General features: G+C 61.6%; 56 protein-coding genes and 1 pseudogene (2 of these 57 running past the window's edge). 18 read left to right on the forward strand and 39 right to left on the reverse strand.

Annotated features, from left to right (window positions below; genetic code table 11):
- Positions 1-595 carry the start of a glyceraldehyde-3-phosphate dehydrogenase gene (locus BS300_RS11930; protein WP_071912991.1) on the reverse strand. It extends 839 nt beyond the left edge of the window, so the window shows 595 of its 1434 coding nt (coding positions 1-595); it begins with the start codon at positions 593-595; the stop codon falls past the left edge of the window.
- 211 nt (positions 596-806) lie between these two features.
- On the opposite strand from BS300_RS11930, the gene BS300_RS11935 reads away from it, so the two are divergent.
- Together BS300_RS11935 and BS300_RS11940 are read left to right on the forward strand one after the other, a co-directional pair.
- Entirely contained in the window at positions 807-1607 is an 801-nt protein-coding gene (locus BS300_RS11935) for a DUF2989 domain-containing protein (protein WP_071912993.1), read from the forward strand.
- A gap of 7 nt (positions 1608-1614) precedes the next feature.
- Positions 1615-2175, forward strand: a complete 561-nt coding sequence (locus tag BS300_RS11940; RefSeq protein WP_143241776.1) for an NUDIX domain-containing protein — start codon at positions 1615-1617, stop codon at positions 2173-2175.
- Between the two features lie 400 nt (positions 2176-2575).
- Here the strand turns inward: BS300_RS11940 and lipA are convergent, their stop codons facing one another.
- The 14 genes from lipA to leuS form a co-directional block, all read right to left on the reverse strand.
- Positions 2576-3541 (reverse strand): lipoyl synthase, encoded by a 966-nt coding sequence (lipA, locus tag BS300_RS11945; protein WP_041209955.1) that lies wholly within the window; start codon positions 3539-3541, stop codon positions 2576-2578.
- Positions 3538-4215: a lipoyl(octanoyl) transferase LipB gene (gene lipB, locus BS300_RS11950; protein ID WP_071912997.1), complete on the reverse strand. Its 678-nt coding sequence runs from the start codon at positions 4213-4215 to the stop codon at positions 3538-3540. Before lipB ends, lipA begins: the two co-directional genes overlap by 4 nt.
- A gap of 63 nt (positions 4216-4278) precedes the next feature.
- The gene (ybeD, locus tag BS300_RS11955; RefSeq protein ID WP_005348100.1) at positions 4279-4542 is read right to left on the reverse strand and encodes a DUF493 family protein YbeD; all 264 of its coding nucleotides are present in this window, start codon (positions 4540-4542) and stop codon (positions 4279-4281) included.
- Between the two features lie 282 nt (positions 4543-4824).
- Complete coding sequence (locus BS300_RS11960; protein ID WP_033112718.1) at positions 4825-6021, reverse strand: D-alanyl-D-alanine carboxypeptidase family protein; 1197 nt, start codon at positions 6019-6021, stop codon at positions 4825-4827.
- A 187-nt stretch (positions 6022-6208) separates the two neighbouring features.
- Positions 6209-7195, reverse strand: a complete 987-nt coding sequence (locus BS300_RS11965; RefSeq protein ID WP_071912999.1) for a septal ring lytic transglycosylase RlpA family protein — start codon at positions 7193-7195, stop codon at positions 6209-6211.
- Positions 7134-8135, reverse strand: a complete 1002-nt coding sequence (gene mltB, locus BS300_RS11970; protein WP_071913001.1) for a lytic murein transglycosylase B — start codon at positions 8133-8135, stop codon at positions 7134-7136. Before mltB ends, BS300_RS11965 begins: the two co-directional genes overlap by 62 nt.
- Positions 8135-9238, reverse strand: a complete 1104-nt coding sequence (rodA, locus tag BS300_RS11975; RefSeq protein WP_041209958.1) for a rod shape-determining protein RodA — start codon at positions 9236-9238, stop codon at positions 8135-8137. Before rodA ends, mltB begins: the two co-directional genes overlap by 1 nt.
- Complete coding sequence (mrdA, locus tag BS300_RS11980) at positions 9231-11153, reverse strand: penicillin-binding protein 2 (RefSeq protein WP_041209959.1); 1923 nt, start codon at positions 11151-11153, stop codon at positions 9231-9233. Before mrdA ends, rodA begins: the two co-directional genes overlap by 8 nt.
- 99 nt (positions 11154-11252) lie before the next feature.
- Positions 11253-11720 carry a 23S rRNA (pseudouridine(1915)-N(3))-methyltransferase RlmH gene (rlmH, locus tag BS300_RS11985; protein WP_005335166.1) on the reverse strand — a complete coding sequence of 156 codons (468 nt, stop codon included), beginning with the start codon at positions 11718-11720 and terminating at the stop codon, positions 11253-11255.
- Positions 11721-11741: 21 nt separating this feature from the next.
- Complete coding sequence (gene rsfS / locus BS300_RS11990) at positions 11742-12083, reverse strand: ribosome silencing factor (RefSeq protein ID WP_033112713.1); 342 nt, start codon at positions 12081-12083, stop codon at positions 11742-11744.
- A 97-nt stretch (positions 12084-12180) separates the two neighbouring features.
- Positions 12181-12831 (reverse strand): nicotinate-nucleotide adenylyltransferase, encoded by a 651-nt coding sequence (gene nadD, locus BS300_RS11995; RefSeq protein WP_041209960.1) that lies wholly within the window; start codon positions 12829-12831, stop codon positions 12181-12183.
- Positions 12825-13862 carry a DNA polymerase III subunit delta gene (gene holA / locus BS300_RS12000; RefSeq protein ID WP_071913003.1) on the reverse strand — a complete coding sequence of 346 codons (1038 nt, stop codon included), beginning with the start codon at positions 13860-13862 and terminating at the stop codon, positions 12825-12827. Before holA ends, nadD begins: the two co-directional genes overlap by 7 nt.
- Complete coding sequence (lptE, locus tag BS300_RS12005) at positions 13862-14344, reverse strand: LPS assembly lipoprotein LptE (RefSeq protein ID WP_071913004.1); 483 nt, start codon at positions 14342-14344, stop codon at positions 13862-13864. Before lptE ends, holA begins: the two co-directional genes overlap by 1 nt.
- A gap of 97 nt (positions 14345-14441) precedes the next feature.
- Positions 14442-17018, reverse strand: a complete 2577-nt coding sequence (leuS, locus tag BS300_RS12010; protein WP_071913006.1) for a leucine--tRNA ligase — start codon at positions 17016-17018, stop codon at positions 14442-14444.
- Positions 17019-17163: 145 nt separating this feature from the next.
- Here leuS and BS300_RS12015 point away from each other — a divergent pair, with 145 nt between their 5' ends.
- Complete coding sequence (locus tag BS300_RS12015) at positions 17164-17652, forward strand: zinc ribbon-containing protein (RefSeq protein WP_041209964.1); 489 nt, start codon at positions 17164-17166, stop codon at positions 17650-17652.
- 74 nt (positions 17653-17726) lie between these two features.
- On the opposite strand, the gene BS300_RS12020 is transcribed toward BS300_RS12015, so the two are convergent.
- From BS300_RS12020 to fldB, 3 genes are all read right to left on the reverse strand, one after another.
- Entirely contained in the window at positions 17727-19067 is a 1341-nt protein-coding gene (locus BS300_RS12020) for a metallopeptidase TldD-related protein (protein WP_071913008.1), read from the reverse strand.
- Positions 19067-20467, reverse strand: a complete 1401-nt coding sequence (locus BS300_RS12025; protein ID WP_071913011.1) for a TldD/PmbA family protein — start codon at positions 20465-20467, stop codon at positions 19067-19069. Before BS300_RS12025 ends, BS300_RS12020 begins: the two co-directional genes overlap by 1 nt.
- 242 nt (positions 20468-20709) lie before the next feature.
- Positions 20710-21228 carry a flavodoxin FldB gene (gene fldB, locus BS300_RS12030; RefSeq protein ID WP_033112705.1) on the reverse strand — a complete coding sequence of 173 codons (519 nt, stop codon included), beginning with the start codon at positions 21226-21228 and terminating at the stop codon, positions 20710-20712.
- A 217-nt stretch (positions 21229-21445) separates the two neighbouring features.
- Between fldB and xerD the strand changes: the two genes are divergently transcribed.
- The gene (gene xerD, locus BS300_RS12035; RefSeq protein WP_071913013.1) at positions 21446-22345 is read left to right on the forward strand and encodes a site-specific tyrosine recombinase XerD; all 900 of its coding nucleotides are present in this window, start codon (positions 21446-21448) and stop codon (positions 22343-22345) included.
- 75 nt (positions 22346-22420) lie between these two features.
- On the opposite strand, the gene mscL is transcribed toward xerD, so the two are convergent.
- On the reverse strand, positions 22421-22831 hold the full coding sequence (mscL, locus tag BS300_RS12040) for a large-conductance mechanosensitive channel protein MscL (protein WP_041209969.1): 411 nt from the start codon (positions 22829-22831) through the stop codon (positions 22421-22423).
- Positions 22832-23149: 318 nt separating this feature from the next.
- Between mscL and BS300_RS12045 the strand changes: the two genes are divergently transcribed.
- The 4 genes from BS300_RS12045 to BS300_RS12060 all read left to right on the forward strand — a co-directional run bounded on the left by BS300_RS12045 (position 23150) and on the right by BS300_RS12060 (position 27380).
- Positions 23150-23797, forward strand: a complete 648-nt coding sequence (locus BS300_RS12045) for a disulfide isomerase DsbC N-terminal domain-containing protein (RefSeq protein WP_071913196.1) — start codon at positions 23150-23152, stop codon at positions 23795-23797.
- Positions 23763-25493 (forward strand): single-stranded-DNA-specific exonuclease RecJ, encoded by a 1731-nt coding sequence (recJ, locus tag BS300_RS12050; protein WP_071913014.1) that lies wholly within the window; start codon positions 23763-23765, stop codon positions 25491-25493. The genes BS300_RS12045 and recJ overlap by 35 nt, the downstream gene beginning before the upstream one ends.
- Positions 25494-25654: 161 nt before the next feature.
- Positions 25655-26836 carry a MerR family transcriptional regulator gene (locus BS300_RS12055; protein WP_071913017.1) on the forward strand — a complete coding sequence of 394 codons (1182 nt, stop codon included), beginning with the start codon at positions 25655-25657 and terminating at the stop codon, positions 26834-26836.
- Positions 26837-26876: 40 nt separating this feature from the next.
- Positions 26877-27380, forward strand: a complete 504-nt coding sequence (locus BS300_RS12060; RefSeq protein WP_071913020.1) for an N-acetyltransferase — start codon at positions 26877-26879, stop codon at positions 27378-27380.
- Between the two features lie 95 nt (positions 27381-27475).
- On the opposite strand, the gene lnt is transcribed toward BS300_RS12060, so the two are convergent.
- The 5 genes from lnt to miaB form a co-directional block, all read right to left on the reverse strand.
- Positions 27476-29020, reverse strand: coding sequence for an apolipoprotein N-acyltransferase (gene lnt, locus BS300_RS12065; RefSeq protein WP_071913022.1), 1545 nt, complete (start codon positions 29018-29020; stop codon positions 27476-27478).
- Between the two features lie 140 nt (positions 29021-29160).
- Complete coding sequence (gene corC / locus BS300_RS12070; protein WP_071913023.1) at positions 29161-30045, reverse strand: CNNM family magnesium/cobalt transport protein CorC; 885 nt, start codon at positions 30043-30045, stop codon at positions 29161-29163.
- 99 nt (positions 30046-30144) lie between these two features.
- The gene (gene ybeY, locus BS300_RS12075; RefSeq protein WP_041209973.1) at positions 30145-30609 is read right to left on the reverse strand and encodes an rRNA maturation RNase YbeY; all 465 of its coding nucleotides are present in this window, start codon (positions 30607-30609) and stop codon (positions 30145-30147) included.
- The gene (locus BS300_RS12080; protein ID WP_071913025.1) at positions 30606-31655 is read right to left on the reverse strand and encodes a PhoH family protein; all 1050 of its coding nucleotides are present in this window, start codon (positions 31653-31655) and stop codon (positions 30606-30608) included. The genes ybeY and BS300_RS12080 overlap by 4 nt, the downstream gene beginning before the upstream one ends.
- A 54-nt stretch (positions 31656-31709) precedes the next feature.
- The gene (miaB, locus tag BS300_RS12085; protein WP_071913027.1) at positions 31710-33143 is read right to left on the reverse strand and encodes a tRNA (N6-isopentenyl adenosine(37)-C2)-methylthiotransferase MiaB; all 1434 of its coding nucleotides are present in this window, start codon (positions 33141-33143) and stop codon (positions 31710-31712) included.
- A 268-nt stretch (positions 33144-33411) separates the two neighbouring features.
- Here miaB and BS300_RS12090 point away from each other — a divergent pair, with 268 nt between their 5' ends.
- The 5 genes and pseudogenes from BS300_RS12090 to BS300_RS12110 all read left to right on the forward strand — a co-directional run bounded on the left by BS300_RS12090 (position 33412) and on the right by BS300_RS12110 (position 37118).
- A complete protein-coding gene (locus BS300_RS12090) occupies positions 33412-34575 on the forward strand; it encodes an FAD-dependent oxidoreductase (protein WP_071913029.1) in 1164 nt (387 codons plus the stop codon).
- Between the two features lie 12 nt (positions 34576-34587).
- On the forward strand, positions 34588-34989 hold the full coding sequence (locus BS300_RS12095) for a hypothetical protein (protein ID WP_143241778.1): 402 nt from the start codon (positions 34588-34590) through the stop codon (positions 34987-34989).
- A gap of 100 nt (positions 34990-35089) precedes the next feature.
- Positions 35090-35656 carry an isochorismatase family cysteine hydrolase gene (locus BS300_RS12100; RefSeq protein WP_071913033.1) on the forward strand — a complete coding sequence of 189 codons (567 nt, stop codon included), beginning with the start codon at positions 35090-35092 and terminating at the stop codon, positions 35654-35656.
- A gap of 188 nt (positions 35657-35844) precedes the next feature.
- Positions 35845-35982 (forward strand): annotated as a pseudogene (locus tag BS300_RS12105) (excalibur calcium-binding domain-containing protein); the annotation flags it as partial.
- 197 nt (positions 35983-36179) lie between these two features.
- Positions 36180-37118 (forward strand): sensor domain-containing diguanylate cyclase, encoded by a 939-nt coding sequence (locus BS300_RS12110; RefSeq protein ID WP_071913035.1) that lies wholly within the window; start codon positions 36180-36182, stop codon positions 37116-37118.
- Positions 37119-37205: 87 nt separating this feature from the next.
- On the opposite strand, the gene BS300_RS12115 is transcribed toward BS300_RS12110, so the two are convergent.
- Positions 37206-38114: a LysR family transcriptional regulator gene (locus BS300_RS12115; RefSeq protein WP_071913036.1), complete on the reverse strand. Its 909-nt coding sequence runs from the start codon at positions 38112-38114 to the stop codon at positions 37206-37208.
- Positions 38115-38229: 115 nt separating this feature from the next.
- On the opposite strand from BS300_RS12115, the gene BS300_RS12120 reads away from it, so the two are divergent.
- Together BS300_RS12120 and BS300_RS12125 are read left to right on the forward strand one after the other, a co-directional pair.
- Complete coding sequence (locus tag BS300_RS12120) at positions 38230-38475, forward strand: hypothetical protein (protein WP_043850167.1); 246 nt, start codon at positions 38230-38232, stop codon at positions 38473-38475.
- An 8-nt stretch (positions 38476-38483) separates the two neighbouring features.
- Positions 38484-39158 carry an HAD-IA family hydrolase gene (locus tag BS300_RS12125; RefSeq protein ID WP_071913198.1) on the forward strand — a complete coding sequence of 225 codons (675 nt, stop codon included), beginning with the start codon at positions 38484-38486 and terminating at the stop codon, positions 39156-39158.
- Positions 39159-39270: 112 nt separating this feature from the next.
- Here the strand turns inward: BS300_RS12125 and BS300_RS12130 are convergent, their stop codons facing one another.
- The 4 genes from BS300_RS12130 to BS300_RS12145 all read right to left on the reverse strand — a co-directional run bounded on the left by BS300_RS12130 (position 39271) and on the right by BS300_RS12145 (position 44222).
- A complete protein-coding gene (locus tag BS300_RS12130) occupies positions 39271-39873 on the reverse strand; it encodes a nitroreductase family protein (RefSeq protein ID WP_005335120.1) in 603 nt (200 codons plus the stop codon).
- A gap of 184 nt (positions 39874-40057) precedes the next feature.
- Positions 40058-41419 carry a C4-dicarboxylate transporter DcuC gene (dcuC, locus tag BS300_RS12135; protein WP_071913038.1) on the reverse strand — a complete coding sequence of 454 codons (1362 nt, stop codon included), beginning with the start codon at positions 41417-41419 and terminating at the stop codon, positions 40058-40060.
- A gap of 54 nt (positions 41420-41473) precedes the next feature.
- Positions 41474-42391 (reverse strand): ribonucleoside hydrolase RihC, encoded by a 918-nt coding sequence (gene rihC / locus BS300_RS12140; protein ID WP_239693825.1) that lies wholly within the window; start codon positions 42389-42391, stop codon positions 41474-41476.
- 16 nt (positions 42392-42407) lie between these two features.
- Positions 42408-44222, reverse strand: coding sequence for an adenine deaminase C-terminal domain-containing protein (locus BS300_RS12145; RefSeq protein ID WP_071913041.1), 1815 nt, complete (start codon positions 44220-44222; stop codon positions 42408-42410).
- Positions 44223-44357: 135 nt separating this feature from the next.
- Here BS300_RS12145 and BS300_RS12150 point away from each other — a divergent pair, with 135 nt between their 5' ends.
- Together BS300_RS12150 and BS300_RS12155 are read left to right on the forward strand one after the other, a co-directional pair.
- On the forward strand, positions 44358-45299 hold the full coding sequence (locus tag BS300_RS12150; protein ID WP_071913042.1) for a LysR family transcriptional regulator: 942 nt from the start codon (positions 44358-44360) through the stop codon (positions 45297-45299).
- A 268-nt stretch (positions 45300-45567) separates the two neighbouring features.
- A complete protein-coding gene (locus BS300_RS12155) occupies positions 45568-46044 on the forward strand; it encodes a YMGG-like glycine zipper-containing protein (protein ID WP_071913044.1) in 477 nt (158 codons plus the stop codon).
- Positions 46045-46110: 66 nt separating this feature from the next.
- On the opposite strand, the gene BS300_RS12160 is transcribed toward BS300_RS12155, so the two are convergent.
- The 5 genes from BS300_RS12160 to BS300_RS12180 all read right to left on the reverse strand — a co-directional run bounded on the left by BS300_RS12160 (position 46111) and on the right by BS300_RS12180 (position 51059).
- On the reverse strand, positions 46111-47067 hold the full coding sequence (locus tag BS300_RS12160; RefSeq protein WP_042029806.1) for a D-2-hydroxyacid dehydrogenase: 957 nt from the start codon (positions 47065-47067) through the stop codon (positions 46111-46113).
- A 132-nt stretch (positions 47068-47199) separates the two neighbouring features.
- Positions 47200-47964, reverse strand: a complete 765-nt coding sequence (locus BS300_RS12165) for a DUF3530 family protein (protein WP_071913046.1) — start codon at positions 47962-47964, stop codon at positions 47200-47202.
- Between the two features lie 134 nt (positions 47965-48098).
- The gene (gene efp, locus BS300_RS12170) at positions 48099-48665 is read right to left on the reverse strand and encodes an elongation factor P (protein ID WP_005335100.1); all 567 of its coding nucleotides are present in this window, start codon (positions 48663-48665) and stop codon (positions 48099-48101) included.
- Positions 48666-48710: 45 nt separating this feature from the next.
- On the reverse strand, positions 48711-49919 hold the full coding sequence (gene earP / locus BS300_RS12175; RefSeq protein ID WP_071913048.1) for an elongation factor P maturation arginine rhamnosyltransferase EarP: 1209 nt from the start codon (positions 49917-49919) through the stop codon (positions 48711-48713).
- Positions 49920-50015: 96 nt separating this feature from the next.
- The gene (locus tag BS300_RS12180) at positions 50016-51059 is read right to left on the reverse strand and encodes a GMP reductase (RefSeq protein ID WP_071913050.1); all 1044 of its coding nucleotides are present in this window, start codon (positions 51057-51059) and stop codon (positions 50016-50018) included.
- Positions 51060-51454: 395 nt separating this feature from the next.
- Between BS300_RS12180 and BS300_RS12185 the strand changes: the two genes are divergently transcribed.
- Positions 51455-51949 (forward strand): ATP-dependent zinc protease, encoded by a 495-nt coding sequence (locus BS300_RS12185; protein WP_041209987.1) that lies wholly within the window; start codon positions 51455-51457, stop codon positions 51947-51949.
- 38 nt (positions 51950-51987) lie between these two features.
- On the opposite strand, the gene BS300_RS12190 is transcribed toward BS300_RS12185, so the two are convergent.
- The 5 genes from BS300_RS12190 to BS300_RS12210 all read right to left on the reverse strand — a co-directional run.
- Positions 51988-53424 carry an ATP-binding protein gene (locus BS300_RS12190; RefSeq protein WP_071913051.1) on the reverse strand — a complete coding sequence of 479 codons (1437 nt, stop codon included), beginning with the start codon at positions 53422-53424 and terminating at the stop codon, positions 51988-51990.
- Complete coding sequence (locus tag BS300_RS12195) at positions 53421-54107, reverse strand: response regulator (protein ID WP_071913053.1); 687 nt, start codon at positions 54105-54107, stop codon at positions 53421-53423. Before BS300_RS12195 ends, BS300_RS12190 begins: the two co-directional genes overlap by 4 nt.
- Positions 54108-54190: 83 nt before the next feature.
- Positions 54191-54823 carry a tetratricopeptide repeat protein gene (locus BS300_RS12200; protein ID WP_071913055.1) on the reverse strand — a complete coding sequence of 211 codons (633 nt, stop codon included), beginning with the start codon at positions 54821-54823 and terminating at the stop codon, positions 54191-54193.
- 1 nt (position 54824) lies between these two features.
- Entirely contained in the window at positions 54825-55685 is an 861-nt protein-coding gene (locus BS300_RS12205) for an SDR family oxidoreductase (RefSeq protein WP_071913058.1), read from the reverse strand.
- Between the two features lie 18 nt (positions 55686-55703).
- Positions 55704-55833 carry the end of an iron-containing redox enzyme family protein gene (locus BS300_RS12210; RefSeq protein ID WP_043850156.1) on the reverse strand. It continues 524 nt past the right edge of the window, so the window shows 130 of its 654 coding nt (coding positions 525-654); its start codon lies beyond the right edge, outside the window; the stop codon is at positions 55704-55706.

Below are 55833 nucleotides of genomic sequence, written 5' to 3' on the forward strand. Positions count from 1 at the left end.
TGGCGCTGCGCTCAACATCCACTTCGATGGAGCCGTTGAAGGGGCCATGCACCGAGTCGCGGCGCAGCAGGCTGGCACGTTTCTCCAGATCCCCGTCGCGACCGCCACGTACCACGATGGCGCGCAGCCGTAGCGGATTGGCGGCGCCGGTGCGCTCGATCAGCAATCGGGCCAGCAGGCGGCCGATGCGGCCAAAGCCGTAGAGCACCACGTCGGTCGGCTGCGGCATCTGGCTGCGGCCAAGGGCCGGTGCCAGTCGCGCTTGCAGATAGTCCTCGATCCCCGCTTCATCCTGATGATCCTGCCAGTAACCGACCGCCAGCTTGCCAAGGTCTACCTCGGCGGCGGTGGGTTTGAGGGCTACGATGGCCTGAAGCAGGGGGAAGCTTTGCTGGATGGGGAGGGGGGCGCCCTGGTGGCGGCGGACGACCCGGTGGGCCTTGAGGATATCGATGGTGGAGGCGTTTTGCAGCGGGCGGCCGTAGAGGGTGATCTCGACCCCTTGTTGTCGGTAGAGGCGACCAATCAAGGGCTGCATGGCTTCGGCGAGCTCCTGGCTCTCCTGCCACGTTTGCAGATAGTGCTCGTGGGTCATTGACCAGATCCTTTATTTCACGTTGTTGGTGCAAATAGAAAATTCGTCGAATGCAGATCAGTGTAGGGGTGTCGATTTCGTTATAGTATTCTGCAATCGCGGCCTTATACGGCGCGCGCATTGTAATGGATATGTAACCGGTTTGCTAGCCGAAGGTGGCCACATAAGGCTCCAGTTGTTGCCAGTCACTGTTATCAACCAGATGTGAGCCATGATCCCCACAGCCCTGCGACAACCGCTCTTTATCCTCTCGGCCGGCCTTGCCGTCGCCGGTTGCGATAACGATCGGCTCCACACCATCTGCAGCAATCACCCCGAGCTCTGTCAGGATCTGGTGGACGACGGCTGGTGCCGCTACGAGCGCACCGATGTCATCCGTAGCCGCTTCTATCTGCAAGAGGAGCAGAGCGATCGCCGCAGCTACGAGCTGATGCGTAGTCTGGAGCGTTACATCAAGTGCGCCGAGCACTCCACCAACATCGAGTACAAGCGGGCCCGCGAGCAGAAGAGCCCGCGGGTGGAGGGGATGCTGGCCGCCGGCGATCAGCTGGCCCGGCTCGATGCGGCGACCCGCAACTCGCAGGATCCCTACCTGCTGCTCTGGCACTGGACCAACAACAGTGACGAGCGGGCTCGCCAGCAGTTTCTGGCGCAGGAGGGGAGCAAGGGGCTGGAAGAGCCCGACCTGCAGCTGGTACTGGCCGGTATCTATGCCAAGAGCGAGCCGGACAAGGCTATCGCCATCCTGCACCACGGCCTCTCCCTCTATCGCGAGGGGGAGCAGGTCAACAGCCGTCTGCTCACCTCCCTCAGCACCCTCTACATGGGCCAGAAGCAGTATGAGCAGGCCTATCTGTGGGGCAAGGTGAGCGAAGCCTTCCCGAACAACCACGAGGTCTCCGCCAAGCGTTTTGGCCTCTACTACAGCCTGAGCAAACCCCGTCAGGATGCCCTCGATGCCCAGGCGGCCGAGATCGTCCGGCAACTGCAAGGCGGCAGCTACCGACCCTGAGGAGATGATGAGCAACCCATCCGGGGCCAGCGCCTGGCCCGAGCCCTTCGACCTCTCGTTTGTGCATGGCGAGATAACCACCGATGGCCGCACCCTGGAGCGCCTCACGGTGCGCGCCGTGGTGCTGCGCGGCGACGAGCTGCTGCTGGTTCACTCCCGGGTCAACGGCGATCTGATGTTCCCCGGTGGCGGCATCGAGGCGGGGGAGAGCCACCATGTGGCGCTGGCCCGCGAGCTGCTGGAGGAGTGTGGCGCCGAGCTGCTGGACGTTGGCGCCCTGCTTGGCGAGACCCGCGAGTATCGCGCCGCCCGCGAGTTGGGGTTCGATGCCTACTGCATTCGCTCGCTCTACTATCTGTGCCGGATTGGCGAGCAGCTGGTGGCGCCGCAGCCGCAACCCTACGAGATCCGGCTTGGCTTTGTGCCGGGCTGGTTTGCGATCGATGAGGCGCTGCAGACCAACAAGACCCAGCTGGCGGGGCCATGCCCCCAGTGGACGGCGCGGGAGACCCGGGTGCTGGCCCAGTTGCAGCGCTGGCATCAGCAGGGGCGCTTCGAGGAGGAGTGACCATCAGGGGTGACAAGGGGGGGCGCTACGCCTCTCTTTGTCGTCTATATCGGGGGGGGCATCGAGCCTCGCCTGCTCGTATAGCGGGCGGCTTCACGATTCAGATTGTTGCAAATAAATCGGTTGGAATTTTCTATCTGTTGCACTGGTGAGACAATTTGCCTTGCCGATGCGTCCTGCTTGCCGGCCATGCTGGCCAGCAGAGGCGTCCGATCTGCCGCCGTAATCAGCATAAACAGATGAATGCGGGGGAGGGGCGTCGGCGGTCTTGATAGTGCAGCATCAGCCAGCCCAGAGATGAACCATAAAAAGAGCTGAGCCATAAAAAAGAGCGCCTCGGGGCGCTCTTTTTGTTGCTGCTGGCGAGAGGAGGTTTTTTTGACCCCTCTTTGCTGCGAGGTTATTTGACCTCTTCGCCCTTGGCTTGCAGATCCGCGTGGTAGGAGGAGCGCACGAAGGGGCCGCAGGCAGCATGGGTAAAGCCCAGCTCCATGGCGACATCTTTCAGCTCGTCGAACTCTGCGGGCGGCACGTAGCGCTTCACCGGCAGGTGGTGGCGGCTCGGCTGCAGATACTGGCCCAGAGTCAGCATGTTGACGCCGTGGGCGCGCAGATCTTTAAGCACCTCGACGATCTCTTCGTTGGTCTCGCCAAGGCCCATCATCAGACCGGATTTGGTCGGTACGTGGGGGTGCATCTCCTTGATACGGCGCAGCAGCTCCAGCGACCACTTGTAGTCGGCACCCGGGCGGGCAACGCGATACATACGCGGGGCAGTTTCCAGGTTGTGGTTGAACACATCCGGCGGGGTCTCGCGGAACACCTCAAGGGCCTGCTCCATCCGGCCGCGGAAGTCCGGGGTCAGGATCTCGATGCGGGTCTGCGGGCTGTGCTCGCGGATCTCGCGGATGCAGTCGGCGAAGTGCTGGGCACCGCCGTCGCGCAGATCGTCGCGGTCCACCGAGGTGATCACCACGTACTTGAGGTTCATCTCCTTGATGGTCAGCGCCAGCTTCTTCGGCTCTTCCGGATCGAGGGGGAGCGGACGGCCGTGGGCCACGTCGCAGAAGGGGCAGCGACGGGTACAGATGGCGCCCATGATCATGAAGGTGGCGGTGCCATGGTTGAAGCACTCCGCCAGATTGGGGCAGGAGGCCTCTTCACATACCGAGTGCAGCTTGTTCTTGCGCAGGGTGCTCTTGATGTGCTCGATCTTCTGGCTGGAGGGAGGCAGCTTGATCCGCATCCAGTCCGGCTTGCGAAGAAGTTCCTCGTTGGGATCCGGCATGAATTTCACCGGGATCAGGGCCATCTTGTCGCCATCGCGCAGCTTGACGCCCGGCTCCATACGAACGGGTTTGCTCATGATTCACTCTCGGTGTTTGTTATTGTTTGATAGCCAATCAGGCGGGCCAGCTCGGCCACCAGAATGGATTGCGCCTCGGCCACGCTTTGCGGGCCGCCCAGGGCGCTGGTCTGGGTCATGGCCATGCCCGCATAGCCGCACGGATTGATGTGCAGGAAGGGGGTCATGTCCATGTTGACGTTGAGGGCCAGCCCGTGGAACGAGCACCCCTTGCGGATGCGTAGACCCAGCGAGGCCAGTTTGGCCTCCATGCCGAGGTCGTTTTTCACATAGACCCCGGGAGCATCAGCCTTGGCGTAGGCCGCGATATCGCTTTTCGCCAGGGTGTTGATGATGGCCGTCTCCAGCGCAGTCACCAGCTCGCGCACCGAAAACTTGCAGCGGCGCACATCCACCAGCACGTAGAGCACCAGCTGGCCCGGGCCGTGATAGGTCACCTGACCACCGCGATCGCTCTGCACCACCGGGATATTGCCCGGGTTGAGCAGGTGTTCGGCCTTGCCGGCCTGACCCTGGGTGTAGACGGGGTCGTGTTCGACCACCCAGAACTCGTCCGGGGTGTCGCCGGTGCGGTTGTCGGTGAAGGCTTTCATGGCGTCCCATACCAGCTGGTAGGGGCGGCGACCCAGATGTCTGACGATAAGCGTGTTCTGGGCGGGGATCCCGGATGACATGGCTTCCTCACGGCGGCTCAATGGCCAAAAACAGTCGCCCCGCAGAACGGGGCGAGAGAGACATTACAGTACGTACTTCACCAGCTCGATCTTGCCAAGGGCGGTGTACATCGCTTCGATGTGCTCCTTGCTCTGGGCAGTCACGGTCACGCGAACCGAGTGGTAGTTGCCCTTGGAGCTGGGCTGGACGGTCGGGCTGTAGGTGCCGGGGGCGTGCTGCTGCAGCACTTCAACCACCATGTCCGGCAGCGCCGGGTCGGCAATGCCGAGTACCTTGAACGGGAATTTGCAGGGAAACTCCAGCAGTTCGTCAAACTTGGTATTCATTTACTCACCTTTGGGTGTCTTCATGGCGTCGTCACGGGATGACGCACTCTTGTTTGGCGCTTGGCCGATGGCCCGCGAGGGCCGCCATCTCAAGTCTATATGGGCATGGCCCGTGCCGGGATCAAGGCCCGGATCGTCAGACATGAGTGGGGGTGGTGCTTTTTACCACAAATCGGCATGGGGCGGAACCTGCAGTTTACAGGGTTATTCACTGGCTGGAGCCACCAGAAACAGCAGCGGCGCCTGTTGGCGCCGCTGTATGGTGAGGATTGTGCGTCCCGATTACTTGAACCAGCTGGAAACCAGCATCACCAGGTAGTCCCACAGACGGCTCATCAGGCCACCCTCTTGTACATCTTCCAGGGCAACCAGCGGAACCTGCTTGATCTCTTTGTCACCCTGTTTCAGGAACACGGTACCGACGCGCTGACCCTTGGCCAGCGGCGCTTTCAGTTCGCTCTCAAGCTGGAAGTCCGCTTTGAGGTTGTTGCCCTGACCGCGGGTGACCAGCACGGAGATATCCTTGTCGACACCCAGTTTCACTTCCGGCTTGTCGCCCATCCAGATCTTCTGGGTGACCAGTACGGTGCCCGCCTTGTAGGGGGTCAGGCTCTGGAAGAAACGGAAGCCGTAGGTGAGCAGCTTCTTGCTCTCGGCGGCGCGAGAGGCTTCGCTGTTGGCACCCAGCACCACGGCGATCAGACGCATGCCTTCGTTGTTGGTGGCGGAGGAGACCAGGTTGTAGCCGACCTGGCTGACGTGGCCGGTCTTGATGCCGTCAACTTGCAGGGATTGGTCCCACAGCAGACGGTTGCGGTTGTGCTGGGTGATGCCGTTGAAGACGAAAGACTTCTGGGAGTAAATCTTGTACTCCTCCGGCAGGTCGCGGATCAGCGCCTGACCCAGACGGGCCATGTCGTGAGCGGTACTGTAGTGACCTTCCGCATCCAGACCGTGCGGGTTCATGAAGTGGCTGTCTTTCATGCCGAGCTTGGCGGCCCAGCTGTTCATCAGGCTGGCGAAGGAGTCGGTGCTGCCGGCCAGGAATTCGGCCATGGCGACGCAGGCGTCGTTGCCGGACTGGATGATGATGCCCTTGTTCAGGTCATCGACGGAGACCTGCTTGCCCACCTCGATAAACATCTTGGAGGAGTCGGAGTAGTTCTTGGACCAGGCGTTCTGGCTGATGGTCACCATGTCGGTACGCTTGATGTTCCCCTTCAGCAGCTCCTGGCCGATGATGTAGGAGGTCATCATCTTGGTCAGACTGGCGGGCGGCAGGCGCTCTTCGGCGTTCTGCTCGGCCAGCACCTGGCCGGAGTAGTAGTCGATCAGAATATGGGCCTTGGCGGAGATCTCGGGTGCGGCGGGAACAACAACCGGGTTGCTGTTCGGAGTAGGAGCCGGCATCGGGGTATTGGCCTGAGCGGTGGCGCTGATCAGTGAGGCCAGAAGAACTGAACGGGCAAATTTGGACATCTTGAAATTCCTGCGATCCAGATGGGGATAAAATGCGGGCCTAACTATACCAGATGCGCCCGCAGGTTATAGCCCGACATGGCGATCAGAACTGGTTTTTTATCCATCACTTGACGCCAGCACGCCATAAAACGACGTGATGGCGGTAAGTAAGCGGTTAGTCACACCCGCAGCAAAAGGGTAACGATCAGGGAACGATAAAGGCCTGTTCGAGGCCACCCTGACGCACTTTTTCCAATGTTGCGGCTTGCTGGTCGGCCGCAACAGGGCCAATCAGAACCCGGAAAATGGCGCCATGGCTATCGATCCGGTAGGGGAGGCCATAACGCTGGGTCATCACCTTGCCCATCGCCTCGGCCCGCTGCTGGGAGCCGCTGGCCAGTACCTGGATCATCTTGCCGTCACCGCTGCTGGCAGGGGCTGCCGCCTTGGCCGGAGCCGGTTTGGCCGGTGCCACTTTGGCTGGTTTGGCGGCGGGGGCCTTGACGGGCGCCGCTTCTGCGGCCGGCGCAGCCATGGCAAGCTCGGTCGGTTGACCGATGAAGCCATCCTGTGACATCGCCTGAGGTGCAGCGGCGGCAGCCGGGGCGGTTGGCGTCATCTCGATGGGCTTCATCGGCTCCATGATCACCATCTGATCCGGGGTGTCGTTGATGAGTTCGAGCCGCACCCGCGCCTCGCCCCCCTCGATCATCTCGAGCTGTTTGGCGGCGGCGGGGGAGAGGTCGATGAGGCGGCTGCTGTCAAACGGGCCGCGATCGTTGACCCGCACTATGGTCTCCAGCCCGTTGTCCAGATTGGTGACCCGCACGTAGCTTGGCAGCGGCAGGTTGCGGTGGGCGGCGCTGAACAGCTTGCTGTCCTGCACGTCGCCATTGGCGGTCTTCTGGCCATCGAGGGAGGGAGAGAGCCAGCTGGCTGTGCCCTCTTCGCTGTAGTGCTTGATATCGCGCCACACCTCGAATTTCTCCTGGCCGCGCCAGTAGTCGCGGTTGCCGCTGGTGCTCAGGGGCTCGGGACGCGGGATGGCGCCGGTGGCTTGCGGGATCTCGATAACGGGCGGTTTGCTGGCGGGCGGCAGATCGACCGGGGCGGACTGTTCCGGCTGGCTGCTACTGCAGGCGGCCAGCAACAAGCTCAGGCTGAGCGGGAGGAGTTTGTGACGAAGATGCATACGCTTCCTGAATGGCTTGGCTAAGTTGATACACCGCCATCGCGTAGAGCGGGCTGCGATTGTAGCGGGTGATCACATAAAAGTTATGCCGTGCGACCCAGTATTCCGGTCCATCGGCTTGATCAAATGCCAGTAACTTGACCGGCGTCTGCGGGGCCAGCGGCGTGGCGAGCTCAATCCCTGCCGCCGCCAGTTCTGACCACTGTTGTGTCAGCTCGGGCTCTCGCCTGAGCAGGGGATCAACCGCCATCAGCCCGATCTGGGCCGGCTCGACCACCGCTTCGCCCCAGCGCCACTGGTGGCTGGCGAAGTAGTTGGCCACGCTGCCGATGGTATCGGCCGGATTGACGAAGAGATCCCGTTTGCCATCGCCGTCAAAATCGACGGCGTAGTGGCGATAGCTGGAGGGCATGAACTGCCCCATCCCCATGGCCCCGGCATAGGAGCCCTTGAGGGTATCGAGTTGCCACCCCTCCTCTTTGGCCAGCAACACCAGCTGGGCAAACTCCTTGGCAAAGAAGTCGCTGCGCTCGGGGTAGTGAAACCCCAGGGTGTAGAGGCTGTCCAGCACCGGATGACGGCCCATCTGGCGACCGTAGAAGGTCTCGATGCCGATGATGGCCACGATAAGCGAGGCCGGTACCCGATAGGTCTGCTCGGCTCGCGCCAGCGTGGCGGCATGCTGCTGCCAGAACTGCAAGCCATCCCGGATGCGATCAGGGGTGACGAACAGCGGCCGGTAGCGGTGCCAGGGCTTGGCCTCCCACGGCCGGCTGATGGTGTCGAGCACCTCCTGCCGTAGCCGGGCGCTGGCCACAGCCGCCTGCAACTCGGCCAGCGGTACTTGCTGCTGTTCGGCGAGCAGGGCCAACCGATCCGGCTCCACGGCGGCGGTTGCCATCGTGGTGGCGAGCGAGAGCAGCAATCCAACCCGTCTCATCAGGCGAGCAGTCTTCTATGAGTCTGGATGGACATCAGTATGCCAAAACCGGCCATCAGGGTCACCATGGAGGTGCCGCCATAGCTCACCAGCGGCAAGGGCACGCCTACCACCGGCAGGATGCCGCTTACCATGCCCATGTTGACGAACACATAGACGAAGAAGGTGAGGGTGATGGCGCCACCCAGCAGCCGTTCAAAGCTGTTCTGGGCCTGCATCGAGATAAACAGGCAGCGGCTGATGACGTAGAGATAGAGCACCAGCAGCAGCGCTACCCCCACCAGACCGAACTCCTCGCTGAATACCGCGAAGATGAAGTCGGTGTGGCGCTCGGGCAGAAATTCGAGCTGGGACTGGGTGCCCTGCAGCCACCCCTTGCCAAAGACGCCGCCGGAGCCGATGGCAATCTTGGACTGGATGATGTGATAGCCGCGGCCGAGCGGATCTTTCTCCGGGTCGATCAGCATCATGACCCGCTGGCGCTGGTAGTCATGCATCAGGAAGAACCAGAGCACCGGCATAAAGGCCGCAATCAGCAGCACCGCCAGTCCGATCAGCCACCAGCTGAGCCCCGCCAGAAAGATGACAAAGAAGCCGGAGGCCGCTACCAGAATGGAGGTGCCAAGGTCGGGCTGGGCGGCAATCAGCAGGGTCGGCAGCAGCACCATGATGAGGGCTATCACCACGTGACTGAGTTTGGGGGGCAGCGAGTGACGGCTGAGCCAGGCGGCGACCATGATGGGCATGGAGAGCTTCATCACCTCGGAGGGCTGGAACTTCATAAAGCCCAAGTCGAGCCAGCGCTGGGCCCCCTTGCCGATATGGCCGAATACGTCCACTGCGATGAGCAGCAGTACCACCCCGACAAACAGCGGCACCGACCAGCGGGCGTAAAGGGAGGGCGGCAGCTGGGCCATGCCGATCATCAGGGCGAAGGCGAGTCCGCCGCGCACCAGCTGGCGCACGATGGAGTCCATATCCTGGCCGGAGGCGGAGTAGAGCACCACCATGGAGAGGGCGATGACGGCCAGCAACCCCAGCAGCAGGGGCAGGTCGATGTGCAGCTTGTACCAGATACTCTGCTGGCGGGCTGAATTACTCATTGGTAGCAACCTCACTCGGTTTGGACGGCTTTTCCGGTGCCGGTGGCAGTTGGGGTTCGGGCGGCAGCAGGAAGGCATCCATCATCTGGCGTGCGATGGGGGATGCGGCACGGCCACCACCACCACCAATGGAGTTCTCCAGCACCAGCGCAACGACCGCCTTGGGGGCTTCAAAGGGGGCGTAAGCGACGAATAGCGCATTGTCGCGATGCTCCGCCTTGACGGTTTTGATGTTGTAGACCTGGTTCTCTTTCAGACCGACCACCTGAGCGGTGCCTGACTTGCCACCCGAGGAGTAGGGGGCCTTGGCAAACGACAGGCGACCACTGCCTTCGCTGCCATGGTTGACGCGCCACATCCCCTCTTGCGCCACTTTCCAGAAGCTGTCGTTCTTGAGCTTGAGGGCGATGTTGGGGTTGACCGGGGCATCGACCACGCCCGCCTGCGAGGCGGTACTCTTGAGCAGGTGCGGGGTGACGTCGTGACCGTTCTGGGTCAGGATGCTGATCGCCTTGGCCAGCTGCAGCGGGGTGGCGCTCCAGTACCCCTGACCGATACCGATGGAGATGGTGTCACCCTGATACCAGGGCTGGCGCCAGCGAGCCATCTTCCAGTCGCGGGACGGCATGACCCCCTTGCTCTCCTCATAGAGGTCTACCCCGGTGTACTGACCGAAGCCGAACTTGGTCATGTAGCTGTGGATCTTGTCGATACCGACCCGGTAGGCAAGATCGTAGAAGTAGGTGTCGGCCGATACCTCGATGGCGCGATAGACATCGAGCCAGCCATGACCCCAGCGGCGCCAGTCGCGGAACTTCTTGGTGGTACCGGGAATGGAGAAGCTGGGGCCACCGAAGTAGCGATAGCCCGGGGTAATGGCCCCTTCGTTGAGGCCCATGATGGACATCATGGGTTTGACGGTGGAGGCGGGGGCATAGATGCCCTGGGTGGTGCGGTTGACCAGCGGCCGCGCCGGATCGTTGAGCAGCGCCGAGTAGTTGGGGCCCGAGATACCGGTCACGAACAGGTTGGGGTCGTAGCTCGGGCTCGACTCCATGGCCAGAATAGCGCCGGTTTTGGGATCCATCATCACGATGGCGCCACGCTGTCCGGCCAGCAGCTGCTGGGCCTTGAGCTGCAGCCGCACATCGATGTTGAGGTAGATATCCTTGCCGGGAACCGGGGGCTGGAACTTGAGGGTGCGGACAATCCGGCCGCGGTTGTTGACCTCGACCTCCTGATAGCCCGCCACGCCGTGCAGCTCATCCTCGTAATACTTCTCCACCCCCTGCTTGCCGATATCCTTGGTGGCTGCGTAGTTGGCGAGTTTGTCTTCCTTGTCGAGGCGCTCCACGTCGCGGGTGTTGATCTTGGCCACGTAGCCCAGCGCATGAGTAAGGGTGTCGCCAAACGGGTAGTAGCGCTTGAGGTAAGCCTCGATGCTGGCACCCGGGTAGTTGTGCTGGTTGACAGAAAAGAGCGCCACCTGATACTCGGTCAGCTTCTCGTAGAGGGCGACCGGTTTGAAGCGGCGCTGGCGCTTCACTTCGGCCAGAAACTTCTCTTTTGTCCCCTCCGGCAGCCCCAGCAGGGCGACCAGCTCATCGGCGGTTTTGGCCAGATCCGGCGTCTCTTCGGGGACAATCTCCAGACTGTAGACGGGGCGGTTTTCCGCCAGCAGCACGCCGTTGGTGTCATAGATGAGGCCGCGCGGCGGCGCCACCGGCACCACCCGGATGCGGTTGGAGTTGGAGCGGGTCTGGTAGGTGTCGTAAGACTCGACCTGCAGGTAATAGAGATTGCCCAGCAGCACCAGCATCAGCACGACGATGCCGATGTAGGCTACCAGGGTGCGCCGGAAGAACAGATTGCCCTCGGCACTGTGATCGCGCATCTCGATGCGTTGTTTCAGCATGCCTTTACCTCAGAACCATTGGGGCAATAACAGCAGGAGCGGCATTGTTCACTCTCTGTGATTCGCTTGTGTGTCGGGGAGGGTGAGCCACATCCTGGCTCACTCCCTGTGATACGGGTGATTGGTGGTAATGCTCCAGGCACGGTAGAGGCTCTCGGCGACCAGTACCCGCACCAGCGGGTGGGGCAGGGTCAGCGGCGAGAGCGACCAGCTCTGCTCTGCGGCTGCCTTGCACTCCGGCGACAAGCCTTCCGGCCCGCCTACCAGCAGGGCTACATCGCGGCCATCGAGCTTCCACGCCTCCAGCTGGGTCGCCAGCTGCTCCGTGGTCCATGGCTTGCCCGGAATGTCGAGGGTGACGATGCGCGAGCGGCCAGCGGCAGCCAGCATGGCTTCCCCCTCTTTTTGCAGAATGCGGGGAATATCGGCATTTTTGCCCCGTTTGCCGGCGCCAATCTCCACCAGCTCGAACGGCATGTCTTTCGGGAAGCGGCGGCGATACTCTTCAAAGCCATGCTCTACCCAGGCGGGCATCTTGGTGCCCACCGCGATCAACTGAATCTTCATGTCGGTACTTTGCTGCTCTCGTTATTGCGTGTTCACTTGAGCGGCACCGCCCCACAGTTTTTCCAGCTGGTAGAAGTCACGATGTTCATCCTGCATCACATGCACGATCACCGATCCCATATCTACCAGTACCCACTCTCCGCTCAGCTCGCCTTCCACGCTCAGCAGGTCGAGCCCGGCATGACGGGCTTCACTGGCCAGATGGTTGGCGATGGCGCAGACGTGACGGTTGGAGTTGCCGGAGCAGACGATCATGGTGTCAGTGATGCTGGATTTGCCGCGTACATCGAGGGTGATGATATCGCGGCCTTTCATGTCATCAATCTTGTCGATGATAAAGGCGTGAAGTTCTTGGCCTTGCAATGAGTCTCTCCTGTATTCCGGCGCCTGACAGCGTGAGGGCGGCGGATTATATCATGGTCACTCCCGTTTCCTACCGGAACGGGACAGCTGGGGAGTCTTACCGGCAGATGGCGCGGTAGAGCCCCTGTTGATCAATATAGTGCGCAACCGGCTCGGGCAAGAGGTAGCGGGGATCTTCTCCCGCCGCCAGCAGCTCGCGCAGCCGGGTAGCAGACAATTCAATCGGTTGGTTGCTGGCCAACCAGATATGGCCTGCCCGTTGCCGGTGCAGTGCGGCTACCTCTTTGACCTGATGACGGGCCAGCAGTTCAGCCAGTTCGGCCGGATAATCGGGTTGCCAGCCGGGGCGGGTGCTCACCACCAGATGGGCGTAGTCGAGCAGCTCCCGCCAGCGGTGCCAGCCGGGCAGGCCAAGCAGCGAGTCCATCCCCATCAAGAAGCAGAGCGGCGTATCGGGCAGCTCCTGACGCAGCTCGATCAGGGTATCGATGGTGTAGGAGGGCTTGTCGCGCCAAAGCTCCCGCTCATCCACCACGAAGTGGCGGTTCTCTGCCGCCGCCAGCCTGACCATGGCCAGACGCTGCTCGCTGGAGCAGTGCGGGTTGGCGCGGTGGGGCGGTATATGGTTCGGGATCAGCCGCACTTCCGCCAGACCTATCGCATCGCGCGCCTCGATGGCGGGGCGCAGATGGCCGATATGGATAGGGTCGAACGTGCCCCCCAGCAGACCAATAGGCGCCTTTAGCATGGCGCACTCTCCATCGCCAGCGGCAGGGGCGTACCATCACGAAAGCCGAGTGCTATGGTCTGCAGCATCAGCCAGGCCTGCTCGGTATCAAAGCGGCGCTGGGCGTCATCAAGTTGCGCCATCAGCTGCCACAGCTGCTGCAGCTTGGCGAAGGGAAGCCGGGTCAGCGCCTGTTGAATGAGCTGCTGGCGGCTCTGCCAGATGCGCAGGCGGCTGAAGTGCTCCCCCAGTGGCTGGCCGTTGCGCATCGCCAGCGACAGTTCGGTCAGCTGCTCCAGCTCGCGACAGAGGGTCCATGCCAGCATCCCCGGCTCGGTGCCTTCGGCCCGCAGAGCGGCCAGAATGCGCTGGGCCCGGTTCACTTTCCCTTCCAGCAGGGTATCGACCAGCTGGAACGGGGTGAAGTGGGCGTGGCGGATGATGGTCTCCTGCAGATAGGTGACGCTGATGGGCTGGGGCGGCGAGAGCAGGGTCAGCTTCTCGATCTCCTGGCTCGCGGCCAGCAGGTTGCCCTCGTAGGAGTGGCACATGAAGTTGATGGCATCGGGCAGCGCCTTGAGGCCAAAACGCTGGAAGCGGGCGCTCATCCAGCGTGGAAAGAACTTGGGCTCCGGGTGGTTGACCGGCACATAGGTACCGATCTGGTAGAGCTTGTCGAACCAGGCTGCTTTCATCTGGGTCTGGTTGAGACGACCGCCGCTCAGTACCAGCAGCAGGTCGGGGTGGAGCTGCTTGCCAATGTCGCTGATACGGGCAGCGAGATCCTTGTCGACCTTGGCGGGCAGTTCCAGTTCAATGATTTGGCGGGCAGAAAAAAGGCTCATCGCCTGACAGGCGTCGTAGACCTGATTCCAGTCCAGCCCCTGCTCCACCACGAAGGTGTGGCGTTCATCGAATCCCTGTTTGCGGGCGACCTGACGGATGGCGTCGATGGCTTCCAGTCGCAGCAGGGGTTCGTCACCAAAAACGAGATAGCAGGGCCGAAGCCCTGCTTTGAGGTGGTCACCAAACTGTTCCGGGTAGATCCGCATCAGAAGCTGACCTGACTCAACTGCCGGATCACCTGATTGGCCGCCTGCTCCTGCATCTCGCGGTTGAGCTGCTCCTGCTCACGGGAAGAGGCGAGCGCTGCATCGGGCTTGTTGAGGAAGCTGCGGTTGAAGTTGATGGGGAAAACCTGAGTCGGCTTGCCCGGCACCGAGACGGTGAACTGGGTGCTGAAGCCCAGTACATACTCGGTGTCGACACCCTGTGCGTTGACCGAGGCGACCTGACTGCTGGCACCGATGCCGCCCAGGGTCAGTACCGGGATCCCCTCCTTGTCGGCCAGGGTAACCCCTGACGCCTTGAGGCGGGTGGTGACCATCCGGTAGAAGTCGCTCTTGTTGTCGCCCACGACCTTCATGGTCTTCAGCTCGGCCGGAATGCCGGTGCCACGCATGTGAAAACCGCAGCCTTGCAGCAGCAGGGCTGCCAGCACGATGGCCATCCAGCGGGTGAAGATGGTGCCCATAGAAAATCCTCTTTGCATTAAGGGAAAGCGGCGGGCGCAGGGCCCGCCGTTATCATCCGTTTGCTGTCACAGATTGGCAACGCTCGTTGTCGACCGATCAGTTGGCGACAATGTTGAGCAGCTTGCCCGGTACATAGATCACCTTGCGCACGGTCAGACCGTCGGTGAACTTCTGCACGGAGGCATCGGCCATGGCCAGCTTCTCGACGTCGGCCTGACTGATTTCGGCCGGTACGGTCAGTTTGCCGCGCATCTTGCCATTGATCTGCACCACGACCAGCTTCTCGGTCTCGACCATGGCCGCTTCATCGGCCACCGGCCATGCAGCGTGATCCACGTCGTCGCCCTTGCCCAGCATCTTCCACAGCTCGAAGCCGATGTGCGGGGTGATGGGGTAGAGCATGACCACGACCGATTCCAGCGCTTCCTGCATCAGGGCGCGATCCTGCTCGTCGTTGCCCAGCTTGGAGAGATTGTTCATCAGCTCCATGATGGCGGCGATGGCGGTGTTGAAGGTCTGACGGCGACCCACGTCGTCGCTCACCTTGGCGATGGTTTTGTGCAGCTCGCGGCGAATGGCTTTCTGCTCGTTGGAGAGGGCAGCCAGATCCAGCGCGGCAACGGCGCCACCGGAGACGTGCTCGAAGGTAGTGCGCCACAGGCGACGCAGGAAGCGCTGGGCGCCCTCTACGCCGGAGTCGGACCACTCCAGGGTCATCTCGGCCGGAGAGGCGAACATCATGAACAGACGGACGGTATCGGCGCCGTAACGCTCGACCATCAGCTGCGGGTCGATGCCGTTGTTCTTGGACTTGGACATCTTGGTCATACCGGAGTGAATCACTTCGCGGCCTTCGTTATCGATGGCCTTGGTGATGCGACCCTTCTCGTCACGCTCTACCTTGACGTCGGTCGGGCTGACCCAGACGTTGCCGCCCTTCTCGTCCTTGTAGTAGAAGGCATCGGCCAGCACCATGCCCTGGCAGAGCAGACGCTTGAACGGCTCGTCACTGTTCACGAGACCTGCGTCACGCAGCAGCTTGTGGAAGAAGCGGGCGTAGAGCAGGTGCATACAGGCGTGCTCGATGCCGCCGATGTACTGATCCACCGGCAGCCAGTGGTTGGCTGCCGCCGGATCCAGCATGCCCTTGTCGTAGTCCGGAGAGCAGTAGCGCGCGTAGTACCAGGAGGACTCCATGAAGGTGTCGAAGGTATCGGTTTCGCGGAACGCTTCCTGACCGTTGTAAGTGGTCTTGGCCCACTCGGCGTCGGCCTTGATCGGGCTCTGGATACCATCCATCACCACATCTTCCGGCAGCAGTACCGGCAGCTGATCTTCCGGCGTCGGCACCACGGTACCGTCAGCCAGAGTCAGCATCGGGATGGGGGCACCCCAGTAGCGCTGACGGGAAACTCCCCAGTCGCGCAGACGGAAGTTGACGGTGCGCTTGCCCTTGCCCAGTGTTTCCAGCTTGTTGGCGATGGCATCAAAGGCGCCCTGGAAGTCGAGACCGTCAAACTCGCTGGAGTTGAACAACACGCCCTTCTCGGTGTAAGCGGCTTCGCTCACGTCGACGTCGCCATCAACCGGCTTGATGACCGCCTTGATGTCGAGGCCATATTTGGTGGCGAATTCGAAGTCACGCTGGTCGTGGGCCGGAACCGCCATCACGGCGCCGGTGCCATAGTTCATAAGCACGAAGTTGGCGACCCAGACCGGCACCTTGCGGCCATCCAGCGGGTGAATGGCGTAGAGACCGGTGGCCATGCCCTTCTTCTCCATGGTGGCCAGTTCGGCTTCGGCTACCTTGGTGTTCTTGCACTCTTCGATAAAGGCGGCCAGTTCCGGATTGTTTTCGGCGGCCTGCAGGGCCAGCGGGTGGCCTGCGGCGATACCGACATAGGTGACGCCCATGAAGGTGTCCGGACGGGTGGTATAGACCTCCAGCTGATCAGCATGACCCTCGATATTGAAGCTGATGTTGACCCCTTCGGAGCGGCCAATCCAGTTGCGCTGCATGGTCTTGACCATCTCTGGCCAGCCTTCGAGGTTGTCGATATCGTTCAGCAGCTCTTCGGCGTAGTCGGTGATCTTGATGAACCACTGGGGGATCTCTTTCTGCTCCACCGGGGTGTCACAGCGCCAGCAGCAGTTGTCGACAACCTGCTCGTTGGCCAGCACGGTCATGTCGTTCGGGCACCAGTTGACGGAGGAGGTCTTCTTGTAGACCAGACCCTTCTCGTAGAGCTTGGTGAAGAACCACTGCTCCCAGCGGTAGTAGTCCGGCTTGCAGGTGGCGACTTCACGATCCCAGTCATAACCCAGACCCAGCATCTTCAGCTGGTTCTTCATGTATTCGATGTTTTCGTAGGTCCAGGGGGCCGGCGCCGTGTTGTTCTTGATGGCGGCGTTTTCCGCCGGCAGACCGAACGCATCCCAACCGATGGGTTGCAGCACGTTCTTGCCATTGAGGCGTTGATAACGGGAGATCACATCACCTATGGTGTAGTTGCGAACGTGCCCCATGTGTAGACGACCAGACGGATAGGGGAACATGGAGAGGCAGTAGAACTTCTCTTTGTCTACTTTTTCCACGGCCTTGAAGGTTTTCTTGGCATCCCAGTGCTTCTGCACTGCTGGTTCGATTGATTGGGGAACGTATTGCTCTTGCATTGGTGACATCCGGATCTGTGAAATGAATAGATAAATCAGCTGGGAAATCGCAATAGAATACCCATATCCTGCGGCGGCAACAACCGCCAGCATCCGTCAAGCCTGAAGCCGGGCCAGAAAGGGATTTAGCAGAGGAGTAACAGCCATGGACAAACGTCAAAAAGGGTATGAAACCTTCATTGCCGAACTGCAAAAGCAGTGGCAAGAGACAGAGCAGTTCCAGGGGGAGCGCCTCAACCGGATGATTGCCCGCGTTCAGGCCTATCTGGAAGCGGCCAGCGACCTCACTCAGGACGAACTGGCGCTGATCGCCGAGTATGTGAAGCGGGATCTGGGCAACTATGACGAGGGGCGCAAGGATGAGCAGGTGGAGGAGTCTGCCTTTATGCTGGCGCTCAAAGATACCGCCTGGTCCTGGTTGGCGGATGTGACTGACCGTGCCCAGGTGGAGTGGCGCGAGCTGGCCGACGAGCTGGAGCACAAGGGCGTCTATGAGGCGGGCGACTGGGTGGGGCTCGGGGTCATGGTGTGCGACCAGTGTGGTTGGCGCCATACCGTGCTCCATCCCGAGCAGCTCGATACCTGCCCCGAATGCGGCTGCGCCGAGTATCACCGCGAACCGCTCTCACCCTGAGTCATGCCATCAATGCGGACGAGATAACAAGCAAAAAGGCGCCATCAGGCGCCTTTTTCTATTGATGGGCTGGATTACTTGCCCGCGACGGAGAGGCCGCCAAAACGGATCAGCGGGGCGTAGAAGCCCTTGCCATCGTTGTGGTGCAGAGTATCGCCGACCGCTTCCAGCTCACCCAGCAGGCGGTAGAAGTTGCCCGCCACCGTGATGCCGCGTACCGGCTGCAGGCGCACTCCGTCGCGACAGAGGAATCCTGATGCGCCAAAGGAGAAGTCGCCGCTCACCGCATCGGCCCCCGAGTGCAGACCATCGAGTTTGACCAGCTCCAGATAGTCGCCGCTCTGCACCTCCGCTTCGCTGTGAGACCCGGCGCCAAACACCAGATGGCGAGCGGTCACATCGAGGGCGCTGCGGGCGCCGCGGGCGGCCGAGCCGTTGCTGGCCACACCAAAGTGATGGGCGGTGGCGCTGTTGTGGAGCAGGGTCTTCAGCTCACCGTCGCCAATCAGCAGCAGATCCGAGGTGGCCGCCCCCTCGCCATCAAACGCCTTGATGTTCATGCCGCCCGGCATATAGACCCGGCTCTCCAGGGTGAGCCAGCGCGAGGCGACGCTCTGCCCCACCTTCTCCCGCCATGGGTTGATCCCCTGCTGGGCCCACTTGCCCGACAGTACCCCCTGAAAGCAGCCAAACAGGCTGGCGAAGCAGTTGGTACTGAAGATGACGCTGTAGCGACCACTTGGTACCGCCTCGCCCGGCAGCAGGTCGCTGGCGACGGCATAGATCTGCGCGATGAGCCGCTGGCTATCCAGCTCGTCGAAGCGACGGCCATACTGCCCCTGCGAGTGCATCGACTGGCGGCCATCCCGTTCGACCAGCGCCGAGGTGTAGCAGCCGACGCTGAACTCGCCGTGCTGGCAGAGGGTGCCTTGACTGTTGGCGAGCCAGAGCTGGCTCTCCCCTTCAAAGAAGCTGTTGTAGGGGGCGCCGCTCACATCGGGCATGGCCAGCATGTCTGACTCCAGGCGCAGGGCCAGGGCGATCTTCTCCTCAACCGGCGTGGTATCGGGTTGATTGATCTCTTCGCAATCTGTGGTGAGCCGGCTATTGGCCACCGAGATGCGCTGATCCGGGTCTACCTTGGCAAAGCGGCTTGCATCCAGCGCATCCTGCAGCATGGCATCGAGCGCCCGCTCATCGAGCGCTTCCGAGTAGGCGATGCCGACCCGGCCCTCTTTTATCAGGCGAATGCCGAGTTGCTGGCTGCTGGTTACCTTGTATTCACCCAGCTCGCCCTTGTCGGCCTTGAGGGAGAAGGCTCTCTCCTGATTGGCGATGATGTCCGCTTCGGCGTTGAGATCGGCCACCTTGTCCAGCAGGCGGGTGAGCAGTTGGTTCATGTCGAGTTGGCTCATCAGGCGTTCCCTCCCACCAGAATATTGTCCACTTTGAGTGCCGGCTGGCCCACCGAGGTTGGCACCGAGCCCGAGACCGAGCCGCACATGCCGGCGGCCAGCGCCAGATTGCTGCCCACCATGGAGATCTCTTTCAGCACCTGCGGGCCGGTGCCGATCAGGGTGGCCGACTTGAGCGGTCTGGTGATCTTGCCGTGCTCGATGAGGTAGGCCTCCTGCACGTTGAAGTTGAACTCGCCGGTGCCGGGCTGTACCGAGCCGCCCCCCATCTTTTTGGCGTAGATGCCGTGCTCCACCGTGGCCAGCATGTCGTCGAGGCTGTGGTTGCCCGGCTCGATATAGGTGTTGCGCATGCGCGAGGTGGGGGCGTACTTGTACGATTCGCGCCGACCCGAGCCGGTGCGGGCATAACCTGTCTTCAGCGCCCCCATTCTGTCCACCAGAAAACCGGTCAGCACACCGTCCTTGATGAGCTGGGTATGCTGGGTCGCCATCCCCTCATCATCGACGTTGATGGAGCCCCAGACGTTGCCTTGCAGCCCCTCGTCCACCGCATTGACCACCGGATTGGCGATGAGCTGGCCCATCTTGTCGTGGAATACCGAGGCCTTTTTGGCCACCGAGGTGGTCTCCAGCAGGTGGCCGCACGCCTCGTGGAAGATGACGCCGCCAAAGCCGTTCTCCATGATGACCGGCAGGGTGCCGCTCGGGCAGGGGGCCGCCCCCAGTTTCACCAGTGCCTGACGGGTGGCGGTGAGGGCCAGCTCGCGCGGATCGATGCGTGCGGCATGTTCCCAGCCCATCAGGGCGCCCGGTGCCTCATAGCCGACGCTCTGCTCGCTCCCTTCGCGGGCGATGGTCTGGGCCATGATGCGGTTGTAGTGGCGGCGATCGGCCACCTGCAGTCCTTCGCTGTTGAAGATCTCCACCTCCTGCTCCCAGCCCAGCACGTTGCCGGAGAACTGGCTCACCTTGCTGCTCTCGGCGCGGGCCACCGCATCCATGGCGTGCAGGTAGGCAATCTTCTGCTCCAGCAGCTTGTCGGCCGACAGGGGCAGCGCGACCGGGTTGCGGTCGGTCAGGCGGGTGAAATCGAAGGCGGTGGCGGTCACCACCGGGTCGCGGCGGTCTTTGGCCGCCAGCAGGGTGACGATACGCAGCAGCTCGTCGCGGCTGGCCAGATTGGTGTAGCCATAGAGCACCTTGTGGCCATAGCAGAGGCGCACGCCGATGCCGAAATCGAGGCCACCGCTGATGTTCTCTATCTGGCTGGAGAGCAGGCTGAGCTGGCTGCGGCGCTTGCGCTCGACAAACAGCTCGGCGAAATCGGCCCCGAGTGCCAGCGCGTGATCGAGCACGTCGCGGGCGATGGCGGGGGCCAACAGGGAGAGTGGCGTCATAGGATCTCCTTTTCTGGGCGGGTCTCAGCCTTCGCGACCCGGATTCGAGCGTGATGGTGTAGCTGCCCCATTGTTGCAGAGCGTTACTCAAATGTCGCTATGGCGTCAGCGGATGATACCGATTGAAAAAATCGATGCGATAACTGCGACCGCATTGGCGGCAAAGGAGGATTTAAGAGAGGGGAAAGAAGGGGAGGAAGCCGGCATCCGCACAGGCTGGGATGCCGGACAGGCCGCTCGGGTCAGAGCAGCTCGTGAATTTCGGTCAGGATCTGGTCGACCCACTGCTCGATGCGGGAGTCGGTCTGGTCATACTGGTTGGCATCGTCGAGGGCCAGGCCGACGAAGTGGCGGCCATCATCAATCAGCGCCTTGGAGGCATCGAACTCGTAGCCTTCGTTGGGCCAGTAACCCACCAGCTTGACCCCTCTGGGCACCAGCTGATCGTGCAGCATGCCGAGGGCATCCTGGAACCATTCGCCATAACCCAGCTGGTCGCCGAGGCCAAACAGGGCGACGATACGCCCCTCCAGATGGAGGTCGCCAATATCTTCCCAGCGGGACTCCCAATCCTCCTGCAGCTCGCCGAAATCCCAGGTAGAGATGCCGAGGATCAAAACCTCGTAATCCTCCATCAGGCGCAGGGAGACATCCTTGATGTTGTGGATATCCACCAGCTCGGGGCCGATAAGGGCGCGGATCTTCTCGGCAGCCATCTCGGTGTAGCAGGTGGTAGAACCGTAAAACAGACCAATCTTCATCGCTCTTTATCTCTTTTGGCGCTTTCTCGCTTGCTCGTGTGGGCTGCACCTGTTGGCAACACGATGGGCAACATAAGGGGAGGGCGCCAGTCTAGCAGATTGGCTGCGCTCCTTCACCGCCCGATATCACGGGCAGATCAGGTCGCGGCAAGCGGCTTGCACATCCGGCAAGCAGAGGCGTTACAATGGGCCACTGTTCTTCTGACTGCGACCGACCATGAGCAAGCCCGAGCCACATCCCCTGATTGAACCCTTTCTCGATGCCCTCTGGCTGGAGCGGGGCCTCTCCGACAACACGGTCAGCTCCTATCGCACCGATCTGGAAAAATTCTCCCTCTGGCTCGATAAGCAGGGCAGCTCCCTGCTGCTGGCGGGGATGGACGAGATCCAGCACTATCTCGCGTGGCGGGTCGATAATCAGTTTGCCGCCAGCAGTACGGCCCGCTTTCTGTCGGCCCTGCGCCGCTTCTATCAGTACCTCAACCGCGAGAAGCTGCGCAGCGACGACCCTACCGTACTGCTGGAGGGGCCCAAGCTGCCCAAGAAGCTCCCCTCCGATCTGAGCGAAGCGGAAGTGGAAGCGCTGTTGACGGCGCCGCTGGTGGATGATCCGCTGGAGCTGCGGGACAAGGCGATGCTGGAGCTGCTCTACGCCACTGGCTTGCGGGTCTCCGAGCTGGTGGGGCTGACTGCCGAGCATGTCAGCCTGCGGCAGGGGCTGGTGCGGGTGGTGGGCAAAGGCAACAAGGAGCGGTTGGTGCCCATGGGCGAGGAGGCGATGTACTGGCTGGAACGCTACTACCGGGAGGGGCGAACTCTGCTGCTCGGTGGTACCAGCTCGGATGTGGTTTTCCCCTCCAAACTGGCCCGGATGATGACCCGCCAGACCTTCTGGCACCGCATCAAGCTCTATGCCCAGCGGGCCGGGATCAACGGCGAGTTATCCCCCCATACCCTGCGCCACGCCTTTGCCACCCACCTGCTCAACCACGGCGCCGATCTGCGGGTGGTGCAGATGCTGCTGGGCCACGCAGATCTCTCCACTACCCAGATCTACACCCATGTCGCCAACGAGCGGCTCAAGGCGCTCCATGGCGAGCATCACCCGCGGGCCTGAGCGGGTTGGGTGGCCAACAAAACAAAAAACCGCCTGCGGGCGGTTTTTTTATGAATACACGACGGGAAGTGACGCTTATTTGCCCTGCTGGGCTTTCAGCAGGTCGCGGATCTCGGTCAGCAGCTCCTGATCCTTGGTCGGTGCTGCGGGGGCGGCTGCTTCCTCCTCCTGCTTTTTCTTCAGGGTATTGATGGCCTTCAGTCCCATAAAGATGGCGAAGGAGATGATCAGAAAATCGATGATGGTCTGGATGAACTTGCCGTAGGCAATGACCACGGCAGGAGCGCTGCCTTCGGCAGCCTTCAGGGTGACTGCCAGGTCGCTGAAGTCCACACCGCCCAGGATCAGGCCGATAGGCGGCATGATCACGTCACCGACGAAGGAGGAGACAATCTTGCCGAAGGCGGCACCAATAATGATACCGACCGCCATATCGATCACGTTGCCTCTGGATGCAAAGGCCTTGAACTCTTGTATCAGACTCATTCTTTCCTCCGAAATTAAGCACACTAGCGTAGCGGCCGCGCCTTGTTCTGGCGGCGATCCGCTATCGGGAGCAGGGTAGCAAGAGCACATGCCACCTGTTCTCCCTGACTAGCTTGCTGAGGTTGGCTCTGCTTGGCAATCAGGGGGGCGTGATTTTTTGGTTCAACCTGATATTAATTTTTCGATAAATAGCAGGTTGAATACTGAACTGTGCTGCTGTACTTTGTTGAGTCCATTCATTCATGCCACGTGAGTAAAAGAGTGAAGTATTTACTACTGGGAATGATGCTTTTGTGCACATTTACTGCCAAAGCGGGGATGGATCCCCAGGCCTTGAAAACAGCCATATCCACCAGGCTGGGGATATCCGTATATACGGTGGATCAGACGCCTATTGCGGGCCTGTATATGCTGGGCACCTCCAAGGGGGTGCTCTATAGCGATGCCAAAGGGGATTATCTGGTACAGGGGGTCATGCTGGACATGACTCGGGACATGAAGAACCTGACCATCTCCGGCATGCGCACTCAGCGTCGACTGGGATTGGCGCAGGCAGCCCATGCTCCCATTGTGCTCAAGGCCCGGGATGAGCGTCATCGGGTCGCGTTGTTTCTTGGCGAGAAGGATGCGGTACGGCGTCAGCTACCCGGTACTCTGCAACATCTGCAGGCATCCGGGGTGAGCATCGCGATCTATCCGGTCATTGACCATGCCGAGCGAGCCACCGACTGGTGCAGCGATCCCCTGCTGCAAAATTCGCCCTTCAAAGCTTATTTGCCTCAAAAGGAATGTAGTGAGACCCTTATCCAAAATATTGGCCTGAGCCAATGGTTGGGGGTAAAGGTACTGCCGGCCTGGATCTCCTCTGAAGGAGATCTGGTGCGGGGTTACCAGAGCCCTGAACAACTGCTCAAGATACTGGATAATTTTGATGCCTCTGCACATTCGTCGTCGTCCGCGAGTTGATGATTCCCATCTGCCCGCCAACCTGCATCCGCTGCTTCGCCAAATCTTCGCCAGCCGTGGCGTAGACGATCCCGTCCTGCTCGAGCGCAGCGCCAGCTCGCTGCTGCCACCCCAGCGCCTCTATGGCATGGAGCAGGCGGTGCCGCTGCTGGCCGACGCGCTGGCCGCCCAGAAGCGGATCCTCATCGTCGGTGACTTTGACTGCGATGGCGCCACCAGCTCGGCGCTGTGCGTGCTGGCCCTGCGCGCTATGGGCGGCCGCCATATCGATTTTCTGGTGCCCAACCGCTTCGAGTTCGGATACGGCCTTACCCCCGAGATCGTCGAGCTGGCGGTGGCCCGCGGCGCCGAGTTCCTGATCACGGTGGATAACGGCATCTCCAGCATCGCCGGGGTGGCGGCGGCCAAGGCGGCCGGCATGCAGGTACTGGTTACCGATCACCATTTGCCGGGTCAGGAGTTGCCTGACGCCGATGCCATCGTCAATCCCAACCAGCGCGGCTGCGATTTCCCCTCCAAGTCGCTGGCCGGTGTCGGGGTCGCCTTCTACCTGATGGCGGCGCTCAATACTCACCTCAAGCACTCCGGCTGGTATGAGCGGCTCGGCATCGTGGCCCCCAATGTGGCGGATTACCTCGATCTGGTGGCCCTCGGTACGGTGGCCGACGTGGTGGCGCTCGACGGCAACAACCGCATTCTGGTCCATCAGGGTTTGCAGCGGATCCGGGCTGGGCGCTGTCGCCCCGGCATTCAGGCGCTGGTGGATGTGTCGGGCCGCGATGGTCGCCGTCTTACCGCCGCCGACCTTGGTTTTGCGCTGGGGCCGCGCCTCAACGCGGTGGGGCGCCTCGATGACATGTCGCTCGGGGTCGCCTGTCTGCTCTGCGATGATCTCAATCTGGCGCGCCAGCTCGCCTCCGAGATGGACAGCCTCAATCAGGAACGCAAGGAGATCGAGCAGGGGATGCAGCAGGAGGCGCTTGCCACCCTGGAGCAGATCCGGTTTCGCGATGGCGAGGTGCCGTCGGGCATCGTGCTGCACCGCAATGAGTGGCATCAGGGAGTAGTGGGGCTGGTGGCCTCCAAGGTGAAGGAAAAGTACTACCGCCCGGTCATCGCCTTTGCCGAGAGCAGCGAGACCGAGCTCAAGGGCTCTGGCCGCTCCATCCCCGGGGTGCATCTGCGCGATGCGCTGGAACTGCTCGATACCCGCCACCCGGGGCTGATGGGCAAGTTTGGCGGCCACGCCATGGCGGCGGGGTTGACTCTACCCAAGGCCAATATCGAAGCGTTCGGGCGGGCTTTCGAGACGGTCATCAGCGAGCTGGTGACCCCCGAGCTCTTGACCGGGGTGCTGCTCACCGATGGCGAGCTCTTGCCGGACGAGCTCAATATCGAGCTGGCGGAGCTGATCCGCGCCTCCGGCCCCTGGGGTCAGGCCTTCCCCGAGCCACTGTTTGACGGTGAATTCGTGCTGGTACAGCAGCGGTTGGTGGGGGAGAAGCACCTCAAGATGATGCTGACTACCGATTCCGGCCATGCGGTGGATGCCATCGCCTTCGGGGTCGATCTCAAGCGTTGGCCCGATGCCTCGGTCAAACGGGTGCGGCTGGTCTACCGGCTCGATGTCAACGAGTGGCGCGGCAACCGCAGTGTGCAGCTGCTGGTGGAGCATCTGGAGGCGGCCGGTCTCTGAGCCGGGAGCATCGCTGCTTTGTCGCTGACATCGCTGACGACGGCCACCTTCGGGTGGCCGTTTTTGTTGGCGGCGCTCTGGAAAAGGGCGTTGACCTGTCTATAGCTTCACAGTTTAAGCTTCCCTTCATCGGGTCACAGACCCCTCAGCGAGTGGTTGTCATGAAAATATCCGAACTGGCCCGGCGCTGCGGCCTGGCCCGCTCCACCCTGCTCTATTACGAGAAGCTGGGGGTGATTGCGGGAACGAGGGGCGCCAACGGTTATCGCCACTACGACGATGAAGATCTGCAGCGGTTGCAGATGGTACAGGCCCTGCAGGCGGGTGGGCTCAGCCTCAAGCAGTGCCTCGCCTGTCTGGCTGGCGAGCTGGAGCAGGCAACGCTGGAAGCCCGGGTCAGGGAGCTCGATGATGAGCTGGCGAGGATGCAGCGCGCCCGGGATCTGCTGGCGGATCTCGCCGGTTTGCGTGCGCACTCCGGTGAGGAATTCAAGGCCTGGCAGCTGCAACTGCAGCGCGAGGCACCGGAGGCCTACTTCGCTTGGGTGATGAAACAGGGTTTTAGCGAGAAGGATCGCTACCACTTGCAGTGGCTCAGCAAAGACATGAATGAACATGAGCGTTACATCAAGGACTTTATCCAGCTGCTGGATGGCATGAGTTACTGGGGGCCGGGGGATCGCGTCTTCACCCAGCAGCAGTTTGCCGCCTTGCCCATCCGGCCGCGCCGGATCCTCGACATGGGCTGCGGACGGGGTGCCTCGACCATGGCGCTGGCTCAGGTGACCGATGCCGCCATAGTGGCCATCGATCTGGAAGAGGAGGCTCTGGCCGCCGTGGCCAACTCTGCCCGTGCGGCGGGCTTTGAGCATGTCACCACCCTCTGTGCCAACATGGCGGCACTGCCGGACGATCTGGCTCCGGCCGACCTCATCTGGGCAGAGGGGAGCGCCTATGTGATGGGCGTTGCCAATGCGCTGAAGGCGTGGCGTCCGCTGCTCGCAAGCCCGCAGGCTTGTATCGTGCTGAGTGATGCGGTCTGGCTGACCGATAACCCGCCCGAGGAGGCATTGGCATTCTGGCAGCAGGATTACCCCGCCATGCAGACGCTGGCGGGCCTGCTGAAGACGGTGCAAGAGGCGGGTTATCGCTGTCTGTCGCACACCCAGTTGCCGCAAAAGGCCTGGCACAACTATCTGGACCCCATCGAGCGCAATCTGGCGCGCTATCGTGACGAGCTGGGGGAGAGTCCCGCATGGCAGGACTTAAGTCGGGAAATAGCCATCCACCGCCAATATCTGGGCAGTTACGGCTATGTGATCTGCTGTCTGCAGGCCGCCTGATCAGGCCATCTATTTTAAAGAGAACAAACGGAGAACACCGATGAACATCATCATTCGGCCCGAAACAGGGGCCGATCACGACGTCATTGAAGCAGTGACCGTGGCCGCATTCCTCAATGCCCCCCATACCGATCACAACGAGCAGCTGATCGTGCGCGCCTTGCGCCAAGCCGGGGCACTCAGCCTGTCGCTGGTGGCAGAGCTGGAGGGCCAAGTGGTCGGCCACCTCTGCTTTTCGCCGGTGACCATCAGTGATGGCAGCGAGCGCTGGTATGGCCTTGGCCCCATTTCCGTCTCTCCCGAGCTGCACGGCAAGGGGATAGGGTCACACTTGATGGAAGCGGGTCTGGCCGAGCTCAAGAGGAAAGGGGCTGCAGGCTGCGTGGTGCTGGGGGATCCCGGTTTCTACGGTCGTTTCGGTTTCGTGCCCAAGCCGGAGTTGACGCTGCCCGGCGTGCCACCCGAGTACTTTATGGCCATGTCGTTTGGTGCGGCCAGTGCCCGTGGTGAGGTAAACTACCACCCGGCTTTCAATCAGGGATAACAAGATTGAATTGCGGTCAAAGGCCGTAATGTCTGGATAAAAAATGAGGCGCCTTATGGCGCCTCTCGTCTTTATGGTGCGACTTTAACATGCGCTCAGAGCTCGCGGGCCCAGGGGTGCGCCTTGGGGCGCAGCGCCAGTGCCAGACCCAGCAGCAGCACGGTCAGGCCGTAGAGAGGCCAGTTGCCAAAGCGCATGTAGGGGGTGGCACCGTGGGCCGGGCGTACTTCGCTGCGCAGCACACCCGCTTCGAACTGCGGGATCTGGCCGATGATGCTGCCATCGATCTCGGTAACGATAGTGATGCCGGTGTTGGTGTCGCGCAGCAGCGGACGAGCCAGCTCCAGCGCCCGCATCCGGGCGATCTCCATATGCTGCCAGGGGCCGATGCTGGTGCCGAACCAGGCGTCGTTGGAGACGGTCAGCAGGAAGTCGGTATCCGGGTTGACGTTACGGCGCACCTCTTCCGGGAAGATGATCTCGTAGCAGATGGCGGCGGCAAACTTGAGCCCCTTGGCGATCAGGTTCGGTTGCACCTCGTCACCCCGGCTGAAAGAGGACATCGGCAGGTTGAAGAAGGGGGCGATGGGGCGCAGCAGATCTTCAAACGGCACGAACTCGCCGATGGGCAGCAGGTGGTACTTGTTGTAGCGGTTGGGGTGGCCGTAGAAGTAGGACTCCTTGCCATCCGCATCCTGTACCCCCATGCCGAGCACGGTATTGTAGAAGCGTTGCTTATCCTCGTCGTAGTGGATGATCCCTGCCAGCAGTCCGGTCTCGTTCACCTTCATCGCCTTGTCGAGGTTCTCCAGATAGGGGCCCATGGCTTTTTCGAGGGCCGGGATCGCCGACTCGGGCCAGACGATGATATCGGCATCCTGATTGTCGCGGCTCAAATCCTGATAGGTGCGTACCGTGGGGGCCAGCGCCTCCGGATCCCACTTGAGGGACTGGGCGATATTGCCCTGCACCAGCGCCACCTTGACCGGTTCGCCACGGGTTACCCAGTTGAGCTGCATCAGGCCGTGAGCACCGGCAGCCAGCAGGGCGGGCACCGCCAGCCACAGTGGCGAGCGGGACTTCCACACCAGCCAGATGGCGGAGGCACAGAATAGCAGTGCCAGGGTGATGCCCTGTACCCCGAGAATGGGAGCAAATCCCTTGAGCGGGCCGTCGATCTGGGTGTAGCCAAACCAGAGCCATGGGAAGCCGGTCATCACCCAGCCGCGCAGCCAGTCGGCCAGCAGCCAGAGTGCCGGGAAGGCGAGCAGCCAGCGGCTCCAGTGACGACCGCTGAAGAAGCGGGCAAAGGCCCAGCAGGCCAGCGTCGGATAGAGCGCCAGATAGGCTGACAGACCAGCCAGCAGCACGAAAGCGACCGGCAGCGGTATGCCGCCAAATTCGGTCATGCTGACGTGGATCCACCACAGACCCGGCAAGAACAGCCCCATGGCGTAGCCAAAGCCGCGCCAGGCCGCCTGTTTGGGGCTGGCCTTGTCCAGCAGGGCGTAGAGGCCGAGCAGGGAAGGAATAACCAGCGGCCAGTAGCCGAAGGGGGAGAAGGCCAGCACAGCGATGGCACCAGAGGCCAACGCACCGAGGCTTAACAGAATTTTTGAAGTAACAGGAGATAATCTCACGGGCGATGGTGCTCGTCTTGGTCTGCAACTGGGTCGAATGGCCGGTATCTTACCCTGTACGGTTGCCAACGGCGAGCCTCGAGCCGTCCAGATAGCACAACGCCCCGAGGTCGGGGCGTTGTTCAATTCGCTCGGGCGACTTACTGGGGCTCAGATTGCGCCACGGCGTGGTTCTCGGGGATCTTCACCTGCAACTGCTGCAGGCGGCGCTTGTCGGCATGCATCACCTTGAACAGGTAGCCGTCCAGCTCGATCTCCTCGCCCTTCTTGGGCAGGTGGCTGAAGGCGTGCATCACCAGACCACCGACCGTATCCACCTCTTCATCGCTGAACTTGGTGCCGAAGAAGTCGTTAAAATCCTCGATCTCGGTCAGGGCGCTGATGGAGAAGACCCGCTTGCTGAGGCGGCGGATCTCGTCCGGTTCGTCCTCGATGTCGTCAAACTCGTCGTCGATCTCGCCAACGATAAGTTCCAGAATGTCTTCAATGGTCACCAGACCGGAGACGCCACCAAACTCGTCGACCACGATGGCCATGTGGTAGCGCTCTTCACGAAACTCCTTGAGCAGGCGATCAACACGCTTGCTCTCGGGGACGATCACCGTGGGGCGCAGGACCTTCTCCAGCTGCAGCGGCTCGCTGGCATGGTGGCCACCGAAACCGAAGGGGAGCAGATCCTTGGCGAGCAGAATGCCCTCGACATGGTCCTTGTCCTCGTTGATCACCGGGAAGCGGGAGTGACCCGACTCGATGATCACCGGCAGGATCTCGTCGATCGGCTGGGACTTCTCGATGGTGACCATCTGGGAGCGGGGGATCATGATGTCGCGAACCCGGAGATCGGCGATCTCCAGCACCCCTTCGATCATGTCCTTGGTGTCCTGATCGATAAGGTCACGCTCTTCGGCATCGGCTATCACTTCCACCAAATCATTGCGGTCTTTTGGCTCGCCCTGGAAGAGTTGGCTGAGCTTGTCGAGCCAGGTTTTCTTCGGCGAGCCGGTACTAGGGTGATCGTCGGTCATTTTTTCTCTTGGTTACTCATTGAATATACGGGGATTTCACTTCAGCTATATGAGGATGGCAGCCATCTGTTTCAAGCCGATGAACCGCCATGCTGCACATTACTCTTCGTCGCTCTGATAAGGGTCGGCAAAGCCCAGCTCCTGCATGATGTCGCGCTCAAGCGCTTCCATCTCTTCGGCTTCCTCATCCTCGATATGGTCATAACCTAGCAGATGCAGACTGCCGTGCACAACCATGTGGGCCCAGTGGGCCATGAGGGGCTTGCCCTGCTCCTGTGCCTCGCGCTCCACCACCTGACGGCAGATCACCAGATCGCCCAGCAGCGGCAGCTCCAGACCGGGTGGCGCCTCGAACGGGAAGGAGAGCACGTTGGTGGGCTTGTCCTTGCCGCGATAGGTGAGGTTGAGCTCGTTGCTCTCCGCCTCGTCGACGATGCGCACCGTCACTTCGGCCTCCTGCTGGAAGCCGAGAATGGTGCCGTCGAGCCAGCCTTGCAGCTGGGCCTCGCTTGGCAGGCCGTCGGTGCTGGCACTGGCCAGTTGCAGATCCAGGGTTACGCTCATTGCTCGCTCTCTTTGCTGGTGTTTGCTTGGCCGGCCACCTTCTCGGCTGCCTGCTTGGCGTCGAATGCCTCATAGGCCTGCACGATGCGGGCCACCACCGGGTGGCGTACCACGTCGGTGGACTGGAAGAAGTTGAACGACAGACCATCAACGCCCTGCAGCACTTCCAGCGCGTGGCGCAGGCCGGACTTGGCATTGCGCGGCAGGTCGATCTGGGTGATGTCGCCGGTGACCACCGCCTTGGAGTTGAAGCCGATCCGGGTCAGGAACATCTTCATCTGTTCGGTGGTGGTGTTCTGGGCCTCATCGAGAATGATGAAGGCATCGTTGAGGGTACGGCCGCGCATATAGGCGAGCGGCGCCACCTCGATGATGTTGCGCTCCATCAGCTTCTCGACCCGCTCAAAGCCCAGCATCTCGAACAGGGCGTCGTAGAGCGGGCGCAGGTAAGGGTCGACCTTCTGGGAGAGATCGCCGGGCAGGAAGCCGAGCTTCTCGCCCGCTTCCACCGCCGGACGGGTCAGCAGAATGCGGCGGATCTCCTGACGCTCCAGCGCATCCACCGCTGCTGCCACCGCCAGATAGGTCTTGCCGGTACCGGCCGGTCCTATGCCGAAGCAGATGTCGTGGCGCACGATATTGGCGATGTACTGGGCCTGATTGGGGCTACGTGGCTTGATGAGACCGCGCTTGGTCTTGACCGTCACCTCCTTGCCATAGGGGATGGAGGGGGCCGGTTCGTCATCCTGCTCCAGCACCCTCGACTCCAGAATGGCCAGATGAACCATGTCGGGGGTGATGTCGGTCACCTTGCCACCCTTGAGGGGCTGGGTTTCCACATAGAGGTGCTTGATGATGACGGCGGCGGCATCCACCTGGGCCTGCTTGCCCAGCAGCTGGAAGTGGTTGTCACGGTAGCTGATCTCGATGCCGAGGCGGCGCTCCAGCTGCTTGATGTTGTCATCGAAGGGGCCGCAGAGACTGGCAAGACGCTGGTTGTCGGCGGGTTCGAGATGCAGGTTCAGGGTCGAGAGGTGTCGGCTCACAATATCCTCGTATCAGGGCGCTCCCCATCCGCCGGGCGGATGGGGAGGGGGAGATTAATGGGGAGTGAAGGCGGCCACGCCCAGCTCGTCCGGCACGTTGTCGGGACGACGGGCCAGAATGTCGCTCGGGGCGGTGGCGATGCGCAGGTTCATCTCGTTCTCGCCACGGATGAATTTGCCGCGCAGGGAGTTGGGCAGCACTTCGGTGATCTCCACGTCGGCAAAGCCGCCAATCAGGGTATGGGCTCCCTCGAAGTTGACCACCCGGTTGTTTTCGGTGCGGCCGCACAGCTGCATCGGGTCGAGCTTGGAGGGCCCTTCCACCAGGATGCGCTGGGTAGTGCCCAGCATGGAGCGACCAATCTGCATCGCCTGATTGTTGATGACGTGCTGCAGGCGGGCCAGACGGGCTTTCTTCACTTCCATGTCGACATCGTCGGGCATGTCGGCGGCCGGCGTACCGGGGCGCGGACTGAAGATGAAGCTGAAGCTCATGTCAAAGCCCACATCCTCGATCAGCTTCATGGTGGCCTCGAAATCCTCATCGGTTTCGTTCGGGAAGCCAACGATGAAGTCGGAGCTGATGGTGATGTCGGGACGGGCGGCGCGCAGACGACGGAGCTTGGATTTGTACTCCAGAATGGTGTGCGGGCGCTTCATCATGGTCAGGATGCGGTCGGATCCGCTTTGCACCGGCAAGTGCAGGAAGCTGACCACTTCCGGGGTGTCCTTGTAGACCTCGATGATGTCGTCGGTGAACTCGATGGGGTGGCTGGTGGTGTAGCGGATACGGTCGATGCCGTCGATGGCGGCCACCAGACGCAGCAGCTCGGCGAAGGTGCAGATGCCGTCGTCATGGGTCGGGCCACGGTAGGCGTTGACGTTCTGACCGAGCAGGTTCACTTCGCGCACCCCTTGCTGGGCGAGCTGGGCGATTTCATAGAGCACGTCGTCGAGCGGACGGCTCACCTCTTCACCGCGGGTGTAGGGCACCACGCAGTAAGTACAGTATTTGGAGCACCCTTCCATGATGGAGACGAAGGCGGTTGCCCCTTCGGCGCGCGGCTCGGGCAGGCGGTCAAACTTCTCGATCTCGGGGAAGCTGACGTCCACCTGGGCGCCACGCCCCTCCTGAACCTGTTTGATCATGGTGGGCAGGCGGTGCAGGGTCTGCGGGCCGAACACGATATCGACATAGGGAGCGCGTTGGCGAATGGCATCGCCCTCCTGGGAGGCCACGCAACCACCGACGCCGATCACCAGACCGGGCTTGTTTGCCTTGAGCTTTTTCCAGCGGCCCAGCTGGTGGAACACCTTCTCCTGCGCCTTTTCGCGGATGGAACAGGTGTTGAGCAGCAGCACATCTGCCTCTTCCGGCTCCTCGGTAAGCGTGTAGCCATTGCTGGCATCCAGCAGGTCGGCCATCTTGGACGAGTCGTACTCGTTCATCTGGCAGCCCCAGGTTTTAATGTGAAGTTTCTTGCTCATTGCTACTCTTGACTGGTTTTGAATTTGGCATGGTCAAAGGACCGGGCATTTTACTCTGCAATCGTGAGACTGCCTAGCGAATATCCAGTCCGGCCCCTTTGCCAGCGGGGGCGCCACGTGCGGGAGAAAATCGGCTTTCCCCTTGATTTGACGCAGCAATTCTCCACCCCCCTCCACTGTTTATCCCGCCCCCTTGCGGTATCATGGCGCCATTCGGTTTGGCCCCGGCCACCCATGAACGGGGCGCCCTTTTTGCAGGAATAAAGTTATGGAACAGTGTGATATCGCCATCGTCGGCGCCGGCATGGTGGGGGCGGCTACCGCCTGTCTGCTGGCGGCCCAGGGCCTCTCGGTGCGGGTCATCGAAACCCAGCTGCCGGAGCAATACGCGCCGGAGCAGCCGCTGGATCTGCGGGTCTCCGCCATCAGTCAGGCCTCGGTGGCGCTGCTGGAGCAAGCTGGCGCCTGGCACCATCTGCAGCAGATGCGGCTCTGCCCCTATCGCCGGCTGGAGACCTGGGAGCTGGATGGCTTTGCCACCCGCTTCAACGCCGCCGACCTCGGCCTGCCCCAGCTCGGTTACATCATCGAGAACCGGCTGGTGCAGCTCGCCCTGCTCAAGCGGATGGAAGATTTCCCCAACATCCAGACCCACACCCCTGCGGCGGTGACAAGCCTGCGCCAGAGTGCGGATGAAGCTGTACTGACTCTGGACGACGGTACCGAACTGGCCACCCGCTGGGTGCTGGCCTGCGACGGCGCCGAATCCCACACCCGCAAGCTGGCCGGCATCGGGGTATCGCGTTTCGAGTACCGCCAGCACTGCATGCTGATCAATATCGACACCGATTTCCCGCAAGAAGACATCACCTGGCAGCAGTTCACCCCGAGCGGCCCGCGCGCCTTCTTGCCGCTGACTGGCCAGCACGGCTCCCTGGTGTGGTATGACAGTCCGGCCCGGATCCGGGCGCTGGCGGCTATGAGCAACGAGGCGCTCGCCGCCGAAGTGCGCCGCCACTTCCCGAGTCGGCTCGGCGGCTTTACCGTCACCGGCAAGGGGAGCTTCCCGCTGGTGCGCCGCCACGCCAACGACTACCACGCCGGTCGGGTGGTGCTGTTTGGCGATGCCGCCCACACCATCAACCCGCTGGCGGGGCAGGGGGTCAACCTCGGCTTCAAGGATGTCGCCTGCTGGGTCGACTTGTTGCAAGGGGCTGGCGCCGACTGGCATCAAGCTGTGCTGGCCGAGCGCTACGAGCGCCGTCGCCGCCCCGACAACCTGCTGATGCAGTCGGGGATGGATCTCTTCTACGGGGTGTTCAGCAACGAAATTGGCCCGCTCAAGCTGGCTCGCAATCTGGCCCTCAATCTGGCTGATAAAGCTGGCCCCCTGAAGGAGATGGCCCTGCGCTACGCGCTCGGACTGGTGTAAGCGGAAGTGAGGATGCAAATGGAGAGCTGCCACTTTATCAACGGCGATCTGGAGCTGACCAGCGAGCAGAATCTGCAGCCGCTAGTTGACGCGCTGGTGCAGGGCGGGATGGATTGTCTGACCCTCCATCAGGAAGGGGGGCTGTGGCATGGGCGTCTGGAGCTGTTCGCCGGAGAGGGCAATTACAGCGAGCCGCGACAACTTGTAGCGCACCTGCTCGCCATTTTGGCTGAGCTGCCGGAGCCGGTTTTGCCGCTTTGGCAGGGTTGCCTGCGCAAGGAGATGGATCTGGGTTACCAGTCAGGTACTGCTCCCATCCTGCAAAACCGGCTGCCGGCCGCACAGCTGTTGGGGCTGGCCGAGCAGGGGCTCGATCTGGTGGTGACCCTCTATCCGGGCGAGGTGCAGGCATAAGCGGACTGCCCATGCCAACGAGGTCGCTGAGACAGGCTGTGCAGGCGCGAAAAAGCGAGTATAACGGGTCGGCTATCAACCACGATTTGGGAGAGAAGGGATGAACAAGGCACTACTGGTGATCGATTTTATCAACGACATCGCCCATCCTGACGGTCGCATTGCGACCACGGCCGACCATGTGATGGAGCAAAACGCCATCGCGCATGCCAATGAGGCGATGGCTTATGCCCGCGCCCACGATTGGCTGGTGGTGCTGATCAAGGTCGGTTTCGACAGTCGTTATCAACTGCAACCCAAGGGCTCCCCCATGTTTGGCCGGGCCCATCAGCTTGGCGCCCTCTCTCTTTGCGACAGCGGCACCGATTTTCATGCAGAGCTCGATGTGCAGCCCGGTGACTTGGTGCTGGCCAAACCCAGAGTGAGTCCATTCTATGGCACTGCGCTGGAACCCGCCCTGCGGGCCAACCATATCGACCACCTCTATCTGTGCGGCGTAAGCACCAGCTGGGCCATTCAGGCGGCAGCGCGAGATGGTCACGATCGCGACTACGCCATCACTATTCTGGAGGATGCCTGCGCGGCGGCGGATGCCACCGAGCACCACACCTCGCTGCGGATGCTGAGCCGTATCGCCGAGGTCATCAAGGTATCCCAGCTCGGCTAACCCTTTGGCTGCAGGCTGCGCTTGCTCACTGTTTTGATATTTATGTCTGCGGCCCACTGTTGGGCCGCAGCTATTTCCGCTTCTCGGCCGAGTCGGTGACTTCCGCGCCTGCCATTCCTGCCAGTAGTGGTGAGAGCAGTATGGGATTGTTTTCCGACACAAACGCATCGCTGCCAACCAGAAGTTATCAGTGCGATGGTCGCCAATATTGCTTCCAGATGACCTCTTGTGAGGAGGCAACCTGGTTTTTACAAAACTGCCCTGATACCAAAATGGATGGAGAGGGAGATGGCATCCCCTGCGAAAATCAGTGGTGCGGGAATTAAATACTATTTCTAAATAAAGAACGGATGATTTGTTCTTTTTTTGTCCGGTTCGGGAGCTGGCCTGAAACCTTGCCGGATGATGTGACATGGTGACATTTGGTCTCAGTTGGCTAAGTGAGAATTGGGTGCTTTACTCTACCTGCTGACCTAATTGTTAATAGCTGGCGAGGCGCCACTTTTGCCACAGGATGGCCACCATGATTGATAACATGCCGGGGGGGATGCGTCGCTTTGCCGAGCGAGCTCAGGATCTGGTTGCATTGCTGGATTCACTGGATGACCAGTTTGCAGTAATAGACGGCAACGGGGTGATCCATTATACCAACCTCGCCTGGAATCGATTCGCCGAGCAAAATGGCATGGCAAAGGGGTATAACTGGCGTGGCGTCAATTATTTAAGCGCTTGCGATGGCTCTGCTGAACCTTCGGCGCTGAGCGCTATTGAGGGGTTACGACGGGTCTTGCTGCGCCAGCAGGAGAGCTTCTATCTGGAATATCCCTGCCACAGCCCGGATACCCAGCGCTGGTTCATGATGCGCATTGTTCCGGTCAAAGGGATAGATGCCGAGTTTTATGTCATCACCCATTCCAATATTACCGAACGGAAATTGCTGGAGCTCGAGGTCGCCAACCTTTCCCTCCATGATCCCCTGACCGGACTGGCCAACCGGCGGCTCTTCAACAACTTCCTGCACAACGAGTGGCGCCGCAGCGTGCGCGAGCATACCCCCCTCTCCCTCATCATGCTGGATCTCGATAACTTCAAGGCGTGCAATGACCATCTTGGCCATCAGATGGGGGATGGCTCCCTCCAGCTGGTGGGCCATCTGCTGCAATCTTTCTGCCAGCGCCCGGCGGATCTGCCCTGCCGCTTTGGCGGTGACGAGTTTGCTCTGATCCTCGGTAATACCAACAGAGAGGCTGCACAACGGATTGGCGAGGAGATCCGCCAGGCCATCCACGATCTCGACATCGTGGTGGCGGACAATATCCAGCTCAGTGCCAGCATTGGCATTGCCACCTACACGGCAGAGCAACCGCTGGAGGGGGAAGGGGAGTTGCTGGCTGCCGCCGATGCGGCGCTCTATAGCGCCAAGGGGGCGGGTAAGAATTGTAGTTATTGCACCAACTGTTGAGCCTGACCGCCGCTTTTGTTGTTAATGCGCCCCCTTCCGGGGGCGCACTGTTTTGGCTGGGTATTGAACAACCCATAGCCGCTGCTATCAGCGCTCGGGCGTGGCCGAGATTGGCGTGGGGTGCGCGGCGATCACCAGCTTGACGAAGCTGTCGCGGATGGGATCGGCAAACAGGGGATTCCATACCAGACTGACCTCCCACTCGGAATTGGGGCCAGAGAGAGGATAGAGGGTGACGTCAGGGCCGGCGATAAAGCTGACGCTGCGCGGCAGGATGGCGTTGCCGATCCCGGCGGCGACCAGCGCAACCAGCGTCTGGATATCTTCGGCCTCCTGGATCATCCCGGTCAGCCGGTTGGCACCGAGAAAGCTGGCGATCTGCTGGCTGAGGCCGGGGCAGCGGTAGCCCACCATCTGCAGCAGCGGCTGGCTGGTCAAGGCCTGCTGGAGATCAAACGCAGCCGGATCAGGCTGGGTCATCCGGGTTGGCACCGCCAGCACCAGCCGATCGATCAGCAACCTGTGCTCGCGCAACTGTGGCAGCTCGGGGCAGCGCATAAAGCCAAGCTGGAGCTGGCCGGAGAGCAGCTGTTCCTGCTGGATGGCGGAGGGCATGTCCTGCAGATGCACCATCACATCGGGTACCTGCTGCTTGAAGCGGGCGACCAGCGAGGGGGCCAGCGCAAAGCTCGACAGACCAAAGCCAATCTTGAGCCGACCGGCAACTCCGCTCGCCACCGCCAGCGCATGGCTCTCGAACTCCCGCCCGTGTTCGACCAGCGCACTCGCCTGGGTCAGCAGCTGGGCGCCGACGGTGGTCAGTTCGGCGCCGTGACGACCGCGATTGAACAGGGTGCTGCCGAGGGTCTGCTCCAATCCCTGGATCTGCTTGGTGAGGGCGGGCTGGGTAATGAAGAGGCGATTGGCCGCTTCCCGGTAGTTGGCGGTCTCGGCCAGCATCACGAACGCCTGCAGTTGTTTAAGGTCGAATTTCATTCCGTTTGATTATCGAAAGTGGCCATTTTCTCATTATAAATTATCTAAACGCCCTGTTCTAATGGCACTGAAAGGGGAGCCGAGTCCCCTCCGACCTGGAACAAGGAGTCATATCATGTCTACCCAACGCTATCTCTTTTTGATCAAAGGCTCTCTGGTGCTGGCCCAACCGCTGGCCGCGCCAGAAACGGGGGAGCTGCTTGCCAGCCTGCTGCAACAGGGGTTTGTGGTCGGCCCGCTGCAGGTGTGGGCTGGCAGCGCCGAACAGGCGCTCGCCTGTTATGAACGTGCCGCCCAGCAGCAGGCTTTTGCCGATGCGCTGCAGGGGGCTGAGCCTGAGCTTACGGGAGTATCGGCATGATTACCGGCATGAGTCGCGAACCGGGCGGTTGTACAGGCGCCACAAAAACCATGGCGGTCGCCGCCCTGCTGCTCGATATGGATGGCACCCTGGTTTGCTCGACCGACGATGTGGAGCAGGTATGGCGGATCTGGTGTCGTGAACATCAGCTCGATCCCGAGCCGGTGCTGGCGATGTGCCACGGCATGCGCTCGCGGGAGGTGATCCGGGCGCTGGCCCTGCAACTGGATGTGGAGCGGGAGGCGGCGCGGCTCGACGAGCTGGAGATGCTGCATACCGGCGGCGATGCCATCACTGGGGTTGGTGAGTTGCTGCGCCGCTTGCCGCCAGAGCGCTGGGCCATCGTGACCTCCGCCAGTGAGCGGGTTGCCCGTCACCGCCTGCATTGTGCCGGTCTGCCGCTGCCCAACCTGCTGGTGGGGGCCGAAGCTGTGGTCAATGGCAAACCCGATCCCGAGCCCTATCTGCTGGGGGCTGAACGGCTTGGTGTCTCGCCTGCTCGTTGTCTGGTGTTCGAGGATGCCCCGGCCGGTATCGAGAGCGCCCTGAACGCAGGCTGCGCCGTGGTGCAGGTGGGGGGCGATGCGCCGCTTAATCCGGCAGTGGTGGCGGTGATCCGCGACTGGCGTGAGGTGAATGTGGAGATCGGAGAGACATCTCTGCTGGTGACGCTGCCCGCCTGAGCGATGGAGATAATGGATTGTGGCTGCATATGCGGTATGAACCAGCGCCATCCGCACTCTATGTTGCAATAAAAACGCCCCCGAGATGCGGGGGCGTTTTGCTATCTGACCGTTATTTGAAAACGCGGAAACGGGTGGCGTCGTCGATAAAGGTCTTCTCTCCGGCCGGTTGCTTGATGCTGCCAAAAGGCATCTGGGCGCGCAGCAGCCAGCTGGCGGGCAGGTTCCACTCCTTGCGTACCGCCTCGTCGATAAGCGGATTGTAGTGCTGCAGGGAGGCGCCGACCTTCTCCTGCGCCAGCGTCGTCCAGACCGCAAACTGGGCGATGCCGGTGGCATGTTCCGACCAGATGGGGAAGTTGTCGGCATAGAGGGCGAACTTTTGCTGCAGATCCTTGATGACGTCGGTGTCCTCAAAGAACAGCACTGTGCCAAAGCCTGCGCGGAAGCTGCCATCCACCTTGGCCTCACTCTGGGCGTAGGCCTCCGGCGGCACGATCTTTTTCAGCTCGGCTTTGACGATATCCCACAGCTTGTGGTGCTGGGCGCCAAACAGGATGACGGCGCGGGAGCTCTGGGAGTTGAAAGAGGAGGGGCTGTGCCTGATGGCATCCTGGATCAGGGCCGTCAGCTGCTCCGGCGTATGGGACACCTGGTCACCCAGGGCATAGATGGTACGACGTGCTTTGATCTGCTCGATAAACGGACTGCTCATAACATCTCCTTTGCTTGATAGTCACCGGGCGCCAGCCTTGCGGCCAGCCATCCCCTGTTGTTCAAGCTATAGACTATACCACCCGATTATCTTCCGGGCGTTTACATGCAGTGGGTTCACTTTCAACCGGGGGTAAAAAACCATCTGCAGGCGACCGGATTGATCGCCTGCAGATGGAGCCGGGTTAGCTGAACAGCAGGTAGGAGAGGGTCATGCAGCAGATGATGCCCGAGATGATGGGTACCGAGGTGCGCTTGATGATCTCGATGGGGTTACTGCCGGTGATCGAGGCGATGACGATGATCACCGCGGCGACCGGCGACATGGAGCGGATCAGGTTGGCGGTGAGCTGCATCGGCAGGGCCACCGAGACACTGTTGACGCCGACCTTCTCGGTGATCTCGGGAATGATGTTGATAAAGGAGTAGAAGACCGCCAGACCGCTGCCGCTGATAAAGCCGATCAGTGCCGCCGTGCCGGAGAAGAAGAACATCAGGATGGAGCCGACGCCATCGATGTGCTTCACGCTATCGACCAGGGTATCTATGATGCCGATGGCTTTCAGTCCCTCCACCAGCATGCTTGCCGCCACGATGAGCGAGACCACCTGAGCCAGACCCGTGCCCATGCCGGTAAAGAAGATGGCGAACTCCTTGCTGGTCTCCTTGATATTGCCTTTGCGCAGCAGCTCCACCCCTATGGTGAGCAGCAGGCAGACGAAGGTGATCTCAACCAGCCCGAGGGAGATATGGGTGAAACAGATGCCGAACAGCAGCACCAGCACCAGTGGCAGCACCGGGAAGAGGCCGTAGTAGGCGGGCGGCAAGCCGGTGGGCACGGCGAGCGACTCCTCTTTTTCCTCCAGTCCGCCGCGCGCCTGCTGGCGCTTGTCCATCGCCTTTTGCCAGAAGTAGTGCACCACTGCCATCAACGCCAGCGTCGGCAGCGAGATGGGGGCGTGGTAGGAGACGATGTACTCCACCAGCGGGATGCCCAGCTTCTGAGCGGCCAGCACGTTATCGGCCCCCAGCGGGCTGGGCATGATGGTGGCAGTGGTGGCAATGACGGCCCCCGCGGTAAGGGAGGACATGTTCGATGCCTTCAGTACCGGATAGAGGGTCGCCATCAGCAACACCGCCAGACTGGCAGCGCTCGGCACCACCAGCGAGAGCAGATTGCCCAGCAGGAAAATCACCGGCACCAGCAGGTAGGGGGAGCGGATGCGGCTCAAGGGGCGGGTCAGCAGCATGACGGTGACGTCGTTGGCGCCGATGTGGCTCATGTAGCTGGAGAAGCCGAACAGCACCATGATGGTGAGACCGACATTGCCCATCTGGCTGATGAAGATCTGCTTGATCTGGACAAAGGGATCAAGCCAGCTGAGGCCGCTGCTCTGCGCCGCAGGCAGCAGGGGGTGGCCGAGTCCGACGGCGGCAAACATCAGCAGCAGTCCGGCGCCAAACAGCACTATCTTGGCATCGTAGTTTTTGGCGATGAGATAGCCGCAGATGACCAGGATCAGGGTGCTGACAAGTATTTCCAGCATGTTTCCAACACTCTCTTCTTGATGTGAATGGGCCAGCGAGCTGGCGGTTCGGGATCAGATGGCGTGGGCAAGGGTCTCCATGCACCAGGCCCTGAATCCGGGCACGTCGATATCGAGGCACACCTCGGCGTTGGGCGCTCGCTTGAGCCGGTTGTTGATATCCACCGAGGTGGTGCCGAGGGTGTGCTCACCCCGGGTCTCGATGGCCACATGGCAGGCCCGGGTGATAAAGAGGTCGGGGCGCACCAGATAGGCGATGGCGCAGAGATCGTGCATCTTGAGCCCAGTCTGCATGCTGCCGCCGCGATAGTGGCCGAACAGGGCGTGGAGCATGGCGCCAGTGCGGTTGAGGGCGGGCAGCGTCGCAATCATCTCGCCAGTCAGGGTGGCCCGGCTGGTGACATCGAGTCCGCACATCACGATGGGCAGGCCGCTGCTGAAGACGATGTGGGCCGCCTCGGGATCCACGTAGATATTGAACTCTGCATTGGGGGTGTGGTTGCCCCGACCGGCCGAGCCGCCCATCAGCACGATCCGCGCGATCTTCTCCCGACACTCGGGGTGCAGGGTGAGCAGCAGGGCGATATTGGTCAGCGGCCCGATGGGCACCAGCGTCATGGGTTGTTCGCTGGCGAGCAGGGTGGCCTTCATGGCTTCGACGGCATGGATTGGCAGCGGCTGTTGCCCGGGCTCGGCAAACTCGTAACCATCGAGGCCGGAGTGGCCGTGGATATGGCTGGCATTGTCGAGGGGGCGCACGAGGGGCTGGCTGGCCCCCTGTGCCACCGGCACCTCTTGGCCGAAAAAGTGCAGCAGGCGCAGGGCGTTGCGGGTGGTCTTGCTGACATCGACGTTGCCGGCGACCGTGGTGATGAGCGCCAGCTCGATCCCGGGGTGAAACAGGGCGGCGGCGATGGCAACGGCATCGTCGATGCCGGGGTCGGTATCCAGAATAATGGCGACAGGGTTCACGCTGTTCTCCTCGGTGTTAATCGGCTTGGCGGGCATCGGCTTGGCTGGCATCGTGGGGCCAGCAGCAGATGAATGGGTCGACAATCTCGCGGGTCAGGCCATCAGTGAGGCCGAGATCGGTCAGATGGGGCCCCGCATTGCAGGCAAGACAGGTCCCCTCGATGGCCTTGAAGACCCGGTAGGGGGGTTCCCACTCAACCACCTTGCCGCTCACTTCGCGCAGGGCGTGGAAGCTGGCGGCCAGCTCGCTGGCCGGTAGGTCGGAGAGCATACCCGCGATGGGCATGGCAACGTGGGCCAGCACCTTACCCTGCTGGATGACCGCCATGCCGCCCCCGCTGGTGATCAGGGTGTTTGCGGCCAGCATCATCTCTTGCGGGTCGCGCCCCAGCACCACCAGATTGTGGGAGTCGTGGGAGTAGCTGGTGGCGATGGCCCCTTGCAGCTCGCCCCACCCCTCCAGCAGTGCCAGCCGGGTGCCCCCCTGATGGCGACCATGGCGGTGTTGCACCGAGATGAGGCTAAATCCCGCTGGTACGATGACCTGACCATCCCGAACCTCAACTTCGGTTTCACTCCACTGGGTGAAGCGAGCCCCCTTGATGGTCTTGAGGCGGGCACGACCCGCAGTCAGCCCGGGTACCCGGATGATGAACTCCTCCCGCGTGCGCAGGGGGATCTGCATGGTATCGCGCGGCGCCTGACAACCGGCGACAGGCTCGGAGGGTTTGAGAATGGCGCCATGGCGGGCGACCCGCTGGCCGCCGCTGTAGACCCAGATCGGGTTGAGATCGGTGAGGTTGTCGAACACCACCAGATCGGCGTTGCGGCCAGCGGCAACCAGTCCCAGATCGTTGCGCTGCAGGCGGATGGCGGCGTTGAGGGTGGCCATCCGCAGCACGTCGGGCACCGCCAGCCCGAGCTCAGCCAGCCGCTTGACCAGCGCAAGCATGCCCCCTTTCTCCAGCAGCATGTCGGGCGGCACATCGTCGGTACAGAGGGTGATTTGGGAGGAGAGGTGGGGCAGCTGTTTCAGCGCAGCGACGATCTCCGGCAGCAGATAGGGGTGGGAGCCGCGCAGCTGCAGGGTGAGCCCGGCGCGCAATTTTTCCAGCGCATCGGCAGCCGAGGTGAGTTCGTGATCCGAGCTGACCCCGGCGGCCAGATAGGCTTGCAACCGGTGACCAGTGAGGCCCCGGGCGTGTCCCTCAATCAGGGCATTGCGCTGCAAACCGGCGTGCAGAATGCCGGTCATCCGCTCGCTGCCGCCCAGCACACCCTGCATGTCCATCACCTCGGCGATCCCCGCCACCTCCGGCCACTCCAGCATGGTGGCCATCTCGGAGCCGTGGAAGTCGGCGCCCGACATCTCGAGACCCGGCGTCGAGGGAACGCTGGAGGGGGCGGCGCAGATGACCCGCAGCGGCAGATTGCGGCTGGCGTCGATGGCGTAGCGCACCCCCGCCAGCCCGAGCACATTGGCCAGTTCGTGGGGATCCCAGAAGATGGTGGTGGTGCCCTGCGCGACTACCACATCGGCGTAGCGCTCCGGTGTCAGGTGGGAGCTCTCCACATGGACATGGCTGTCGATAAGACCGGGCGAGAGATAGGCGCCGGCCAGATCGTGGGTCTCGCGTGCCTGCTGGAAGGTGCCGACCGGATGGACGCTGGCGATCAGCGGGCCGACCAGCCCCACGTCGACGGGACGGATCTCGCCGGTCACCATGTCGATCAGGTTGGCGTTGGTCAGCAGCAGATCGAAGGGGGCTTCGCCGAGGGCAGCCTGCACGGCGCGGCGGCGCAAGTTGAGGGATGCATCTTGTTCACACATGAAGGAGATGGCCTGACAAGGGGAATAATGGGCCCACTTTAGGGAGGGGATTGGCCCGTGCATAGCGCAAAGAATTTATAACTGGATAAGAAAGGGTTATGCTGCTGCAAACGTTTTTCTCCGGTTGTCGATTTCATGTCCGAACCCTGGCGCCGTCTGCCTGCGCTCTCTCTCAAGCAGATCCAGTATTTTGTCACGCTGGCCCAGCTGCGTCACTTCACCGAAACGGCCAATCAGATGGCCATCAGCCAACCCGCCCTGAGCAGTGCCCTGCGCCAGATTGAATCTGTGCTTGGCGGCAAACTGTTTCACCGCACCGCGCAGGCGGTCACCCTGACCGAACAGGGGGAGGCGATCCTGCCCCATGCCAAGGGGCTGCTCAATGTGGCCCACGCCGCTTTTGCCGATATGCAGCAGGTGATGGCAGAAGGGGGCGATGGCACCCTGCGCATCGGTCTGATCCCGTCGGCCTGCACCCTGATGTTTCCGCTGGCGGCCGCCCGTCTGCAGCAGCAGTTTCCGGGCTTGCGGGTCGAGTTTCAGGATCACACCAACGACGGTCTGTTGCAGGCGCTGGCCGAGGGGTCTCTGGATGCGGGGATTGGCGTGCTGGATGGCGAGTTGCCCGGTTCGCTGGAGGTGACGCCGCTGCTGGACGATGCGCTGGTGGCGGTGATCAACCGGCAGGATCCGCTGGCAGCGGCGGAGGCCATCAGCTGGCAGGCGCTGACCCGCCGCGACATCGCCCTCTTTGCCAGAGGCAACGTCAGCCGGCAGGTCAACGGGCTGGCCCAGAGCCAGCTGCCCGGGCTCAAGCCCAGATATACCACAGATTATGTCGAGACGCTTTACGGCCTGGTGCGCTCCGGGCTGGCGGTTGCCATCCTGCCCGGGCTCTACGCCGCGAACCAGTGCGATCCCCAGCTCAAGGTTGTGGCGTTGCACGAACCGGTGCTGAGCCGCACCCTGGCGCTGATGTGGGCGAAGGGGCTCTCCCGTTCAACCCGCATCGATGAGGGGCGCGCGCTGCTGCGTCAGGTCATCATGGCGCAGTACGCCGCATCCTCCTCTCGCTAACCGGCAGCAGAGCTGGTGACAGGAGCTGTCCGATGGCCGCTTGACCCCGACGGGTGAAAGCGGTGGCAACTGCCTTTGGCTGCTCGCCTCCACTTCTGATATTTCACCGGTTTCCCCTTCTGATTCAATTCGTTGCATCGATGGCTCTGCCTGCATTCCTGATTTGACGCGACTTGAGCTGCATGGGTGGCGATTGTCCCCCATCTGGCGCTGGCCCCGCTGCTTTGTATAGTGCCGGTGGAATTAATCAGGTTTGGCAGGAGTACCCATGGAGATGAATTCGCGCGCGCTTCGCGCACTGGCCCTGTTGGGCGCCTTGCTCGCTGGCAGCACGACCGTGCACGCCTCCGAGACCCTCAATACCATTCTCGGTGGCGGCGCAGGTGGGGTGGCGGGCACCATGATCGGCAAGGAGTTGGGGGGTGATACCGGTGCGCTGGTTGGTGCGGCTATTGGCGGCGCAGCTGGTGGCGCTGCGACGGCCAACAAGGGCAACAAGAATGAAGCGGCGCTCGGTGGGGCCGTGGGGGCGCTGGGTGGTGCTGCGATCGGCAAGAGTGTCGGTGGTGATACCGGCCAGCTGATCGGCGCAGGGGTTGGCGGGGCGAGTGGCTCGGCCATCGGTGCCAAGACCGGCGATGGCCACCAGAGTCAGGATCGCTATTACGATGATGATGACCACCATCACAAGCACCACAAAAAGCACAAGAAGCATAAAAAACACAGATGGCATGACGACGATTGATCGCCATCTGTCGTGAGTGGTGGGGATGAAACAACGGGGCCAGTGGGCCCCGTTTTGCATGTTTGCTCAGACCAGCCGGTGCTGGCGGCGACCGGCGGCAAAGGCGTTGATGTTGTCGATCAGCTGGTCGGCCAGCCGCTGCATCGACTCCTCGCTGGCCCACGCTACATGCGGGGTGAGGATGAAGTGGGGGTATTGCAGCGCCTTCATCAGGGGATGGTCGGGGGGCGGGGGTTCGACGCTCGCCACATCGAAACCGGCGCCGCCGAGGCGGCCGTTGGCCAGCGCCCGCAGCAGCGCCTCTTCATCCACCAGACCGCCGCGGCCGACGTTGATCAGCAGGGCGCCCGGTTTCATCAAGCCCAGCTCCCGCTCGCCAATCAGGTTGCGGGTGTAAGGGGTGAGCGGGCAGTGCAGGCTGATCACATCCGAGCTTTGCAGCAGCTCGTCGAGGGGCAGGCGATCCTCGTCGTGGCTGCCACCGATCTGGCTCTGGGCGTAACGTACCGTCATCCCCATTCCCTTGGCCCGCTCGCCGAGCGCCTGACCCAGGGTTCCCTTGCCGATGATGCCAAGCTGCTTGCCGTGCAGATCCATGATGTTGTGGTCGAAGAAGCAGAACTGACCGCTCTGTTGCCAGCGCCCCTCCAGCAACGACTGGCGCCAGCAGAAGAGGTTGCGCGACAGGGCCAGCATCAGCGCCATGGCATGTTCCGGCACCGAGGGGCCCGAGTAGTTGCGGATATTGCACACCCCGACGTTGGCGGCGCGGCACGCCTCCAGATCCACGTTGTCGCTGCCGGTAGCGGCCAGGGCGATGAGTTTGAGTTCCGGCAGTTGGGCCAGCTCGGCGGCGCCGATGCGCACCTTGTTGATGATGGCGATGCTGGCATCTTTCAGCCGTTCGACCACCTGTTCCGGGGCTGTGCTGGGATAACTCTGCCAGTGGTGGGGAAAGTCGGGATGATGCAGGGTGATGCCCGCATCCAGGGTATCGCTGTCGAGAAACACAATCTGCTGCATGTACCTTCCTGCCATATTCGGGTTTGAACCGTCATGATGCCAAAAAGGGCGCCATCAGAGCCAGTGTGCCGCGCCATGGCGGGTGGGCTTTCTCCGGCAGATGTGATGTTGCGCGTGCTTTGTGGCCCGAGGTCAGAGCCAGCCCAGATGGTTGAGCCACCCCTGAATGCGGGTGGGGGTTTCGCCCAGTTCCATCAGGGCGTAGGGACGATAGTTGAGCTTGTGGCTGCGCCGGCTCTCGGTCTGGCGAGCCTCGGCCGCCAGCAGCGGCCAGCGGCCGCCATCCTCCTGATAGAGATCCAGAGTAGGGATGGTGCCCTGCGCTATCTCTTTTGCGAGGATCTGGTTGCTCTGCTGGTCGGGGAAGAAGCCATCAAGCAGCACCAGCGCATCGGGGGCAGGCAGCTGTTCGCTGGCGATAAGGTTGGCGGTCCAGGCGGCGCCGGTGCCTTGCGCCAGGATCAGCTTGAAGCCCCCCTCCTGCAGTTTGGCATCAGCCAGCTTGCTGATCCGCTCGGCCAGTTGCTTGCGAAAGGCGTCACTCTCCTTGGCTTTCTTCTCGGCGGCAGGGTCGAGCTCGGTTTGCTGGGGAGAGGGGAGCAGCAGCAGGGTATCAAAGCCCAGCTGGCTGAGGGCACGGGTCAGTTGCCAGAGCTGGCCGCTGCGCTGCCAGTCGGGCAGCAGGATGGCGAGCCCCACATAGTTGTCGCTATCGTGCTTGGCAAACAGCACCGTCTGTTTGTCGATCTGGGTGGCTTCGGGTTGCCCTTTCCAGTCGCTCGCTTGCCAGTGATCGAGTGGGAGTGGCTCTGCGATGGGGGGCGCAACGTCGCTCGCCTCTGCCCCATGGCCAGCCAGCATGGTCAATAACAGCAGTGATAAGGATAATCTGGCCATAGTGTGCTCCCCCGGTTATCTGGGTTAGCGGCGGCGGCGCGATTTTCTGAAGGAGGTTGGCGTTATAGCTGCAAACAGGCAATAAAAAAGCGAGCCGGAGGCTCGCTTTTTTGCAATCAATTCAACGTGGTCAATTAGTTGACGCGACGCTTGAATTCACCGGTGCGGGTATCGATTTCGATCTTGTCACCGATCTCTACGAAAGCGGCAACAGCCAGCTCGTAGGTAGTGCCTTTCAGACGGGCAGGCTTGGTCACTTTACCGGAGGTGTCGCCACGGGCAGCCGGTTCGGTGTACTCAACTTCGCGCACGATGGTGGTCGGCAGTTCTACGGAGATGGCTTTCTCGTTGTAGAAAGTCACTTCACACAGATCTTCCATGCCGTCTACCAGGTAGTTCAGCACGTCACCCAGGTTGTCTTTCTCTACGTCGTACTGGTTGTACTCGGTGTCCATAAAGACATACAGGGGGTCGGAGAAGTAGGAGTAGGTGCACTCTTTACGCTCCAGCTGAACAACGTCCAGCTTGTCGTCGGCCTTGAAGACAGTCTCGGTGGCGCTGCCGTTCAGCAGGCCTTTCAGCTTCATTTTGACCACGGCGGAGTTACGGCCGGATTTGTTGAATTCAGCCTTCTGGACCACCATCGGCTCGGTGCCGATCATGACTACGTTACCAGCGCGGATTTCCTGAGCGGTTTTCATGTAAAAAATTCCTGTTCGTGAAACGGACGGATAAAAACTGCCAGATTATATACGGCTTTCCAGAAATTTCACCAACCTCGTGACGAGATCCCCATCCCGGAGCAGCTTCTGTGACCAGAGTCGCCCATGTTGCTGCCAAATCGCGCTGTATTGCGGCCATTGGGCCCAGAGTTCGCGGCAATCTTCACCACGGTTGAGAGCCAGATTGAAGCAGCGCAGCCATTGGGCGCAATCGGCAGGCAGATCAGCAAGATAGTGGTCGAGGAACTGCTCCAGCTTGATCAGATGGGCCTCCTCCTCCTGTTGGTAGATATGCCAGAGGAAAGGACGTGCTGCCCACTGGGCCCGCACGAAGGAGTCCTCCCCGCGCACCAGATTGAGATCGCAGCTCCACAGCAGTCGATCGTAACCAGCCTGATCGGTCATCGGCAGCAGCTTGATGGTGAGGTTGCCCGAGTGGAGCAGATCCCCCGCCTTGGCGGTGGTGATGGTATCTTCAAGGCTTGCGCCGCGCAGCACATCTTGCAGCGAGCGCCCCAGCGGCAACAGCAGGGTGACGGGCGTGGTGCTCTGGCACCAGCTCTCGACCAGGCTTTGCAGCGCATCGCTCTCGTAGGTAAAGAGGCTGACCCGCAGCTCGTTCTCTTGTCTGGGCGGCAAACCGAGGCTGGCCCAGTAGGCTGCCAGTCCCGCATCATCTTGCTGCCACTGCTCCCGTTCGGCGATGAGGTCGTGCTCGCACAAAAGGCCGCCGGTTTTAGCGGTAAAGCCCGGGAAGAAGAAGTATTTGTTGAGGCTCTGGTTGCCAACTCGCTGGGGCGAGGCGAGGCCGTGGCAATCCTCGACCCAGCTCTCCGCCGAGAGGTACTCCAGATTGATCCAGCAGGAGGGCTTGGGTTGGCTCGCCATCAGTTCGGCCATTCGTGCAATGAAGGGGGCGGGCAGTTCGCAGGCAAAGGCCTCGATCACCACTCTGGCCGGGGTCATGTCGGTCGGCAGGGTCTCATGCCAGTGCTGGATATAGATGCCATCGACCCACTGGCCATCCTGCGCCGGGTCGAGCCCGGGGCAGATGCGGGCGAAACTTGCCAGATCGTCCACCCAGAGCCGCACCTGAACCTCATCGCCATGTGCCGCAATATTCCCCTCCCGCTTTAGCTGGCGGGCAAGTCGCCAGGTGACACCGATGTCACCGAAGTTGTCGACGACGCAGCAGAAGATGTCCCAGTCAAACGGGGGCAGGGGAGTTGTCATGGGTCAGGGTTCCAAATGCAAAAAAAACCGGTGCGCAGGGTAGCACACCGGTTGACTGGCTTCTAACCGTCAGCGTGTGACGGTCGCTGCGGCAGGTTACTCCTTGCCGTAGACGTTGTTCTCTTGCTCGCGTACCCGGATAAAGGTGGTGCGCTTGGTGAGCTCTTTCAGCTGGCTGGCTCCGACGTAGGTACAGGTGGAGCGCACGCCGCCCAGAATGTCGCGCACGGCGTTCTCGACCGGGCCGCGGTAGGGCAGCAGCACGGTTTTACCCTCGGAGGCGCGGTATTCGGCGACGCCACCGGCGTGCTTGTCCATGGCGCTGGAGGAGCTCATGCCGTAGAACTTCATGAAGGGTTCGCCGTCTACATCGATGATCTCGCCACCGCACTCTTCGTGGGCTGCCAGCATGCCGCCCAGCATCACGAAGTCGGCACCGCCGCCGAAGGCTTTGGCGACGTCGCCCGGGCAGGTGCAGCCGCCGTCACCGACGATCTGGCCGCCGAGGCCGTGGGCCGCATCGGCACACTCGATGATGGCGGAGAGCTGCGGGTAGCCGACGCCGGTCTTGACGCGAGTGGTGCAGACCGAGCCCGGGCCGATGCCGACCTTGACGATGTCGGCGCCGGAGAGGATCAGCTCTTCGACCATCTCGCCGGTCACCACGTTGCCCGCCAGGATGACGTGGTTGGGGCAGGCTTCACGAATTTTGCGCACGAACTCGACGAAGTGTTCGGAGTAGCCATTGGCCACATCGACACAGATGAAACGCAGCGCTTCGGACATGGCGAGGATTTGGCGGGTCTTGGCGAAATCTTCAGCCGAGGTGCCGGTGGAGACCATCACATGGCCCAGCAGCGCCGGATCGGTCTCGTTGACGAAAGCTTGCCATTGCTCAAGGCTGTAGTGCTTGTGTACCGCGGTCATCATCTCGAAACCGGCCAGCGTGCGCGCCATGGCAAAGCTGCCGACGGTATCCATGTTGGCGGCGATAACGGGTACGCCTTGCCATTGGGTCTGAGTGTGTTTGAAGGTGAACTGACGGGTCAGGCTTACTTGGGAACGGCTCTTGAGAGTAGAGCGCTTGGGGCGGAACAGGACATCCTTGAAACCGAGCTTCAAGTCTTCTTCGATACGCATTACAAATTCCTTATTGAGCCTTGTTGAAAGTCACTTTTGCAGTGGCAAATTTTCGGCAGGCGCAAAAAAACCGGTGGTTTTCAGGCCCTCCGGTTTACAACAGTGTAGGCAAAAATCCCTTCAGAACAAGACTGATAATTCGCTCATTGTTGTGGTAGCCTTTGGCGTCACAACCTGAGGTTGGCCACAAGCTTCATCCAGCACCTTATCTTGCCTCCCGTTTACCTCTTTTCTCCCTGTTTTCAACTCTATGCAATCGGCGTCGCAGCTGCCACCGACTGTCGTCTGCCGTTGCGGTTTGCCGGGCCGGTTGCTGCTGGTCATAACAAATCGGGTTGACCCCCGGGGTGGCTGTGATAGATCTGGGCGCAATATCGACAATGCGAGAGATCGTGATGGGCAAAAGATTGTTGAGTGCCGCCATCCTGTGGGGGCTCTGTGGCAGCGCACTGGCGGCAACACCGACCAGCTATGGTTGGGTCGAGAAGGGGCTCATCATGCCGATCGGTGTGGCGGTGAAGATGAAACTCGATACCGGTGCGCTCACCTCCTCTCTTGATGCGCGCTCCCTCGTCCACTTCAAACGGGATGGCAAACCCTGGGTGCGCTTCATGCTGGATGTGACCGATGCCGACAGCGGTGAGCGGGTCAAACAGCAGTTCGAGCGTCCGGTGGAGCAGAGCGTGACCATTCGCGGCGCCGGTGGCATCGAGCAGCGGCCGACCGTCACCATGTCCATCTGTCTGGGGGACAAGGTGTACGAGGAGTGGTTCACCCTGCGGGATCGCAGCGACATGATCTATCCGGTGCTGCTTGGCCGTCGCCTGCTGGCGGATCTCGGCCCGGTGGATGCTGGTCGAACCTTTACCGTGCAGCCAAATTGTCATTGATAGCAAACAGCCCGCATTGCGGGCTGTTTGTTTATTGCTTATCTTGCCAGCGGAAGTGGGAGGAACACACTCACTTCGAGCCCTCCCTCCGGCCGGTTGTGGACATCAAGCTCGGCGCCATGCAGCTGGGCGATGCGCGAGACAATCGCCATGCCAAGGCCGACGCCATCCCCCTGCTGGGGATTGACCCGAAAGAAGCGTTCGCACAGCCGTGACAGCGCAGCGGTTGGAATGCCGGGGCCGTTATCGCGGATATCGACCCTGACCCTGTGTCCCTCCTGTTGCACATCGACGGTGATCTCCCCCTTGGCCTGGGTGTAGCGCAACGCATTGTCGATGAGGTTGCTGAATAGCAGATCGAGCAGGGTGCCCTGACCCATCACCATCAGATTCTCATCCCCCTCCAGCGAAAGTTGCTGATCCTTTTTCAGGGCAATGGGGGCCAGTGTTGCCAGCGAGGTTTGCAGCAGTTGGCTCAGGTTGAGCTCACTCTGCACCACCCCTTGCTGGTTGTCGATGCGAGCCTGGGTCAGCAGCTGGCGGATCAGCCGGTCGCTGCGATCGAGGGCCTGCAGCATCTTGTGCATCGATTGCTGGCGGCTCTCCTCATCCTCGGCGCTCAGGGCATTTTCACTGTGGATCCGCAGTACCGCCAGCGGGGTGCGCAGTTCGTGGGCTGCCTCGTTGGTGAACTGTTTCTCCCGCTCGATGGTTTCGGCCAGCGCATGCATCAGGCGGTTGATCTCGTTGGTGAGCGGAGTCAGTTCGTGGGCGCTTGTCTTGAGGTTGAGCGGGCTCAGGTTGGCGGGGTGGCGCTCGCTGATCGCTTGCGCCAGCAGGCGCAGGGGGGCCAGACCGCGGGTGATGAGCCACCAGAGCAGCACCAGCAGAAAGGGGAGGGTCAGCAGCAGGGGCAGCATGGTAAGAGCCGCCATCTTGCTGGCCAGTTCACTGCGTTCGTCATCCCGCTCGGCCACCACCAGCCAGGTGCGGCCATCCTCGTTGTAGAGAGTGAAGGTGCGCCACTGATGGTGATCCTTTTTCACCGTACTGAAACCGCGGGTGAGCTCGACCAGTGGCTGATCCGGGGCACTGGGGGAGCGCAGCAGCATTACCCCCTTGTCGTTGAGCAGCTGGAAGTAGAGGTTGCGCTCGAACTCGTGACCATAGGGGGTGAGTTCCCGATCCTCACCGCTCAGATTGAAGCTGGGATCCTTGGTCCACTCGTCGGGGTTTTGCACCTCCCAATCCTGATAGATGGTGCCATTGGCTGGCAGAGCCCCTTGCTGGGCCAGATAGCGCTCCAGCAGCTGGTCGGTGATGCGGGCGGACTGGGCCAGCCGTGCGTCGAACAGCTCCTCCATCTCGTGGCTCGCCTCCAGATAGCCGATGACGGCGCTGATGGTGAGGCTGAGCCCCACCAGCGTGAGAATGCCGGTGAGCAGAAAGCGGCGGATGGAGCGCGGTTTTTTCATCGGGGGGCACTCCGGCTGGCCTGATCAAGCTGAGGAATGATGTAACCGACACCGCGAATATTGCGGATAAGGTCGCTATAGAACTTCTTGCGCAGGTGGTGGATATGCACCTCCACCGCGTTGCTTTCGGCCCCCTCGTCCCAGCCGTAGAGGCTTTGTTGCAGCTGCTCCTTGCTGAGCACCCGGCCGCTCTGGCTGATGAGTTCTTGCAGCAGCTTGTATTCGTGGGGGGTGAGCTTGACCGGCTCGCCCCGATAGGTGACCTGTTGCGCCTCGGGGTAGATGAGGATCTCCCCGTACTCCAGCACGGCCTGCACCTGCCCCTTGCTGCGGCGCACCAGCGCGCGCAGGCGGGCGTTGAGCTCCTGCAGGGCGAAGGGTTTGACCATGTAGTCGTCGGAGCCGGCATCAAGGCCGATGACCCGATCATCGAGGGCATCGCGAGCGGTGAGGATCAGCACCGGCAGCTGGTGTCCTTCGCGGCGCAGCTTGCGCAGCAGGCTGAGGCCGTCGATATCGGGCAGGTTGAGGTCCAGAATGAGGGCGGCAAACTCGTCGCTCTTGAGTGCCGTCAGGGCGGGCAACCCCTGCTGCAGCCAGTCCACCGTATAACCGCTGTGGCGCAAGGCATCCTGCATGCCATCACCCAGCATCACATCATCTTCAACCAGCAGGATCCGCATTGTTATTCCCCTTGAAACGACTCTGCCCACCAGTATGCAAGCTGGTGGGCAGAGTTTAAATAGATCTCTGATACGGCAGAACTTTACAGCTTGGCGAGCCGCTCGCGGATCTCCATTTTGCGGCCCTCGTCCGCCACTTCCCGGCCCGGGCGCGCTGGAGCTGCCATCGCCTTGTCGAGATAAGTTTTGGCCTCAGCCTTGCGGCCCTGATCCAGCAGGAAGTCGCCGTAAAAGAAGTTGGGGTCGATGCCGGTCGGGTTGATGGCCAGCGCCTGCTTGAGCAGCTGCTCGGCCTTCTCGTCATCGCCGAAGCCGACTGGCCAGCCGGGTACCTGATAGTAGAGCGAACCCAGGCTGGTGTAGGCGGAGCCCTCCAGCGCCTTGGGATCCTGCTTGATGGCCAGCTCCAGTTTGGCCTTGGCCTCTTTCACCAGCCCCAGCGCTCCCAGCCCGCCCTTGGCACCAGCCCAGGTGCTCTTGACGATGGCTGACCAGATGAGCAGGTCGGTGCGAAATGGCTCCTTGGCACTGGCCGCTTCGGCCTGGGTGCTCAGGGTTTCGAGGCAGCTCTCTTTCGCTTTGCCGTTCTGCTGGTATTGGCAGACGGCCCACTGCTGCTGGATGGGGGCGAGAGCATCTGTGGCTGCCTGGGCGCAGGTCGAGCCAAGCAGGAGGGCGATGACGCAGGAGGTGGCGGATTTTAGCGCAACGTTCATATCAAAGTTCCTTTTTGGTCGGGATGGGGCGTGAGAGATCGGGCTGCAGCGCCGCGCCGCTCTCGGCCATGCCCGGCTGTTGGCGGGCATAGCGTTTAATGATGGGCAGCTGTTTGGCCAGCGCCTTGTCGACGATGCTGGGCAGCAGGGCATTGAGTCGCACGAACAGCTTTTCCGGCCAGCCGAGCCAGCTGCGGCGGGTCTCGTTGCACAGGGCGATGATGGCCGCTTCGGCTACCTCCTGCGGGCTGTCGGTCTGGGTGCCGAGCGCCGCATTCATCTCGTAGGCAGCTTCAGAGTTGAGTTTGGTACGGGTGGCGCGGGGGGCAAAGTGGAGCACCTTGATGCCGCTGCCCTCCAGCTCCCGCCCCAGCGCCTCGCTAAAGCCGCGCAGGGCGAACTTGGTAGCGCAGTAGACGCTGTAGCCCGGGTAGCCGATGCCGCCAAACCCCGACCCCATGTTCATGATGATCCCCGGTTTGCGCAGGCGGGGCAGCAGGGCGCGGGTCAGCTGGATCGGCGCCTCGATATTGAGCAGCAGTTGGCGCTCGACCTGCTCGCTGCTCTGATCTTCCAGCCAGGCAAACTGGTTGCAGCCGGCGTTGTTGATCAGGATGTCGAGCCCCTGTTCCAGCGCTGGATGCTGCAACAACTTGGCCCGCTCGTGGGGCACGCCAAGGTCGGCGATCACCACCTGATGGCGCTCGGGGTGCGGCAGCGACTTGCACAGGCGCTCCAGCGCCGGAGCGCGGCGGCCGTGCAGCAGCAGATGGGCGCCCTGGGCGGCCAGCTCCTGGGCCAGCTCCTCGCCAATCCCGCCGCTGGCGCCGGTGAGCAGCACCGTTTTTCCTTCAAGTTTCATGATGCGGATTCCTTCTGGTCACGGCGTGGCGGTGAGGTTGTAGAGCATCTCGCCGTAGAGGCGATAGACCACCTTGGTGGAGTGGATGATGGCGGCCTGATCTGCCGGGCTCTCGACCTTATCCATCAAGGATTCAAAGAACTTGAGG

Source organism: Aeromonas sp. SCS5, from assembly GCF_001887375.1.
GTDB classification, from domain to species: domain Bacteria; phylum Pseudomonadota; class Gammaproteobacteria; order Enterobacterales; family Aeromonadaceae; genus Aeromonas; species Aeromonas jandaei.

Excerpts from the sequence above, each read along its gene's own strand:
- lptE (WP_071913004.1), bottom strand. The coding sequence starts at position 14,344 with ATGGGCACCATCTTCACCCGCTGGATGGCCATCGTGCTGGCAGCCCTG.
- BS300_RS12115 (WP_071913036.1), bottom strand. The coding sequence starts at position 38,114 with ATGAAATTCGACCTTAAACAACTGCAGGCGTTCGTGATGCTGGCCGAG.
- BS300_RS12160 (WP_042029806.1), bottom strand. The coding sequence starts at position 47,067 with ATGCAGCAGATTGTGTTTCTCGACAGCGATACCCTGGATGCGGGCATC.
- rlmH (WP_005335166.1), bottom strand. The coding sequence starts at position 11,720 with ATGAAGATTCAGTTGATCGCGGTGGGCACCAAGATGCCCGCCTGGGTA.
- rodA (WP_041209958.1), bottom strand. The coding sequence starts at position 9,238 with ATGAGTAATTCAGCCCGCCAGCAGAGTATCTGGTACAAGCTGCACATC.
- BS300_RS11940 (WP_143241776.1), top strand. The coding sequence starts at position 1,615 with ATGAGCAACCCATCCGGGGCCAGCGCCTGGCCCGAGCCCTTCGACCTC.
- corC (WP_071913023.1), bottom strand. The coding sequence starts at position 30,045 with ATGACCGACGATCACCCTAGTACCGGCTCGCCGAAGAAAACCTGGCTC.
- BS300_RS12185 (WP_041209987.1), top strand. The coding sequence starts at position 51,455 with ATGGGCAAAAGATTGTTGAGTGCCGCCATCCTGTGGGGGCTCTGTGGC.
- BS300_RS12090 (WP_071913029.1), top strand. The coding sequence starts at position 33,412 with ATGGAACAGTGTGATATCGCCATCGTCGGCGCCGGCATGGTGGGGGCG.
- mrdA (WP_041209959.1), bottom strand. The coding sequence starts at position 11,153 with ATGCTGAAACAACGCATCGAGATGCGCGATCACAGTGCCGAGGGCAAT.
- BS300_RS12015 (WP_041209964.1), top strand. The coding sequence starts at position 17,164 with ATGGACAAACGTCAAAAAGGGTATGAAACCTTCATTGCCGAACTGCAA.
- BS300_RS12145 (WP_071913041.1), bottom strand. The coding sequence starts at position 44,222 with ATGTGTGAACAAGATGCATCCCTCAACTTGCGCCGCCGCGCCGTGCAG.
- BS300_RS12125 (WP_071913198.1), top strand. The coding sequence starts at position 38,484 with ATGAGTCGCGAACCGGGCGGTTGTACAGGCGCCACAAAAACCATGGCG.
- dcuC (WP_071913038.1), bottom strand. The coding sequence starts at position 41,419 with ATGCTGGAAATACTTGTCAGCACCCTGATCCTGGTCATCTGCGGCTAT.
- earP (WP_071913048.1), bottom strand. The coding sequence starts at position 49,919 with ATGACAACTCCCCTGCCCCCGTTTGACTGGGACATCTTCTGCTGCGTC.
- ybeD (WP_005348100.1), bottom strand. The coding sequence starts at position 4,542 with ATGAATACCAAGTTTGACGAACTGCTGGAGTTTCCCTGCAAATTCCCG.
- BS300_RS11960 (WP_033112718.1), bottom strand. The coding sequence starts at position 6,021 with ATGTCCAAATTTGCCCGTTCAGTTCTTCTGGCCTCACTGATCAGCGCC.
- BS300_RS12130 (WP_005335120.1), bottom strand. The coding sequence starts at position 39,873 with ATGAGCAGTCCGTTTATCGAGCAGATCAAAGCACGTCGTACCATCTAT.
- BS300_RS12165 (WP_071913046.1), bottom strand. The coding sequence starts at position 47,964 with ATGGCCAGATTATCCTTATCACTGCTGTTATTGACCATGCTGGCTGGC.
- BS300_RS12100 (WP_071913033.1), top strand. The coding sequence starts at position 35,090 with ATGAACAAGGCACTACTGGTGATCGATTTTATCAACGACATCGCCCAT.
- lipB (WP_071912997.1), bottom strand. The coding sequence starts at position 4,215 with ATGTCATCCGGGATCCCCGCCCAGAACACGCTTATCGTCAGACATCTG.
- BS300_RS11965 (WP_071912999.1), bottom strand. The coding sequence starts at position 7,195 with ATGCATCTTCGTCACAAACTCCTCCCGCTCAGCCTGAGCTTGTTGCTG.
- BS300_RS12060 (WP_071913020.1), top strand. The coding sequence starts at position 26,877 with ATGAACATCATCATTCGGCCCGAAACAGGGGCCGATCACGACGTCATT.
- BS300_RS12095 (WP_143241778.1), top strand. The coding sequence starts at position 34,588 with ATGCAAATGGAGAGCTGCCACTTTATCAACGGCGATCTGGAGCTGACC.
- efp (WP_005335100.1), bottom strand. The coding sequence starts at position 48,665 with ATGAAAACCGCTCAGGAAATCCGCGCTGGTAACGTAGTCATGATCGGC.
- miaB (WP_071913027.1), bottom strand. The coding sequence starts at position 33,143 with ATGAGCAAGAAACTTCACATTAAAACCTGGGGCTGCCAGATGAACGAG.
- nadD (WP_041209960.1), bottom strand. The coding sequence starts at position 12,831 with ATGCTAAAGGCGCCTATTGGTCTGCTGGGGGGCACGTTCGACCCTATC.
- holA (WP_071913003.1), bottom strand. The coding sequence starts at position 13,862 with ATGCGGATCTACCCGGAACAGTTTGGTGACCACCTCAAAGCAGGGCTT.
- ybeY (WP_041209973.1), bottom strand. The coding sequence starts at position 30,609 with ATGAGCGTAACCCTGGATCTGCAACTGGCCAGTGCCAGCACCGACGGC.
- BS300_RS12180 (WP_071913050.1), bottom strand. The coding sequence starts at position 51,059 with ATGCGTATCGAAGAAGACTTGAAGCTCGGTTTCAAGGATGTCCTGTTC.
- mscL (WP_041209969.1), bottom strand. The coding sequence starts at position 22,831 with ATGAGTCTGATACAAGAGTTCAAGGCCTTTGCATCCAGAGGCAACGTG.
- fldB (WP_033112705.1), bottom strand. The coding sequence starts at position 21,228 with ATGAAGATTGGTCTGTTTTACGGTTCTACCACCTGCTACACCGAGATG.
- BS300_RS12200 (WP_071913055.1), bottom strand. The coding sequence starts at position 54,823 with ATGAACGTTGCGCTAAAATCCGCCACCTCCTGCGTCATCGCCCTCCTG.
- BS300_RS12205 (WP_071913058.1), bottom strand. The coding sequence starts at position 55,685 with ATGAAACTTGAAGGAAAAACGGTGCTGCTCACCGGCGCCAGCGGCGGG.
- BS300_RS12155 (WP_071913044.1), top strand. The coding sequence starts at position 45,568 with ATGGAGATGAATTCGCGCGCGCTTCGCGCACTGGCCCTGTTGGGCGCC.
- BS300_RS11935 (WP_071912993.1), top strand. The coding sequence starts at position 807 with ATGATCCCCACAGCCCTGCGACAACCGCTCTTTATCCTCTCGGCCGGC.
- BS300_RS12020 (WP_071913008.1), bottom strand. The coding sequence starts at position 19,067 with ATGAGCCAACTCGACATGAACCAACTGCTCACCCGCCTGCTGGACAAG.
- BS300_RS12120 (WP_043850167.1), top strand. The coding sequence starts at position 38,230 with ATGTCTACCCAACGCTATCTCTTTTTGATCAAAGGCTCTCTGGTGCTG.
- xerD (WP_071913013.1), top strand. The coding sequence starts at position 21,446 with ATGAGCAAGCCCGAGCCACATCCCCTGATTGAACCCTTTCTCGATGCC.
- recJ (WP_071913014.1), top strand. The coding sequence starts at position 23,763 with ATGCCTCTGCACATTCGTCGTCGTCCGCGAGTTGATGATTCCCATCTG.
- lipA (WP_041209955.1), bottom strand. The coding sequence starts at position 3,541 with ATGAGCAAACCCGTTCGTATGGAGCCGGGCGTCAAGCTGCGCGATGGC.
- BS300_RS12025 (WP_071913011.1), bottom strand. The coding sequence starts at position 20,467 with ATGACGCCACTCTCCCTGTTGGCCCCCGCCATCGCCCGCGACGTGCTC.
- BS300_RS12045 (WP_071913196.1), top strand. The coding sequence starts at position 23,150 with ATGGATCCCCAGGCCTTGAAAACAGCCATATCCACCAGGCTGGGGATA.
- mltB (WP_071913001.1), bottom strand. The coding sequence starts at position 8,135 with ATGAGACGGGTTGGATTGCTGCTCTCGCTCGCCACCACGATGGCAACC.
- BS300_RS12055 (WP_071913017.1), top strand. The coding sequence starts at position 25,655 with ATGAAAATATCCGAACTGGCCCGGCGCTGCGGCCTGGCCCGCTCCACC.
- BS300_RS12195 (WP_071913053.1), bottom strand. The coding sequence starts at position 54,107 with ATGCGGATCCTGCTGGTTGAAGATGATGTGATGCTGGGTGATGGCATG.
- BS300_RS12150 (WP_071913042.1), top strand. The coding sequence starts at position 44,358 with ATGTCCGAACCCTGGCGCCGTCTGCCTGCGCTCTCTCTCAAGCAGATC.
- BS300_RS12190 (WP_071913051.1), bottom strand. The coding sequence starts at position 53,424 with ATGAAAAAACCGCGCTCCATCCGCCGCTTTCTGCTCACCGGCATTCTC.
- leuS (WP_071913006.1), bottom strand. The coding sequence starts at position 17,018 with ATGCAAGAGCAATACGTTCCCCAATCAATCGAACCAGCAGTGCAGAAG.
- BS300_RS12110 (WP_071913035.1), top strand. The coding sequence starts at position 36,180 with ATGATTGATAACATGCCGGGGGGGATGCGTCGCTTTGCCGAGCGAGCT.